The sequence below is a fragment of the Clostridium sp. BL-8 genome, assembly GCF_002006495.1.
Lineage (GTDB): Bacteria > Bacillota > Clostridia > Clostridiales > Clostridiaceae > Clostridium.
Map to the genome: position 1 here is coordinate 57,672 of NZ_LZZL01000006.1, position 57,671 is coordinate 115,342.

Genomic DNA, 57,671 nt, shown 5'->3' on the forward strand with positions numbered 1-57,671 from the left:
CATCAATACTTCACCGCCAGATAATGTAACACCACCAGTGGATTCTTCATAAAATACCTCGTCTTTCATAACTTCTTTCATAACTTGTTCAAGAGTTAAAAGTTCACCTTCTATTGAAAGAGCTTTATTAGGGCAAGAATTTACACATTTTAAACAATCATCACATTTCTTCGAACGAACTTCTATATTATTATCAGATAAAGAGATGATTTTTTGAGGGCAAACATCTATGCAATGAAGGCATTTTACACACTTGCTTTTATCCCAGATAATTTGTATTTTAGAATCTTGAGATTCTGGATTTGAGCACCATGAACACCTTAATGGACAGCCTTTAAAAAATACTACGGTTCTAATTCCAGGACCGTCATGTATACTATACTTCTGAATGTTAAAAATACAAGCCTTTAAATCCTTCATATGAATCATCTCCATTTATTAATACATTTTATGAATTAATGTTAACACGAAAAATTTTAAGTGTAAAGGTTAAATTTCTTTTGAAATAAAATTTTGTTTCGAACGAATAATAACTGCTATAATAAAGCAATTTAGATGATTAGATGAACATTGATAGAATAAGGCTGCTTTTATTCGAAATATGATTAGTTTATTTTGTAAATAGTTTGTGTTATAATTCCATTAGATTTAATAGATAGGAGGTTGCTATGATAAATAGATACACAAAGCTTCTTGAAATTGTGAATGAAAATAAACGTATAGAAGTCAGTAAGTTAGCAGAACTTTTAAAGGTGTCTCAAGTTACGATAAGGAAAGATCTTGGAGCATTAGAAGAGAAAGGATTGCTAAAGCGTGAGCACGGATATGCTGTCATGACCTCAAGTGATGATATAAACAGCAGATTAGCTTTTAATTATGATATAAAACGGAAAATAGCACATTTAGCAAGTGAGCTTGTAAGCGATGGGGAAACAATTATGATTGAATCTGGTTCATCGTGTGCCTTGCTTGCAGAAGAACTTGCATATAATAAAAAAGATATAACCATTATTACTAATTCTACTTTTATAGCCTCATATATTAGAGAAGGAAATGCTAAAGTAGTATTATTGGGAGGAGATTATCAACCAGAATCTCAGGTTGTGGTGGGACCGCTTACTAGAAAATCAGTAAAAGATTTTTTTGTAGATAAATTATTTGTTGGAACCGATGGCTATAATTCTAAAATAGGGTTTACAGGAAAAAATTTAATGCGTACAGAAACTGTAAAGGCTATGGCTGAAAGTGCTGATAAAATTGTAATATTAACAGTATCTTCAAAGTTTTCCGAACGAGGAGTAGTATCTCAGTTTAGAACAGACGAAGTAGATTATGTCCTAACGGATACTCATATTCCAGAAGATGTTTTGGAAAGTTTAAGGAAAGAAAAAGTACATGTCCAAATGGTAAGTATAGAATAATACAATAAATGAATTTTAGTGTACATATTAAAAAAGAAATTCAATGTATGTTGAAGAGCAGATATTTAATGATTTATAAATCCTGCGAATAAACATATATTGAATTTTTTTCTATTTACACATATAAAAGTAGCTGATTATATTTTCTTTAATTAGATTATGTTTTGAATAACAATCACAATAAAAATCAATTTGAATTTGATTTATACTCCCTTAAAGTACGCAATGCTATGTATTAATATCAACATAGCAGTTATATCTTTTATTTTTAAGAGATATGATTATATATGTAAATTTCAAAAGAAAAACATATAAGTTTCAAATGAAATATAATTATTGATAAAATGTAACTATAGTATATAATTGAAGTGCATATGAAAATAAAATTATTTCAAATGAAATAAAAATATGAGCGCTAGGTGCTTGAGTATTAAGTTATTAAATGAAAGGGGAATGTTTATGAATTATTTTGGAGAATTAACAATAAGAATGCATAATTTCCGTGAGGAATTATTAAATGCAAAACCTATGGTGTGTGTAGAAAGGGCTAAGTTTACCACAGAAAGTTACAAAGAACATGCGGATAAACCAATGGTGCTGCGTAGAGCATTGTGCTTAGAAAATATATTAAAAAATATGACTATATTCATTGAAGATGATACAGTAATTGCAGGTAATCAAGCTTCATCTAATCGCTCAGCTCCTATTTTTCCCGAATACGCGATGGATTGGGTTATTGATGAATTAGATGAATTTGAAAAACGTGAGGGGGATATATTCTATATTACGGAAGATTCTAAAAAAGTTTTAAAAGAAATTGCACCATTTTGGGAACATAAAACATTAAAAGATAGAGGGCTTGCAGGAATGCCTGCTGAAAGCAGAATTTTTTATGACCTTGGAATTATAAAAGCAGAGGGAAATATTACTTCAGGAGATGCTCATATTGCAGTTAATTATGATAGAGTATTAAAGCTTGGATTGGTAAATTATAAAGAGAGAACAGAAAGGAAGTTAAAAGAATTAGATCTTACGGATTATAGAAACTTAAATAAATCTTATTTTTATAGAGCAATTTTAATTGCAATTGATGCAGTAGCAGCTTTTGCAAAGCGTTATGCAGATTTAGCTTTGGAAATGTCAAAAACGGAAAATAATGATACTAGAAAAACAGAATTATTGGAAATGTCTAGAATACTAAATAAGGTTCCGTATTATCCAGCAGATACCTTTCATGAGGCAATACAATCAATTTGGATGATTCATTTGGTTTTACAAATTGAGTCAAATGGGCATTCACTTTCATACGGAAGAATGGATCAATACTTAAATCCTTATTATGAAAATGACTTAAAAAATAAAATTATTACTGAATACAGTGCTACTGAATTATTGACAAACTTATGGCTTAAGACATTTACAATAAATAAAATAAGAAGCTGGTCACATACAAGATTTAGTGCAGGGAGTCCATTATATCAAAATGTTACAGTTGGTGGACAAACCTCTGATAAGAAAGATGCAGTTAATCCATTAAGTTATTTAATTCTAAAAAGTGTTGCTCAAGCAAAATTGCCACAACCTAACTTAACAGTGCGTTACCACAAGGGATTGTCTGATGATTTTATGAAAGAATGTATTGAAGTTGTGAGATTAGGATTTGGGATGCCAGCTTTTAATAGTGACGAGGTTATTATTCCTTCTTTTATAGAAAAGGGAGTAGCAGAGGAAGATGCCTACAATTATAGTGCAATTGGATGTGTTGAAGTTGCAGTTCCAGGAAAATGGGGCTATAGATGTACTGGAATGAGTTTCTTAAATTTTCCTAAATCATTATTAATTGTATTAAATAATGGAATAGACCCTGAATCAGGGACAAGGCTTTGTGAGGGCATAGGCCACTTTAAGAATATGACGTCTTTTGATGAGGTTATGAAAGCTTGGGATAAAATTATTCGTGAATTTACAAGGCATAGTGTAATAATAGATAGTTGCGCAGATATGGCTATAGAAGAGGTTACAGCAGATGTGTTATGCTCTGCGTTAACAGATGATTGTATTGAAAGAGGACTAAATCTAAAAGAAGGCGGAGCGGTATATGACTTTATCAGTGATTTACAGGTAGGTATTGCGAACCTTGGAGATTCTCTTGCAGCCATTAAGAAATGTGTATTTGAGGATAAGAGTTTTACTCCAGCACAATTATGGGATGCACTAAGTAATAATTATGAGGGAGAGGAAGGTAGAAGGATTCAGGAAATTTTAATTAATAATGCACCTAAGTATGGAAATGATGATGATTATGTAGACTTATTATTAAGAGATGCCTATGAAATTTATATTGATGAAATAAAGAAATATAAAAATACTAGGTATGGAAGGGGTCCAATTGGAGGAGGCTATTATGCGGGAACATCATCCATATCTGCTAATGTACCGCAAGGGGCTGGAACCTTAGCAACTCCAGATGGAAGAAAAGCAGGAGAACCTTTAGCAGAAGGATGTTCACCATCTCACGCAATGGATAAAAATGGACCTACAGCAGTATTTAAATCAGTTTCAAAATTGCCGACACATGATATTACTGGAGGTGTATTATTAAATCAGAAAGTTACACCACAAATGTTATCCAAGGAAGAAGATAGAATGAAATTAATTTTATTAATTAGAGCGTTCTTCAATCGATTAGAAGGTTTCCATGTTCAGTATAATGTAGTTTCTAGAGATACCTTAATTGATGCACAAAAAAATCCAGAAAAACATAGAGATTTAATTGTCAGAGTTGCAGGTTATAGTGCCTTCTTTAATGTATTATCTAAGCAGACACAAGATGATATTATTGAGAGAACAGAACAAATTTTATAATTAAAAATAGAAAAGGAAAATATTTAATAATGTAGTTTATATTAAAAAAGTGTTATATCAGTTTAATTGATACAACACTTTTTGTACTTTGAAATGTATGAAAGTAAATGGAGTTACATAAAAAATATCTTTAAGTAAAGTTATAAAAGGCAAAGAAACCTAAAAGCATAGCCACAATTGAAAAGAGTGCAAGCTTTATCTTTCCAATTGAATTAAGAAAGTTCATAGTTTTATAAGGTGATTTTAGTACAGAAATTTGCGATTTCTTGTAGATATAGAGAATTAATAAAATTGAAGCAGTAAGTGAAATTACTATAATTGTAAATTCTTTTGAATAGTTGTGAAACTTATACCAATTTAATCCGAGAAAATTACCTAATGAGATAAAAGTGGAAGTCCATACAAGGGCACCTAAATATGCATTTAAAGCAAATTTTTTATAAGAAAGTTTCGTTATGCCTGAAAAATAACCAGTAATGTGCCTGATTCCTGGGATATAATAAGCTAGGAAAATTAGTTTAGTACCATATGTATCAAACCATGATGAAACTTTTTTTAAACGATTGGGCCCAAGGTGAAAATATGAGCCATATTTTTGAAAAAAACGCTCGCCTAATGTACTACCAGTTATATATGATATTGTTATTCCAAATGTTACACCAGCAGTGGCTGTTAGTATGCTTGGAAGTAAGTCCATGTTACCTTTATAAATAAGAAAACCACAATAAGTCATCATTAGCTCACCAGGTAATGGAAGTAAAATCAATTCAAGAGCTAAAGCAAAAAATAAAATTATATATCCATAATTATTAATTAATTCAATTATAGTCTGCAAAAGTTATCACTCCTATTTTTCTAATAATATAGCTTATGAAACTAAATTAAATATAGAGTAAATAATCAAAATGTAAAATAAGTTTATTATTTTATTATAAAAATGTTTAACACTATTATAAATCTGAAATTACCATAAATAAAGGCCTGAAAATAGCAAATAATAAAAAAGAGAAATAATCTAATGAAAAATAAAGAAAGTTACATTGGAGGAGATAAGATGAAAAATAAATTAAGATATATTTTAACTTTTGTTTTTAGTACATTTCTTATTATTTCTATGTTTCAGGAAACTGTTAGAGCTGTTACAACAGCTGATTCCTTAAGTGTAAATGCTGAAAGTAAAGCAGAAAATGGAAAGATTTCTAAGCATAAGAAAAAGATAATTTACTTAACTTTTGATGATGGACCTAGTTATAAAGTGACAAATAATGTTTTAGATATATTGAAAGCAAATGAAGTTAAAGCAACATTCTTTCTTATTGGAAATCAAATTGAAGGTAGAGAGGACATAGTAAAAAGGATTTATGAAGAGGGAAATAGCATAGGACTTCATACATATACCCATAATTTTAAAAGAATTTATTGTAATGAAGATAAATTCATACAAGAGATGATTGAGTGCCGTGCCGAAATAAAGAAGGTTGTTGGAGTAGAACCCAATATAATCAGATTTCCAGGCGGCAGCTATAAACATTTAAGCAAAAGTTATTTAAAAAAATTACATGATAATAATTTTAGAGTTTATGATTGGAACATAGATAATTGTGATGGATTAAACCCAAGAACTTCACCATATAAGTTGTATTCAAGAGCTATAAAGGGCAGCGATAAAAAGGATCGGGTAATGTTACTTTTACACTGTACTGATATGAATAAGAATACCTGCAAAGCTCTTCCACAGATAATAGAATATTATAAAGCTCATGGATTTGAATTTGGACTTATTACGGATGATACAGCAGAATTGTATTTTCCAATAAAAAGATGAGAATGTATTCTATATTTTTAGTATAGAAAAAATTACAAGTTGTGTTATAATAGCTATGTGCTTTTATTATTTATAAAATTATTAGTTCTAAAAATAAGTGGGTTATGATTTTGGTATAAGGGAAATATGGTTAGAAGTAACAATGACTAAGATGTAATTTGGAGGCAAAACTTATGGGATTAATACGGAATGCATTACCAAGTATTATATTTATAATATGCGGGGTTGCACTAAAACTTTGGGCACCAGAAGAAGTAAATGGGATTTTTGGCTATAGAACTTTTTTTTCTATGAAGAATAAGGAAACTTGGAAGGAAGGTAATGCGTTTAGTGCTATGATGATGATAGTAAGTGGTATAATATGTTTATTGCTTTCTTTAACAATCACATTTTTTTATAAAGATTATCCAAGTATAAGCAGAAAAATATCAGGAATAGTGACTGTAATGCTTGTTTTAGGGTCTATATTTTATACTGAAATTCATTTGCGGAAAGTTTTTGATAAAGATGGAAATAGAAAAGTATTATAAGATTATTAATATAAAAAGAGATTGATGCAAAAATATTCATATCATTGCATCAATCTCTAATTTTTTATTTAAAATTCAATGTCAATTTTAAAGTTCCTTACCAATTGGGTTAATCCTTGAGCAAGCTCCGCTTGAGTTTGAGTAGAATCAGCGGCTTGAGCTGAAGCTTTAGTAACTTCATTTATACTGGCCAATACCTCTTCTGAACTAGCAGCTGATTCTTCTGCAAGTTCGGAAATACCCTCAAATACTTGATTTACTTGAGTTATTGTTTCACTCATCTGCTTTGCAGCTGTAGCTATATTAGTAGCCATACTGCTGACAAAGTTTGCATCTTTTTCATATTGTATACCTGTATTTAAAAGTAATGTATAGCTTGACTTTACGTTATTTGCCATATAATCAAGAATATCTTGACCACTTGAAGATAATGCATCGAAAGCATTTCTTACTTGAGTTACCATATTTTGAATTTGTATTACTGCTTCAGATGATTGTTCAGCTAAGGTTCTAACCTCTTCAGCTACTACTGCAAAGCCTTTTCCGTGTTCGCCAGCTCTTGCAGCTTCTATGGCAGCGTTTAGGGCAAGGAGATTAGTTTGTTCTGCTATGCTTCCAATAGATTCTGCCATCATCTTAACTTCTTCAACGACCTTACCATCTTCAATTGCTTTTATGATATTAAGCCTTTTCTCTTCATATATCTTATTATTTTGTTTTATGTTCTCAGTAGCTTTTCCCTTTATTTCAATAGCTCTCTTATTTATTTCATCACCGGAAATTCTTGATTCTTCTGCTTTATCAGCTAAGTTAGATGTATTTATAGCTATTTCATCCATTGAAGCATGTAACTTCTCAGTAGTCGCACTTAAATCTTGAGCTCCTTGAGCAATTGTTTCTGTAGCTTCACTTGAAGAATGCATCATTGATGAGATTTCCTCAGTAGTAGTGGATAAATCTCCACTGGATAGATCCATCATTTCAGCACTGCTAGCTATTTTTATTACAAGTTCCTGTATATTTTCAACGGCTTTATTTAATGCTTTAGAAACTCTACCGATTTCATCATTATTATTTAATTCTATTTTTTGAGTGAAATCACCTTCGCCAATTGCCTCAGCAAGATTTAGGAGCTTTCGTAACTGCTTGCTTATGTTTGTTGCTATAAGTAATCCAGTTGCTATAGCCAATACTAAACCTAAAACTATTATAGATATTGAGAAGAATAATGAGGAATTGAATGTGCTTTCACTTTGAGAATATGCATTAAATGCTTTATCATTATTAGCTCTAATTAAATCATCAAAGTCTTTAAATAAATCAGTTTGAACTATGGTGATTTCTGAAAGTTTAGTTTTGGATACTTCGAAATCCTTTACATCTGCGAGCTTTATTACATTAGAGTAGATGTTTCTAAACTCATTTAAATCATTTTTTAATTTTTGGAAGGAATCTTTTTCATCTTCAGTTAAAAAGTTTTTTTCATAATCACCAAGAATAGCGTCTGTTTCAGCTGCATAAGTAAAAATTTCTTTTTCTAAGTTAGGATTTTGATTGTCTTTGTTCTCAAGGTTTGATATTTCTGATAGATCATATTTTATTTCTAAAGTGTCCTGTTTGACTTTATTTAATTTCTGAATAGAAGTAAGATTTTGTTCGTACATATTTTTTGCATTTTTACTTAGAGTTTGCATGTTTCTTATTCCGACGGTTCCAACCAAAGCTATAAATAAAGCTATAGTAATAAATGCTGGTATTAGTTTTTTTGACATATTTAAGTTGTTAAACCATTTCATAATGACTCCCCCTGAAGTTTTATAGTATTTTCAGTATAAATAATTGAAAAATATACCAAAAATTTTGATCCATTTATAATATACGATAATTTTTCAAAGTCTTGCAAGACAAAAATTTGTATAAAAGTTAAAAAAAGTAAAAAATATAATAAAACTTGAATTGTGTTTTTTTATATAAAGTTAACCTTTACATGATAAAAATATTAAATTTTCAAAAATAGGATAAAAAATATGGCAAAAAATAAAATAATGTTAATAGAGAACGTGTGCAAGTAGTTTTCAATTTTTTTGCTGAAATCTTATTAAATTGTACCTAAACAATTACATACAAAAAGAAAATAAAATGGTATTATTATTATATAATTGAATAATTATATAGATACGGAATTATTTCTATATAAAATAACTTGTAATAAGTGGGAAGTTATGAAAAGGCGGTAATAAAAATATGATTAAAAAATTAATTTGCAGTCTTCTTATTTTAACATCGACAATTACACTAGTGCCTATAGGAGTTTCAGCAGAATGGAAAGAAGATACCTCTGGATGGTGGTATACAGAAGGAAATTCTTATTGTACAGGCTGGAAAAAAATAGATGGATTGTGGTATTATTTTGAAACTAACGGATACATGGAAAAGGGATGGATTAAAGATGGAGCATGGTGGTATTACTTACAGAATAACGGAGCAATGGCCACTGGTAAATTAAAAATAAAAGATAAAATATATGAATTTGATAATAATGGAAGATGGCTGAATAATAGTCTTCCAGCAAAAATTGAGTCAAATAGTATTGATACAAATCAACCTTCAGAAGAAAAGATGATGTCAACTTCAAATTTCAGTTGGTTTAATGAAAATGGAAATACGTATTTCAAAGTTACCGATGGTATTTTTGCAAGCGGTGGATGGAATATAGATGGAGACATATATGTATTTAATGATGATGGAGTGCTTCAAAGAGGTGAATATGTTGGACAAGATGGCTCGAAGTATCTTTTGGGAAATGATGGTGAATTTATAAAAGGTATAACTAATGAAAATGATGAATTATGGACAAAAGGTGCACTTACAACTAAGTCAACTACAGATAATTATGAAGTTAATTTAGATGATAGTAAAATGATGAATTCAGCTTATGCATATTCAGAAGAACCAACCTTCAAAGGAAAGTTAATTCAAAATGAAAGCGGAGATAAGTTAGATAATGCAAAGCAAAAAGCAACAGTTGATGGTAAGACATTATATTGCAAAACTAATCAGTCTATATATTTAGGAGAAATTAAGATAGAAAGCACAGATAATAAAAGTACATCATTTCCTAATCTAATAGCAATATGCAGCAGTACCGATGAAAAAACTGTATATCCGGGAATTGATTTGGATCTAGAGGATGGATTCTATAGAAATATTAATCCTAAAATTGTAGCACATAAGCCAGGAAAAGTTACTATTACTATAGATGTTAACGGAACAAAAACTTCCTTTGATGTAGTTGTAACTGAATAGAATTTAGTGATATGTTAAAATATAAATGTACATTTAATAATCAAATAAGATTAACTGGAGGTACATACATTTAATGCTTATTTCAGTGAATATTTATAAAGCGCAAAAAATGTATGTATCTTCTATTTGGTGTTTTAATGAGATCCTTTTAAAACTGGATAAAATAAATTCATGGAGAATTTATTTTATCTTCCAATCCAAGCACCATCAGAACCTAATCTGAATCCATCAACAATTTGATTATAATCCATGGCGCCACTATTACTTAAATGATAGTATTTGCCATCATTAATTATCCAGCCAGTTAACATAGTACCATTAGTATCGAAGAAGTACCAGCTTCCATTATTATCCTTAAACCAGCCAGTCAACATCTCGCCTCCATAATTTAAGTAATACCAGCTGCCGTTTAAATATTGCCAGCCGGTTAACATAATACCATTTTCATCCAAGTAGTACCAATGTGAATTATAAGAAAGCCAGCCTGTATGCATGTATCCATTACTATTTAAAAAATGATATTTTTTAATATTACTATCCCAAAACCAAGTATTTTTTAATGGATTTCCTGAAGCGTCAATATACTGCATGTGTCCATTTAAAAATACCCATTGATTTCTCTCATTCGATGTATTTGAAGGATTTGCTCCATCTTTTAGTTTAGTTGTAATTTTTGTGTTATCAACTGATGAGTCAACAGCTACATAGTAAGAAGTCTTATCCTTATTAAAAGACATATATCCATTACTTAAATAAAGATCATCTAAATAAGTATCATAGTTGGATGAAAAGCCACTATGACTATGATTTAAATCAAGGTATTTCAACTTAGTATCATCAGTAGATGATGCATATGCGTTTGTCTTAAGTAGATTTGTTACAGGCGAAGTAGTACATAAGGCACTGATTATGAGTGTACATGTAATCATTTTTCTTATTTTTTTGTTCATGGTTAAATCCCCCCTTGTATATCTATATACAAATATTAACGATTTTATAAGTCTTTTGATGTTGAAATTTTATTTGACTCAATAAATACAATGTGTGATTCGTTTATATGTAAAAGGTTGATAATAACTATATTGACAAAGATTTTAGTAACAATTATAATTAAATAATGTTAGAAGCCTAACAAAATGATAGGAGTATGCGTATGGATAAAGAGGAAAATATAGGAAAAAAGATAAATATACTAGCTAATAGAATTCATAGAAAAATAGACAAAGAGGCATCGAAATATGGGATAACAGGTGTTCAGGGAAGGATTCTTGGTTTTATTTATTTTAAATCTAAAGAAAGCGATATATTTCAAAAGGATATTGAAGAAGAACTTGATATCAGGCGTTCTTCTGTAACTAGTGTGCTTCAGCTTATGGAGAAAAATGGATTTATTGAAAGAGTAAGTGTTTCTGAAGATGCAAGGCTTAAGAAGATAATACTTACCCAAAAGGGATTAGAAGCCCAAAGCAATATATATGATTTTATCCTTAACTTTGAGAAATCATTACGAGATGAATTAAGTGAGGCGGAAATGAATATATTAATTTCTTTAATTGATAGATTATCTGTAAAGGTTGCTGATTGATTGCAATTTTTTTTGGAAAACTATTAGTTAGAAACCTAACAAAGGGAGGAAGGTTATGATAAAAAGATTAGCAGGCTATATAGCTGAATTTAAAAAGGATACAGTTTTGACTCCAGTATATGTTGGATTAGAAGCAGTGATGGAAACAATTATTCCACTATTAATGGCATCAATCATTGATAATGGAGTAAACAAAGGAAATATGAAATATGTATATATTTACGGAGTAATAATGATTTGTATATCATTCATATCACTTTCATGTGGTGCCTTATCAGGAAAATATGCAGCAAGTGCCTCAACAGGCTTTGCTAGAAATTTAAGAAAAGCAATGTATTATAACATTCAGGAATATTCTTTTTCAAATATAGATAAATATTCTACAGCTGGACTTATAACTAGACTTACAACAGATGTAACAAATGTACAAAATGCATTTCAAATGCTGATAAGAATGTTTGTTAGAGCACCTTTTATGCTTATTTTTGCAATGGCTATGAGTTTTTATATTAATGCAAAATTAGCATTAGTATTTTTAGGAGCAATAATTTTTCTAGGGTTTGCATTGTACTTTATAATGACGAAGGCGCATCCATATTTCCAAGAGGTTTTTAAAAAATATGATAATTTAAATGCAAGCGTGCAGGAAAATTTGACAGCCATAAGGACTGTAAAGGCTTATGTAAGGGAAGAACACGAAACAAATAAATTCTATAAGGCTTCTGAAACCTTGTATAAATATTTTATGAGAGCTGAAAAATTAATAATAATTAATGGGCCAGCCATGCAGTTTGCAGTTTATACTTGTATTTTGCTTTTATCCTGGCTTGGAGCAAGGATGATTGTTGGCGGAAGCATGACAACAGGTGAGTTAATGAGCATGTTTGCTTATACAACTAATATAATGATCAGTCTTATGATGATGTCTTTTGTGTTTGTAATGGTAATTATGTCCAAGTCCTCAGCAGAAAGAATTATAGAAGTATTGGATGAAAAGAGCGATTTAATAAATCCAGAGAATCCAATTTATGAAGTTAAAGATGGAACTATTTCTTTTAAGGATGTTAGTTTCTCTTATAGCAAGGATAAAGATAAATGTGTATTGGAAAACATAAATATCAAGATAAATTCTGGTGAAACTATAGGGATTATAGGGGGAACCGGCAGCTCTAAATCTACATTAGTTCAACTTATACCAAGATTATATGATACAATGAGCGGGACTATTGAAGTTGGTGGAGTTGATGTTAAAAATTATGATATAGAGACTCTTAGAGATGAAGTTTCGATGGTATTACAAAAAAATGTATTATTTTCCGGGACAATAAAAGAAAATTTAAGATGGGGAAGAAAGGATGCAACCGATCAGGAAATAATTGAAGCTTGTAGACAAGCTCAAGCAGAAGAATTTATAGAAAATTTCCCAGATAAATATGACACTCATATTGAAGAGGGCGGAAGTAATGTATCAGGAGGACAGAAACAAAGACTATGTATTGCAAGAGCTCTTCTTAAAAAGCCTAAAATACTGATTTTAGATGATTCCACAAGTGCTGTTGATACTAAAACTGATGCATTAATTAGAAAGGCATTTAAGGAGACAATTCCAGATACAACAAAAATTATTATTGCACAGCGTATCTCTTCTATAGAAGATGCAGATAAAATTATTGTATTAGAAGATGGAAAAATAGATGGATTTGGAACACATGCAGAATTATTAGAATCAAATTCAATATATAGTGAAGTTTACGAATCCCAAGTGAAAGGAGCTGATAATAATGAGTCAAAATAATACTGCTAGACCTAGAGCAATGCGTGGACCAGGCGGGGCTAGAGGTCATGCTAAGATGAGTAAAAATTCTTTAAAGACATTAAAAAGGCTCTTAATATATATACTTAAAGAATATAAATTTTTATTTAGCATGGTAATTATAACAATTATTATAAGCTCTCTTGCAAATGTAATTGGAACAGTGTACTTAAAAACCTTGATAGATACGTATATAACACCATTGTTAAATACAGTATCTCCAGATTTTGGCCCGTTACTTAAAATGATAGCTACCATGGCATTAATATATTATGTTGGAGTTATAGCAACCTATGCATTTAGTCGTATGATGATTATAATTTCTCAAGGATCTCTTAAAAAGATAAGAGACGATATGTTTTCACACATGGAAACACTACCGATTAAGTTTTTTGATACTCATGCCCATGGAGACTTAATGAGTCTTTATACAAATGATACAGATGCGTTAAGGCAAATGATAAGTCAGGGGATACCACAACTATTATCAGCAATTATAACTGTTATAGGTGTACTTGTCTCAATGATTATTTTAAGTCTCCCATTAATAATAGTAGAAATATTAATTATATTATTAATGTTTAAAGTAACTAAGTTTATTGGTGCAAAGAGTGGAAAATATTTTGGACATCAACAAAAGGATTTAGGTGCAGTTAATGGTTATATAGAAGAAATGATGGAAGGACAAAAAGTTGTAAAAGTCTTCTGCCATGAAGAAGAAGCAAAAATTAACTTTGATAAACTCAATGATATGCTTTTTAATAGCGCAAACAATGCAAATAAATATGCTAATGTACTAATGCCTATCATGGGTAATATAGGTTATATAAATTATGTTTCTGTAGCTATTATTGGTTCGATTCTTGCAATAGGTTCTATTGGAGGTTTTACCCTTGGAGGTCTTGCAGCATTCCTGCAATTAACAAGAACCTTCAGCCAGACAGTAAATCAAATGTCTCAACAGTTTAATTTTGTTATTATGGCTCTAGCTGGAGCAGAGCGTATTTTCAAGCTTCTTGATGAAGAGAAGGAAATGGATGAAGGCTATGTAACTTTAGTTAATGCAACAGAGGATGAAAATGGAGCAATAGCTGAATCTAAAAAGCGTACAGGAATATGGGCATGGAAACACCCTCATGAAGATGGTACAATTACGTATACAAAACTTAATGGTGAAGTAGTATTTGATGATGTGGATTTTGGCTATAATGATGAAAAAATCATACTTCATAATATAAAGCTTTATGCAAAGCCTGGGCAAAAGATAGCCTTTGTAGGAGCTACAGGTGCAGGAAAGACTACAATCACAAATTTAATTAACCGTTTCTATGACATCCAAGATGGAAAGATTAGATATGATGGAATAAATATTAATAAAATCAAAAAAGATGATTTAAGAAGTTCTCTTGGAATAGTACTTCAGGATGCACACCTCTTTACAGGAACAGTTGCTGATAACATAAGGTATGGTAAATTAGGTGCTACAGATGAAGAAGTTCGTGCAGCAGCAAAGCTTGCTAATGCAGATCAATTTATAAAACATCTTCCAAAGGGCTATGATACAATTCTTACTAGCGATGGAGGAAGTCTTTCACAAGGACAAAGACAGTTATTAACAATTGCAAGAGCTGCCATAGCTGATCCTCCAGTTTTAATACTTGATGAAGCAACATCTAGTATTGATACAAGAACAGAAAAGATTGTTCAAGATGGTATGGATAAGCTAATGAAAGGAAGAACAGTTTTTGTAATTGCTCATAGACTTTCTACAATTAAAAATTCTGATGTAATTATGGTTTTAGACCAAGGACGAATTATTGAAAGAGGAAATCATGATGATTTAATTGAACAAAAAGGAAAGTATTATCAATTATATACTGGAGCGTTTGAATTATCGTAATATTTTAGAAAATTATATATGATAGACCACTGGAAAAGCTATTTTTATTAATGAAACTTCAATTTTAAGTTGTATGTTTTAAGATTGAAAATTTTATAAAAGAACGCTCAGTGGTCTTTTATTATAAAGTTTATTAAATATTAATATGAGGTGCATAATTTGTTATGTGCATTTAAAACTAAATGTTTACAAAACTAAAGGCTTTATTATAAAATTAATAATAACTTATAATTACGTTAGGATAAAAAGGAGGAAAAAAATGAAACTAGGCATTATGGGTTCTGGAATGATTGTAAAGGACTTTTTAGCAATTAATCCATCTTTAGAAAGTTTAGAACTAGCAGCGATTTGTGGTAGAAAAAGTAGTGAAGGGATAATAACCGAACTTAAAAATAAATATAACATTAAAGAAATATTTTATGATTATGATGAACTATTAAAGTGTGATTTAGATGCAATTTATATTGCATTACCTAACAATCTGCATTTTGAATTTGCTAAAAAAGCTCTTGAAGCTAATAAAAATGTTATTGTAGAGAAGCCTTTTACATCAACATATAAGGAAGCATTAATTTTAAGCAATTTAGCTAAGAAAAAAAATTTATTTATATTTGAAGCAATAACTAATCAATACCTTCCTAACTATAAAAAGATAAAAGAATTACTTCCTACATTAGGTAATATTAAAATTGTTCAATGTAATTATTCTCAATATTCAAGCAGATATGATAAGTTTAAAGCAGGAAATGTATTACCAGCTTTTGATCCTAAATTTTCAGGAGGGGCATTAATGGATTTGAATATTTATAATATTCATTATGCAGTAGGCCTATTTGGAAAACCTAAAAATGTTGAATATCATGCAAATGTTGAAAGAGGCATAGATACATCTGGAGTATTATTATTGGATTATGGTAAGTTTAAATGTGTATGCATTGGAGCAAAGGATTGCAGAGCACCAATTGCAAATAATATCCAAGGTGATGAAGGCTGTATTTATCAGGACACTCCTGCAAATGTATGTGAAAGATTTGAATTAATAAAGAACGATGGAACTAGTACAGTAATAAATGAAAATAACTATGAGCATCGTATGGCTAATGAATTTATTGAATTTGCAGATATGATAGAAAATAATGATTTAGAAGGCTGCTATAGAATGTTAGAACACAGTCTAATAGTTAGCGAAGTTCAAACAATAGCAAGAAAAAAAGGTGGAATTTTATTTCCGGCAGATAATGATATAAACTAATAATACCATAATAAAGGCTGCTTTAAAGCTTTACTTGTTTCATTGAAATAGGAAATGAGTTAAGCAATAGCAGCCTTTTAATTTATGCTACTTAGTAAAAATTTTAGGCATAGTGAAAAATTATATTTAAAGTTATTATATTAATTCAGGATAATAAATTAAATATTATTAGTTTAAAGCTTAAACTTTTGAATTATAAAAGTTAGTTTTTGAGCAAGTTCTGCCTGATTCTGAGCCACTAGGGCCACTTGCTCAATAGCTTGAGTAGTTTCATCTATGCTCTCTTTTATTGTTTCAGTATGTTCGCTGGAACTTTGAGCCGTTTGAGCTAAGGACTGCACGGCCTCACTAACTTGTCCAACGGTAGCAGTAACTTCTTCGGACATGGCGGCAATTTCTTCAGACATATTATTTACGAAATCTGAATCATCATAATATTGGTCACCTGTGTTTTCATATTCAATAAATTGGTCATGTACATCTTTATTTATAAAATCTAATATATCATTTCCAGTATCAATACTGTTTTTAAAGGCTGCCTGTACTTCAATTATAGTTGTTTGAATATTTTGCACTGCTTCTGAGGATTGCTCTGCAAGCTGTCTAACTTCTTCAGCCACAACAGCAAAGCCTTTTCCCTGTTCACCAGCTCTAGCGGCTTCTATAGCTGCATTAAGTGCAAGTAAATTAGTTTCTTCAGCTATATTTGCTATAGTATCCGCCATAACTTTTATATTATCAACTATCTTTCCATCTTCAATAACTTTTCTCATGTTTTTTTCTTTTTCGCTATAAATTTCTCTGGCTTTTTCAATGGCTGTTTTACTATTAGATTTAACGAGTGTAGCCCTATTCTTAGCACCATTAGCATTATTACTTCCGTCCATTGCTTTTTGTGAAAGTATGTTAATGCTTGAATTAACCTCTTGAATAGATGCACTTATTTCTTCAGTACCAGAACTTGATTCCTGCATGCTGCCAGCGATGGTATTTACAGCTTCATCTATATTTGCAGCTTTTGAAGAGATTTCTTCAACAGTTGCTGAAAGTTCTTCAGAAGAAGCGCTCATGCTTTGAGAATTTTCAATAATTGTTTTTATAAGCTCTTTAATATTATCTTGAGCCTTGAATAAGGAGGCACCAGTTTGACCAAATTCATCACCTCGTGTAACTTTAAAGTCATATGAAAGATCATAATTTGCAAGTTTTTCACCAAAGAGTTGTATTATTTTTAGAGGTGTATGTATATCTTTTGCGAGTATCAATCCTATTATGATTGATAATATAAGGCCAAGAATGCTAATTAAGATCATGGTAGTATTAGCTTTGGTATTCAATGAAGCATTGATATCATTTGAATCTTTAGCTTCATTTAAATTAAGTCCTATCAATTGATCTAAATTGTTAATTATTGCATCAGAAGTTTGAAATGTATCTTTATATTGTTTTATAGCTTCTTCATAGTTTCCAGCATCTATTAGTTTAATTATATTATCCCGTACAGTTCTATATTGATGTACATTATTATTAAAATCATTGTATACATTTTTTTGCTTTTCATCTGTAAGCAGTTGGTCGCATTCTTTCATGTATTCATTATCTTGAGTATTATTGTCAGTAATATTTTTTTCTAATTTATCCTTTTCGGAGGGATCTTGTATATACAGTAATTCAAGGATGTCACTTTTAATTTCTGTTAAGTTTTGCTGCATATCAGTAAGAATGTAAACAGCTCTCAGATTATTGGTATACATTTTTTCGGAGTTTTTTTCAGCAGCTTTGAGGGATATAACTCCAATTCCACCTACAATTCCAATTAATAGTGCAACAATTATAAATGCTCCGATTAATTTTGGTTTTACTTTGACATTTTTTAATAAATTCATGATTATCCTCTTCTTTCTAGTTAGTTATATTGATTTAAGCTCTCTAGAGATAATTTCAATATTGATTTAAATACTAGAGAGTTTATGAAACTATAATTGTATAAATAATTTAATAAAGCGGTACTTTTATATCAACATGTAAATAATTTGACATAATTCTTTGTATTACTAATTTTATAGATATAAATTAGAGGCGTATTTCAACTATAAATTTACACAATTATTAGAATGATTATATAAAAATAAATAGAATGTGAATGGATTTCCCTTTAAATTGCAATTTTAAGTATTATTAGTATCAATATAGAACATTATAAATATATTGTATTATTTATTATATCATGCTTCCAACATATATTCCAGCTTTTGATAAAATAATGCATTTAATGGGAGTTATTTTGTAATATCATGCGAAAAAACTCTCTCTTTTCCAATAGTTATTATGCATTTATTAAATTTAATTAAATATGTTTAATATATAACAAAACAATATATTTATAATGTTCTATTATTTTGCGCATAATGAAAGAATGAGGTTAATATTGAAAGCTCTTCGTTAATTCAATAATAGAAGTTTTTTTGATTCGCGGTGATCAGGTGTGGTATTATCTGTTAAATGAGATGAAGTTTAAATATTAAGAAAGATTAGGAAGTGATTAAATATTTTTAAAAAATATGGAAAATTACGACTGATTTTTATTAGTGGTAAAAACATGAATTAATATCTATATTATAAAGAGAATGCTAAATTTATTATTAAATGAAGTTAGCATACTCTTTAAGTTTAATTATCTATTTAGATATTCCTTTAAAACATCAGCAATACATTTAATTCCATCAATAATTCTGTTATTAGGCATGTTTGAAAAATTTATTCTAAAAGTATTTTCATGGCCTCCATTAGGAAAGAAGGAGCCACCAGGAACAAAGGCAACATTTCTTTCAAGGCATTTTTCAAGAACATCTCGTGCATTTATATCTTCAGGAAGTTCAATCCACATAAACAAACCACCTTGAGGTTTTGTATACTTAATTCCTTTAGGAAATTCTTTATCCATAATTTCTAATGCTAAATCACGTCTTTCTTTATAAACTTTTCGGATTTTTTCTATATGTTTATTAATGTCATAAAGTTCAAGATATTTTGCAATGTCTCTTTGGGCGATTGTATTACATTGAAGGTCAGTACCTTGTTTTACTAGTACATATTTTTGGATTATATCCTTGTGCCCTGCAATCCATCCAATTCTATATCCAGGACAGAATATTTTTGAGAAGGTACCACAGCAAAGTACATGACCACTTTTATCAAAGGATTTTACAGATGGAAGAGCTTCACCTTCAAATCTAAGTTCTCCATAAGGATTATCTTCAATAACAATTACATTATATTTTTCGGCCATTTTAGCAAGAAATCTTCTTCTTTCAATGCTCCAGGTCCGTCCAGTTGGATTTTGAAATTCGGAAACCACATAAATTACTTTGATCTTTTCTGTGGTACTTAAAATATTTTCTAATTCACTTGGAATCATACCTTCATCATCGGTTGGTACTTCAATAAAATTGCATTCATATGCCTTAAAAGCACTAATTGCAGCTAGATAAGTAGGACTTTCACATAAGACAAAATCTCCCTTGTTTAAAAATACTTTTCCTGTTAAATCAAGGGCTTGCTGTGAGCCATTTGTAAGCAATATATTTTCATAATCAAAATTTGTGCCTAATCTTTCGTTCATCCTTTGTGCACACCACTTTCTTAAAGGATCATATCCTTCAGTTGTAGTGTATTGAAGAGCATTTTGCCCATCTTCTTCGAGAACAATCCTATTTACCTCTTTTATTGCCTCAATAGGAAATAATTCTGGTGCAGGAAGACCACCTGCAAAGGATATAACTTCTGGCTTTTGAGTAACCTTTAAGATTTCTCTGATTTCTGATGCCTTTAAATTAGACATCCTTTCTGCATAATTAAAATTCATAATTTTGCCCCCTCTATATTTTAAATATTAAAAAAATCCTGTCCTTTGATTACTATTCAAAGGACAGGATTTATTCCTGCGGTACCACCCTAATTGGCTTAAAAGCCCACTCATTAAAAATGCAAGCACATTCTGGATTTGTAACGTAATCCTAACGTCATGAACTACTTATGATTTATAATACAAGAATAAAATCAGGTACATAAACTATGTTCACCCATGCTCTCAAAGGCTACTTTTACTATACTGCGTTCTGTCAATATTTCAGCATCATTGACTCTCTGCAAGTGCACTTATAGTTTTATCTCCTTATCAACGATTTAGTTTATTGTTTAATAATTTAGCACTATATGTTTTATTTGTCAAATGTTTTTTCGCTATTGTATATTTTGATTCTGATTTATTTATGATAATATTTTTTGTTACGATGTATTTGGAGTTGTATTTTATAGTAGTAAAGTATTATCAGCGATAACAACTACTAAAAGAGTCCAGCCAGGAATATATGCAGCCCATATTATATTTTGAAGCCAGGGCATAAAGGACTTAGAGTAAATTGGATAGAACTTAGAAAATGCAACTCCCATATCACAAATAAACATTAGAATACTTGAAATTGCTATTAATTTAGATACTTTTCTTGTGAAATAGCCTCTAAAGAGTGTGCAGATTCCAGTCCAAGTCATATAAGACAGCACTAAAGAAAATATTAAACTACCTGCTAAAATAACTCCATGTACGTATGGGCTTAAGGAAAAAAATATATACAATAAAATAGCCAGCATTAAAATTCCAGCGGTTATTTCTTTAATACCAATTCTAAAGTTTTTTTGATAAGCAATAATTAGACAGATATAAGCACAAAAAAAGCCGGCAGCACCAATAGGAGAAAGATCTATTTTAAAATCTAAGGTGTAGTAAAATACCAAGAAGAAATCGCCGATTACTAGAAAAAATAAAGACAGAGCCATAATTTTCTGTTCAAGAAATTTTTTGCTAACAATAACTGAAGATAAAAAAAGGGTGATCATGATAGCATATTTGAGACGCAGAACCATTTTGGCATCTGGATACAAATGATCTAAGATGAGGATTAAAATTGTTAAAGGTAAATAAATAATCAATAGACGTTTTTGAATGGAATTCATTTTAATAGCTCCTTAAAATTAAATTTCTAGTCTATATTTTTTGAATGAATTTTTTTATAACATTTATTGTATTATAGTATTATTTATTTAGAATGTAAAAATATATTTTATAGGCATGATGGACACATTTTTTAAATAAGGAAAATTAATATTGACTATTTAGGAAATATATAGATATAATAATAGTGTACTACATAAAGTAGTACACGTAATACAGTTAGGAGGATTTTTAAAATGAAAAAATCGATTATTGCAGTTGGAGCTGGAGCTTTTATTGTGATTACATCATTGCTATGCATGAATCCGGATGGAAAAATGTATCAGAAGCAAAAACATTTCGATACTGTAAATGATGTTCTTATGCAATTAGAAAATAATAAGCTTGAAGTAGTTGATAAAAATGGACAATTACACATGACAAATGAATTTGAGGAATGTCTCTCAAAGAGAAAAAGATTAACATTTTCAGAAATTAATTTTGAGAAAATAGAAATTGAAAAAATAGAAGAACTAGATGATAAAGAAAAAAATTCTATAATTGATGATTACAATAAGCTTCAAAAACGTTTAGCTTTGCCTTATAAACCAGAGAAAGTTGAACCTGTAAGATTAGATATTAAAGGAAGTCAGCCACAATATAATGACTATGTTCCTAAACCAATTGAATATTCAATTGACTTGGTAATGGTTGATGAAGGAGAAGGGATGGTAATTGATTATTATGTTGAGCATAATAATGAAAATGGGAAAGCGAGGAAAGAAGGAAAGGGATTAGCAAATGCTGAAGATTGATCCTAGGAGTAGCACTCCTATTTATGAACAAATACAGCTAAGGATTAAGGAACTTATATTAAAGGGCGCTTTGCAGGGAGGAGATAAGATACCTTCGGTCAGAGAAATGGCAGCACTTCTTACAATAAACCCCAACACTATAAGTAAAGCCTACGGAGAACTTGAAAGAGAAGGAATTATAGAAACTTTAAGAGGTAAGGGAACCTATGTAGTAGATAATTTTAAAAGAAAGGCAGATGAAAATAAAATGCAGCATATTTCAGAAGAACTAAAAAAGATTATTTTAGAAGCAAATTACAGTGGTATAGATAAGGATTCATTTTTAGAACTTGTATCTGAGATATTTTCTGAATTAGGGGTGGATAATAAATGATTGAAGTGAATAATTTATCCTTAGATATAGAAGGAAAGAAAATTTTAAAGGATATTAATTTAAAGATAAAGGAAGGAACAATATTCGGTATAATTGGACCGAATGGTGTTGGTAAAAGTACTCTTCTTAGGTGCTTAACAGGAATATATAAGCCAACCAGTGGAAGCATAAATTATGATGGAAGAGAAGTCTATGACAATGTGGAAGTTAAAGGACAAATAGGTTATGTTGCAGATGAAAATATAATGCAGACAAAATTTAAGGTTAAAGAAATATTAAAATATTATAAATATTCCTATAATACCTTTGATGAGAATAAATTTAATAAGCTAAATGAAGTTTTTCAAATACCAATAAACAAATATATATTTCAATTGTCAAAAGGTATGAAAATGAGGCTTTCCATAATGCTTGCACTTTCAATTAAAGCTAAATATTTAATATTAGATGAACCAACCTCAGGGTTAGATGCAATACTTAAAAATAAATTATTAAAAATATTTTTAGATGAAGTGGTTGAAAATAATACAACTATAGTTATAAGTTCACATCACTTGGGTGAATTAGAAAGAATATGTGATGATGTGGCAATTTTAGATGAAGGTGTTGTATCTTATGAAAATTCAATTGAAAATATGAAAAACAAAATTAAAAAAATTCAAGTTGCATTTGATAGGCCAATTTATGAAGAAGATTTAAAGTTCAAAGGGACGTTTAAAATATCCAAGGTTGGAAGAGTATTTACAATTGTAACAGATGAATATGATGAAGAATTAGTGAAAAGTCTTGAAGAACTAAAGCCTTTATTTATAGAGGAAATAGATCTAAGTTTAGAAGATATATTCATTTATAAGGTGGACAAGGAGGAGAATTATGAAGAAATATTTAAATAAAGGCTTGCTTTATGAATGGTTTAATGCAGCAAAGTTTCCTATATTAATAGGTCTTATAACATGGGGATTTTTTGCACATAGCATTTTAGAAGAGAGTGTAATGAGAATAAAAAACATGATTGGAACAGCAGAATCAAATAATTTTACTTCTGTAGATCTAGGGAAATATTTTATATTAGGAGTTATATTTTTAGCTATATATATTTTTGCAAATGGAAATAATAAACGAAATACAACAATGTTTTTATGTAGTGGTCCACATACTAAAAAGCAGATAAAGTTCAATGAATTAATATGTCTATTAATAACTTTAGGATTATATACATTAATGTATATATATATGGCGGCTACCATATATATAAGGAATAATGAGCTCATGTCAATTGTAAATTGGTTCTTTCCAGTGCTCTTATTGGAAATTCTTAGATTGCTGCTATTTGGAACAATAGGAATATTGCTGATGATTGAAATAGATTTACTATTTTCTAATTCAATAATTGCTTATTTCGGTATGATAGCTTTAGGCATGTCAACTATATTTATATGGTATAAATTCAGAGTTATTGTATCTTACTTTGGAAGTTACGGTTCATTAATGGATAAGATTTTTGGAAGTATAGTATATGGACATGGGTATACAGATGGAAATTTTAAAAGGTTAAGTATATTATTTCATGAAGGTTCATTTTATATAGCTGACTTAGATGTAATATTTAAGGGAATGCTATTCTTACTTGTAATTATAGGAGTTATGTTTTTTCTGTTTAATGTATTGGAAAAAAGGGCTAAATTAGAAACAGTAAGTAAGATATTTTCATCTAAAGCTAATGAAAATATTATAGTAATATATTTATCTTTAGGAGTAGGTGCATTTGTAAATATGATATTAGTAGAGATAATACTTAGAGATTGGAGACATATGGTTATACAAGGTCAAGAATATCTAACTTCAAATTCAATTAAAATGTTAAGTATAGATTTAATTATATTAGCATTAACAACATTTGTTTCATATAAAGTTTTAAAGAAAATTTTAAGGACAATAGGTTAAGAGGGAGCTTGTAGCAAAGACTATACGGTAGAATAAAACAGATAATAGCAAGTAGTCTGTAAGAGAGAAACTTGATATATTAAAAAGAGTTGAAAGCACGCTTTTATGGAGATGATAAAATGCTTGAAGAGGCTATAATAATTGCTGCTAGTGCTCATCAAGGTCAAGTGGATAAGGGAGGAAATCCATATATTCTGCATCCACTTACAGTAATGTTATCACTAGAGGATGAAACAGAGAGAATATGTGCAGTTCTTCATGATGTAATAGAAGATACGGATATTACATTAGAGTATTTAAAGAAGGCTGGATTTTCAAATGAAGTGTTAGTAGCATTGGATGCATTAAGCAGGCGGAAAGATGAAAGTTATGATGAATTTATAGATAGAATCATTAAAAATAAGATAGCTTGTCATGTAAAGTTAGCTGATTTAAAACATAATATGGATTTATCAAGAATTAAGCAGCCTTCAAAAAAAGATTATGACAGGATAAAAAAATATGAGAAAGCAGTTAAGGTATTATCAAAAGAATAACAAGTTATTAAGCCTACCAAAAACAATACAGAGTGCTATAGGAGAGTAGAAATTTTATATTTAATAAGATTTCTACTCTTCTATATTTCTATAGGCCATTTAAAAATTTAAAGTAAATTTTTATCATTAATTAAGAAATTAAAAATATTTTAAATATATTCTTACGCCGTTTAAACCCGCTTATTTCCTATAAATATTTATATATTTTTATAGGAAAATATTTTCCTTTGTACATATATTCATAGATAAATATATTTCTATAAAACAATTTATATAGAAACATTCTAAAATAGTTTAATTTGTTCATAGTTAAGTATTTATATATTTTTATATTTACTTACCAGATAGACTTTTCAAGTGTAATTTTATTATTGCAAATATATATTGAAGGATTCTTTATAGGCGCTATAACATATGATACTTTGGAATATCTAGAGGTTAATTAAAAATATTACAGTTTACATATAAATAATGGAATATAATAGAAAATATATAAATAATAATTTATATAGAAGATTTAATTTTTGTAATTGTTTGCAAAATTGGTTATAGGATGAATAAAAAATGGGCAAGTATAACAAAATAAACTAGTATTAGAGAAATCTAGTTAAATTAATTTTTAATTACATAGCAGAAAGGAGCTAGGAATAGGTTTGAGAATTAAAGATGATGATAAATATAATTTAAAGGTAAGTCCTAAAATAGAGGAAATGCTTGACGATTTAATCAATAAATTTGGAATGAATACAAAGATTTTATCTAAAGCACTAAGAGTAGAATCTTCTATAATCGATAATTATTCTAAATATGAAGATACAATGTCAATGGGTAAATATGGGCCTTTTAAAGGGCTGTTAGCCACATTATATTCGATTCCTGAAATAAATCCAGATGAAAGAAATAAGGCAGTAATCAGTTATCTGACTAAAATTCATCACATTGATATAGCAACAATTGCAAATTTTGCGCATGTAAAAATAAAGGATATTTATGATTTTATGAAAGACAGCAATTCGGTTTCATTTGAAGTTAAATATAAGATTTCATCTGTAAGTATGTTTCTTCATTTTCTTTTTAAGCCTGAAGAGGATGCTCAGTAGATAATTAAAGCAAACTTTTTACTGTAATAAACAAATGAAAACGCACTTTGCAAAGAAATTATAAAAAAATTGTAGGAAAATTAGAGAATGACTATAAGAAATGAATAATAATAAGCCTTATAATAGTAAGTGGGAACAGAAGATAGTTCCCTCTCACAAATATTCTTAATACTCTTTTTCTTAGAAAGTATCTAGCTAGATTTATGGCTAGGTACTTTTTGTATATAAATTTATTTGATAGTGCCTTAAGGAGGTGGAGCTTTTGCACGAGAGTTTTAATTAAAAAATGGTAAAGCATATAATCTAAGAAGAATTTGTGATTTTTATAAAGTCATAATGAAATATAGATGATTGTGCAATAACTAAGAATAAAAAATATAGGGATTACAGGAGGAGGTTCATGATTAATGAATTAATTAACTCAATTAATGAAATGTTAGCTGTGAAATTCCCAGACACAAAAGTATATTTATCAAAGTCAGAGAAGGATTTTTCAAGACCTTCTTTTTTTATTCGTTATGTTACCAGCAGGCAGAAAGATTTTAATAGAAATAGTTATTTAAATGTAATAACTATGAAAATAATTTATTTCCCTGAACTGGATGAATTTATGAATGCTGATTTGATAGCTCAAAATGAAGTATGGGATACTATGCGAGAAATTTTTAGCATTGGATATATAAAGGTTTTGGATAGAGCTGCAAAGATAAGAAAGTCAAGAGGAAGAGCAAAGAATACAGAGATACACTTAAAACTCAAAATAGATTATATACAAGACAAAATTTTTAATACACCTCAAAGCCCTAAAGCAGAAAAAGTTAATTTCAAATTTTAAGGAGGAATGAAAAATGGGAGAACCATCCATTCAAATCATGTTTAAACAAGCAGGGATTACTGCAATTCAAAGAGGAAAAAGAGGCATAGTGGCACTTATATTAAAAGATACTATTCCATCAAACTATAGCAATCCAATAATAATGGAAACTATAGATGAAATTCCAGAAGGATTATCAGATTTTAGTAAGGAGCAGATAAAGCTTGCCATGATAGGATATCAAAATCCACCAAAGCAAGTTATGGCTTATGTAGAAGCAGTAGATGCAACTGACTATTTAGAAGCTCAAAATTATCTAGAGACAATTAAATGGGATTATGCTGTAATTCCGGGGATCGGGTTAACTTCAGATGGTAAAGCTGATACAGAGGCGAATATTACTTCAAGAGCAACCGATTTTGCTACCTGGATTAAACAGCTACGAGATACTAAAGATATAAAAGTTAAAGCTGTACTTCCACATTGCCCAGCAGATAGTGAAGGAATAATTAATTTTGGCACTGATAATATAAAAACAGCAGATAAGACTTATACTGCAGCAGAATATTGTTCAAGAATTGCAGGAATGCTGGCAGGAACTCCACTAACAATAAGTGCTACTTTTGCTCCACTTGCAGAAGTAATCGATGTTCCACATTTAAAGAAAGAAGAAAGAGATGCAGCAGTTGATGCAGGGCAGCTCATTTTATTTAATGATGGGAAAAAAGTTAAAATTGATAGGGCAGTAAACAGCTTTGTAACAACAATTGAAAATAAAGGTGATGATTTTAAGAAAATTAAGATTGTAGACATAATGGATTTAGTACATGATGATGTTAAGGGAGCAGCTGAAGATAATTATATTGGTAAATATCCAAATGATTATGATCACAAATGTTTACTTATTACTGCAATCAACGGATATTTTGACAGCTTAGTTTTAGATGGGTTACTAGATGGAAGCATTGAAGATCAAAATAGAGCTGAGATTGATTTAGATGGACAGAAGAATTATTTAAAGAGTCAAGGGATTGATATTTCAACAATGAAAGATCAAGAAATAAAAGAAAGCAACACAGGTTCTCAAGTATTTCTTAGAGGACAAGTTACTATCTTAGATGCAATTGAAGACATTAAATTTCAAATATATATATAGGAGGCGGTTATAATGCCAGAAGCAAAAAACGTTATAAATGGAACTTGGGGAGAAGTATGGATTAATGGAGAATATGTATCAGAGGTATCAGCTCTTCAAGCAAAGGTTACTTTAACAAAGGTAGATGTTAATTTTACAAGAGACTTATGGAAGAGAAGCAAGGTAACAGGAATAGAAGGAAAAGGAACATTGAAATTACATCATGTAACTTCAAGAATGAGCATTTTAATGAAGGATAATATAAAGCAAGGAAAGCAGACAGTATGTACAATTATATCAAAATTAGCAGATCCAGATGCACTTGGAGCTGAAAGAGTGGTGCTTAAAGATGTTACTTTTGATGAACTTACAGTAGCAGACTGGGAAGTTAAGAAGAATGTTGAAGAATCACTTCCTTTCACTTTTTCAGGCTATGATTTCTTAGATTTAATAGAACCACAAGATAATTAAATCTAGTCATGGTTAAACCATATAGAAGAAATGTCTATAGGTTATAATGTGGACATACTTCGAGTTAAAATTAAAACAAAATAACAAAAATAAACAAATGAAAGATCTCACTCAAATAATTAGTGAGGTCTTTCTATTTTATTAAATTTGAAAATGGAGATGAAAGTTATGAATTTAGTTGAACAATTATTAAAAATAGATGCAGGTAAGGTTGAGATACCATCAAAAGAAGTAAAGCTTAAGCTTGCTAAGTTAGGAAATACTGAAATTACCTTTACATGTAATGCTATTTCTATGGAAAGATACAATGAAATTCAGGAACGTGTATTACAAGTAGATAAGAAAGGAAATATTCAAGGATTTGCTACAGCTCAGGCAAAGATAGAAACAGTTCTTGCAGGTGTTCCAGAGCTTAGATCAGAAGAGCTCATGAAACATTTTAAGGCACCAACTCCAAAGGAACTCATGAATAAAATATTCTTGCCTGGAGAAGTTGATATTTTGGCAGATACAGTTACAGAAATATCAGGCGTAGAAGCTGCATCAAATAAAAAAGAAGATATAAAAAACTCATAAGCACTGATGAAACGGTAAACCTCTTGTATTACTGCTGGAAGCTTCATGATAAGTGGCCATCAGAAACGATTAATAGAGGTTTTGGAGAAAAGATTATCATCAGTGCTTTTATTGAACAAGAAATGGAAGATAAAATGAAGCAAATGGAAGCCTTGTATTCAGGAGGTGATGATTAATGCTGTTTGAACTAAGTCCAGCATTATTAAAAGTTGTTGATGGAGCTCAAAAAGCTCAAAAGTCAATAGAAAGTTTAACACCAATAGCTTCAAAAGCATCAGAAAGTGTGCAAGCAATATCTAAAGCAGCAGAATCAGTAGGAAAAGTTAAAAGCAGCTTTAATGATACAAAAGATGCAGTAGGAAATGTACAAACGTCTGTTTCTAACTTAATACAAGCATTTACAGATAACACTGAAGAAAGATCTCTTGAAAATATTGTAGGGAAAGCTAAAGAAGCAGTTCAATCAATATCTAATGTATCTAAAGCTGTTAAAGATATGATAGGTAATTTTAAAAATGCAAAAGATGATATCATGAATGTAAAAGATACTGTATCAGATTTATTTAAAACCTTTAAAGACAATGATTTGGTTAAAAAAGCTACTGGCGGTATAGGAAAACAAGCTTCAAAAGTAGTTCAAAAAATTACTAAAGCAAATAGCACTAAAGCACCAAAGATTGCAAAATCAGCTGGAACTCAAAGCAAGGTATCTAGTGTCATGAATATAGCCAAACAATCAATGGGAAAGGTTGGTGCATTAACTCCTTCTGTATCTGGACCTTTACAGATTTTAGCTGGAAGCTTTGAAAAATTTAAAGGTGTGGTCTCAACAAGCTTTTCATTTTTATCTGGTGCTTTTGGAATCTTCACTAAATTGCCAATACCTCTTCAAATAGTGATTGGAATAGTTGCACTACTCGCAGTCGCATTTGCTACAAATTTTGGTGGAATAAGAGATATAGTTATGGGAGTATTTAATAAAATTTCAGGAGCTGTCAAATCAGCAATAGATGTATTTAAGAAAACAGGAAGCGCTGCACAAGGAATAGGAGCGTTATTTACTAATTTATTTGGACCTAAGGTTGGAAATATTGTGACACAGACAATTAATAAAATAATAGCAGTAGTTAAATCAATAGCAACCTTTGTTATTCAAATTTTTGGAAAAGTAGTAAGTTTTATAAGAAGTAATTGGTCGCTTATAAAGCAAACTACTACAACAGTTATGACAACAATAAAAACCGTTATAACTACAGTTTTAAATTTTGTTAAATCATTTTGGACTGCACACGGACAGACAATAATGGCAGTTGTAACTGCGGCTTTCAACATAATAAAGACAATAATTTCCACTGTCTTAAATGTTATAATGGGAGTAATTAAGACTGTAATGCAAATTATAACTGGAAACTGGTCAGGGGCTTGGAATACTATAAAAAGTACTATATCAACTGTGTTTAATGGAGCCATTGATATTGTAAAAAATATATTGAATGCTATAGGCAATGTATTTAAAGATATTGCAACAACAGCTCTTGGTTGGGGAAAAGATATGATAATGGGTATTGTGAATGGTATAAAGGGAGCTGCCAGCTACATTGAAGATGCAGTTGCAGGTGTGGCAGATAAAATAAAGTCTTTCCTTCACTTCTCGGTACCAGATAAAGGACCGTTAGAATTAGCGGCTTAGAATCGTGAGATTCTTTGAAAAACAATGTGAACTTGTAAATGCAAGGTGTGAGTTTTAATTAACTTGCTAACGTGGGAAATCTAAGTTTTGGTATTATAAAACTCGATTTAAAATAAGTATATGAGATTTTAAAAGCTACTTTATAGTGGCTTTTTTATTACACAAAATATGACAATCACGTGCCAAGCCTACAAATAGGAAGGTGTAACGACTATCTCGAAAGGGAGTAGCTTTAAGGTGAAATTCCTTATTGCGAAGTGCATTGGCTCTTAATTTTAAGAGTGTGATATAGTCTAATCCCACTATTTAAATAGTGTTAAAGTATCTCGAAAGAGAGGGTGCGAATGTAACAGATTATGAGACCTGGATGCCAGATTTCATGAAAGGTATGGGAAATGGCATTAAGGTTAATACTCGTTTGGTAACTGATCCGATTAAAGATCTTTCAGTTGGAATAAAAACTAATATGAATGGTACCTTATCTGGTGGAGGCAAATCCAGCAGTTTAGGTCTTAAAGGAAGTACAAATACAACCAAGAATGATAGTACGCAAAATGGTTTAGCAATAACTATAGCAAAACTTGCTGATTCAATAGTGATCAGAGAAGAAGGGGATATAGACAAAATTGCAACAGCTCTTGCAAATAAATTAACTCAAACAGCACTTGGAATGGGTTAGGAGGTAGTTAAAGATGATAGAATTTTGGTTTAATCAAGATAATACCTGGCTGCAGCTGCCTGTACCACCAGATAACTATTCAATTAAACTCGGCAATAACAATACAGTAATTAATGTTGAATCAGTTGGAGAATTAAATATACTTGGAGAATCAAAGCTTTCAGAAATATCTTTTGAAAGCTTTTTTCCAGCCCAGGAATATGAATTTTGTGTATATTCTGATATTCCTACTCCTTTTGAATGTGTAGCTCAAATAGAAGCCTGGAAAAAGAGTAAGAAACCCATAAGGGTAGTTTTAACTGATACAGATATTAATGATTTGTTTTCAATTGAAAATTTTGAATATGGAGAAAAAGATGGAACAGGAGATATATATTTTACTTTGGATTTGAAACAATATATAGTTTTAAAATTAAATGAAAAAATAGTAGGACAGTGGGGTTCAAGCTTCAGCATAACAAATTCAAACAATATCCTTGGAGGAAATCAATGATTGGAAGATTGGTTCAAGATATGAAAGCTAAATATAACCTCAAAAGGTAGGTGAAAAATATGATTAAAATATATAGCCTATATGATGGCTGGAATTTAACAGAAATAACTCCAGTGTGCAAAAGTGTTGAATTATCAGCATCATTAGATCAGCCAGCAAGAAAGTGTGCATTTACCATGGCTTATTCGACAACAGATCTTAATCAGCCAAGAGTACAAATAGGACCAGGAACTTTAATTAGTATTGTTGAAGAAAATTATGGAGAAATCTTTAGAGGAGAAGTTATAGACAGGACTTTAGATACTTCAAATCAAGAAGAAACTTTCACTTGCTACGATTATATGAGATTTATTATGAATTCCTCAACAAGTATGAATATAAAAGATATCACTCCGGAGGAGGTTACAGTTAAAGCGTGTCAGGAAGTTAATATAACGCCAGGGGATATAATATCAACTGGCATATCTATTAACAGGGTATGTCCAGATAAAAGTTACTATAACATAATAATGGAATGTTATACGGAAGTAAGCAAACAAAATGGTAAAAAATATATTCCTATAATGAAATCTGATAAATTAAATGTAATTGAAAAAGGACAGGTCATTTCAGATTATGTACTTCAATCAGATAAGAAGGATATTTATAATAATAATTTAATGGACATGAGTTATAAGGATTCTATAGAAAATATGGTAAATAGAGTTAAGATCTTTGATTCTGATGCAAATTATGTTGATGAAGTAGAAAATTCAGATTATGTAAGAAGCTATGGTGTGTATCAAACAACTTATACAGTAGAAGATGATAAAGATCCTTATACAGTAGCACAAAATAAACTTCATGGATTTGAAGAAGATATTGAAATTGAAGCACTAGGCAATTACAGCTGCATAACAGGCTATGGAGTTAAAACTAAGATATGGTATTTAGACATTTTAAGTGATGCAACAGTATATATAAATACTGATACTCATACCTGGGAATGTGGTACAGGAAAGTATACAATGAAGCTTACTGTAAGCTTTAGTAACACAATGGATTTACAAGAGGAGGATAGCTAATGGATCCGTATATAAAAATGCTTAATCTAATGAAAAAGAAAGGTGCAGAAAGTAATCCACCATCTATAGGTATAGGTAAAGTCATAGCTCCTCCACCAGAAATAATAGTTCAAACAAATAATTTACAGCTATATAAGGATGATCTTTATATAGCTGATTATTTATTATCGGGTTATTCGAGGCAGATTTCAATAACAAATTCTTCTGGAACAGCTATAAACACGTTAGATACAATCAAAGTTGGAGATGAGCTTGCAATTTTGCCTACAGAAGATAATCAAACCTGGATAATACTTTGTAAGGTGGTGAAATGTAATGGCTGATGTATTACCAACTGCTAATTCAAATTTAGCAGCTGCAATTGCTTCCTTTCCAACGCAAGAAATAGAAGCAAATATACCTAGAGAATATGCATGGGACTTTGAAAAAAATGATTTTCAGCTAAAAGATGGTAAGTTTCAAATTGTAGAGGGAATAGAAGCATTAAAAATATGGATATGGAAAGCACTTAAAACAAGTAGATACACATATCCAATTTATAGTGATAATTATGGACAGGAACTTGACAAGTTAATAGGCGAAGGTTTAAGTAAAAGCTTAGCTGAAAGTGAAGCAAAAAGATTAACTTTAGAATGCTTAAAAGATAATGAACATATTCTAAGCATAAGAAGTTTTAGTGTGGATAAAAGTAATGACGTTTTAAGCATTACTTTTACAGCAATAACCGATTGTGGGGAGGTGACAATTGATGTATGAAAATAATACTGAAGAAGTTTTAAGGGAGCAGATGCTTGAGGACATTGATTCTGGAATATCTAAAAGTGAAGGATATTTCGTATATGATGCTATTGCACCTGCAGCCAAGAAAATAGCACTGTATTATGGAGCTTTAGATACAATTTTAAAGTTAGTATTTGGTGAGGCTGCACCAGAAGTTCCAAAAGAAGATTATGATAATTTTATAGATCAGGATGCAGTAAGACACGGTTTAGAGAGAAAACAAGGTTTATATTCAGTAGGTGAAGTTAAATTTACAGGCCTGGACGGTTCAGTAATTTATATAAATGGTATTGTGCAGACCGTTGAAGGGTTAAGATATAAGGTAACTTCTCAAGGAAAAATTAGTAATGGAGAATGTACCTTACCTATTCAGGCAATGGAGCTAGGAGCCAAATATAATGTACCATCAAATTCTATAGTACAAATTCCAATTAAAATAAATGGAATAACAGGTGTAAGCAATGCAAATCCAACTACTAGCGGAACGGATACTGAAACCAGTGAAAATCTGTTAGAAAGAATTATAGCTAAGGAAAGAGAAGAAAGCAGCAGTGGAAATGCATATGATTATGAAAAGTGGGCACTTCAAGTATCAGGAGTTGAATATGTTAAAATAAGTCCTCTTTGGAATGGAAATGGAACCGTCAAAATAATAGTTGCAGGGAAGAATGGGGCTCAATTGGACGACGCAATTGTACAAAACGTAAAGGATTATATTGCTCCGGAGGATGGAAAGGGAAGTGCAAAAGCTCCCATAGGGGCTACAGTTACAGTAGTATCAGTTAATCCATTAGAAATAGATGTAAGTATTGCAGGGCTTATTATAGAAAATGGTTTTAACAGTGATGACGTTAAAAATAATATAAAAGCAAACTTACAAGAATATTTTCAAGGAATTCCAGTAGGTGGAGTTGTAAAAATTAATACAGTTGAAGCTACGGTGGTAATGACTACAGGAGTAAATGACATAACATCAATTAAGCTAAATGGAGATACTAAAAATATAATCACTTCTAATGAAGAAAAGGCATCTCTAGGAGGAATAGCCTATGAGTAATTCTTCAGATTCAACTTTAACAAGCAGTATCATAGGAGAAATAGGAATACTTACAGCTGAAAACTCAGAAAAGCTAAAAAGTTATGTACTTGATGAAATAAGAAACAGTAGTATTTTTAACGAAATATTTAATGCACATGGACAGGTGCTTGATAAGATGGGGTTAGATATTTCGGATTTATTTTTGCAGGTTTTGCCTCAAACAGCAACTGAGTGGGGATTAACATTTTGGGAAAAGCGTGTAGGAATTACAACGAATACTTCAAAATCCATAGAAGAAAGAAGAGCCAAAATACTAGCAAAGCTAAATACAAAAGGAACGACAACAGTTGAAGTAATAAGGCAGATTTGCAAAAGCTTTGTCTCAAATGTTGAAGTAATCCAGCATAACTCAGATTATTATTTTGAAGTGAATTTATTGACAGCTACAGGTTTTCCATATGCTTTAGACGGTTTATATGATTCAGTAGAAATAGCTAAACCAGCTCATCTTGGAGTTAAGTACAAATTAATTTCAACAACTGAATCAGAAATCTACTATGGGTTATCAGCTATGACAGGAGAATGCCTAACAGTTTATCCTTGGATTGCTAAGAACATTGAAACAAGTGGAAAGATAGAAGAAGGTATTAGCCAGAATGTAGGTTCAGAAAGTATAACACAAAGTAAGGCGGTGATTTGATTTGGCAGAAAATTTTTATACAATGCTAACTATAGTAGGAAAAAATAAATTGTCCAGTTCACCTATTTCAGGAAATAAAGTCAATTTTAAAACCTTAAAAGTAGGAGATGGAAAAGGAGCTTATTATGAGCCTTCAGAAAATCAAACTTCCCTTGTAAATAAGGTATGGGAAGGAAATATAAGCTCAATTTCAATAGACGAAAATAACTCAAACTGGATAGTAGTAGAAACAGTAATACCAGCATCTGATGGAGGCTTCTTCATTAGAGAAGCTGGTATTTTTGATGAAGATGGAGATATGATTGCCATAAGCAAACTGGCAGAAACCTATAAACCAGTAGTAGCGGAAGGAAGTACAAAAGATTTAGTTATTAGAATTGTACTAGAAGTACTCAATGTAGGTAATGTAACTATAAAAATAGATCCTAATGTGGTGGCTGCAACTAAGAATGATGTGCAGGTGTTAGAGGCAAAATTTGAAGATGTTAGTGCACAATTGTCAGAAAAGATGGAGTTATACGTTGGACAAACATTACCATCTATAGCAGATAGAAAAGAAAATACTTTGTATTTTAAAGTAACAGATACTATAAGTTTAGGAACAACAGATACAGTTAAAGTAAGCCCTACAATGGGCATAAAAATAGTTTAGAAAGAGAGGAAAATAAAAATGGCATTACAAAAAGTAAGAGTTCAATTATTAAATGAAAGCACAGGTGCTGTATTACAGGAGGTTGATGTATTAACAAGTGCAGACTCAGTAACATTTTCAGACGGGCAAACATTTCAACAAAAGTTAGATGCTGGATTATTAAAAGGGGCAACCGGTGCAACAGGGGCACAAGGTATTCAAGGTGCTACTGGAGCACCTTTTGCAATTGCTAAAACATATAATTCAATTTCTGCTATGAATGCAGGATACAGTACAGATGGATTAGCACAAGGAAGTTTTGTATTAATAGATACTGGGAGTGTAAATGATACAGATAATGCAAAATTATATGTTAAAGGAACAACAGCATATACTTATCTTACAGACCTTAGCGGAGCACAGGGTATTCAAGGGCCACAAGGTATTCAAGGGGTACAAGGAGTTAAGGGAGATACTGGTGCAACAGGAGCTGCTGGAGCTACAGGTGCAACTGGAGCAACTGGTCAAAGAGGCTCACAATGGTTTACTGGAACTGTTATAACCGGAACAAGCACAACAGCAACAGTTTTTAGCAGTAGTGGAATATCATCAGCTTTAGTGGGAGACCAATATTTTAATACTGCAACCTGCAATGTATATCAATGTACAGTTGCGGGAAATGCAAGTACAGCACAGTGGACATATACTGTTTGTTTAAAAGGTGCTACGGGTGCAACAGGAGCAACTGGAGCCACAGGCCCCCAAGGTATTCAAGGCCCAGCTGGTGCAGATGGAGCATCTGTTAAATATGGGACTGATTACTCAAGCGGAACACAAGTAAAATTATTTTTAAAGACTATGTAAAGGAGGCTAAAATATGTCTATAAATAATGTAGAAATACAGGATAGTAATGGAAATGTTTATTATCCACATACAGATTCGAGTGTAGTTAAATTCGGAAATTCTGATGTTGGTACAGCATTGTCAGAAAAGGCGAATGATACAGATTCAGCTAGAACAACAACAAGCAAGACAGTCACAGGAGCTATTAATGAATTAAATTCTAATAAAATAAATAAAACATCTATTGTAAATAATTTAACTGCAACTGTAGCGGGTTCTGTATTAGATGCAACCCAAGGAAAAGTAATATCTGATTTAATAACTGGATGTATGAAAAATGGGTATGGTGTAGATTATGGAAACAATATATTTGGAAATGATTTGAATACTTGGAATATATCAGGCGTTTATCAATGTAATAGTTCGACCACAAATGTGCCGTCTGGAACTGATGGATGGGGAACATTAGCTAATTTAATAACTTATAACTCCAGTATAAGTGGAAGTACTGGTGTGCAATTTTTTTATGCATGGAATTACGCACAGATATATATAAGATATAAAAGAGGAACAACTTTTAGTACATGGAAATCACTTCTATAAAGGAAAGAAAGGATGATAGATAAATGGATAAAATAATATTAAATGATAATACAAGTTTAGAATTTAATTCGATTACTAATTTTAGTAATGCTTTAGCAATTACTTTTACAGGGAAAACTATAACGGATATAGAGCCATTAATGACAAAAGAGAACCTTGCAAAAATACAAGAAGTACATGAAGATGAAACAGTTTATGGAATTTTTAATAATTTTGAATGTATAAGTATAACTAAAAATTTAGCTGATGAATCAATTACGGTAAACTTATCAAAGTTAGATGATACACAAGTTAAAATTACAGATATGCAAACACAAATATTTAATTTAACTACACAATTAATTGCTGGAGGTGCTTTATAATGGATTGGTTTGATTTTTGTAAAGATTATTTCGATTTTGGGATAGCTAATGCAGATAGTTTAAAAATATATGTAGCAAAAAATAAGATAACAGCAGATCAGTATAAACAAATTACAGGAGTGGATTATGTAGCAAGTGCTACATAATAGAAAAATATGGTGCAAAGTATGTGTAAATAAATAATTAATATATGTTGCAATAATAAAATTATATTTAACATATATATACATTAAGTAAATATCCATATGTTAAATGTAGAAGATCAATTGCAACATATAAATTAAAAATTTTAGTGATTTATTTCATCAGTTCAACAAAGGCAGGTGACAAAATGGATAGAAACCTAGTACAAGAAAAACTCGAAGAACACGATAAACGATTAAATAAGCATGATAATAAAATTGAAACACTAGAGAAGAATGATGCTATAAGCAAGACGAGAATAGATAGTTTATGTAAAAGCCTGGATGACTTAACTTCTACTTTGAAGTGGTTATCTGGGTTTTTATTATCTTCAACAGGTTTATTGATTGTCTATTTTATAGAGCAATTATTGAGTAAATAGAGAGGTGGAAAGAAATATGTTAAATATCGATTTAAAAGCAAGATTAAAAAATAAAACTTTTTGGGTATCAATTATAGGAGCAATATTGCTCTTATCACAACAGTTAGGAGTTAATGCTAGCAAATTTATTCCTAGTAATTATGTAGATATAATAAATACAGTTTTTACGATTTTAACAATTGTAGGAATTACTGTAGATACATCAACAGAAGGAATAAGTGATAAAATTGTTTCAAGTACGACTGCGCAGGTTAGTGATGAAACAACTAATAAGGAAGCTAAAGCAGAAATTGAGTCAACAGCTGCAGAAAATGCAGTTAAAGAAGATAATCAAAGTAACTTTGATAATGTTTCTGTAAATGCAGCTGATAAAGAAAGTGAGACAAATGAAAATATTGAAGTTTCAAGAAATGTACAAGCTAATTCAGAAAGTTTAGCTAGTTCAAAAATAGTGGTAGACAATCCTGATAATATTCAGCAAATTGGAGCAACTGTTAATTCCAACAGTGCAACGATGCCAAATTAGGAGGCAGAACAATGAGTAAATGGGCATGGTGTTTAGTTAATGATGATAATACTTTAGCTATAGGCTGGAATCAAATAGGTGACTATTGGTATTATTTTTATTCAAATGGGCAGATGGCTTGTGACGAATGGCTCAAATTAAATGATATTTGGTATAGAGTAGATGATAAAGGTCAGATGCTTACAGGATGGTGGCAAGATTCGAGCACTAGTAAGTGGTATTACTTAGAGCCTTCAAGCAATGGTTCAAAGGGTGCTATGTATAAAAATGGCACTTTTAGTATTAATGGAAAAAGCTATACCTTTAAGGAGGATGGAAGTTTTATTGATAATTCCTTGATATCTGATAAACTAATTGATTTTGTTAAGTCTTTTGAAGGCTTTTCAGCTACTCCTTACTTTGATGAAGTTGGGGTAAAAACATTAGGATATGGCATGACGGGTACTGATATAGAAGGTTTAGAAAGTGTTACAGAAGAGGAAGCAACTCAAATGTTAAAAGATTTAATTAATGATAAGTATGCTCCTGAAATAAAGTCTGGATTAGAGGATAAAGGTGCAAACCTTACACAAAATGAATTTGATGCTTTAGTATCAATGAGCTATAATGTTGGCACAGCTGGAGTATTAGGATCTACGTTGTTTAAAAACGTATGTGCAGGTGTTAGAGATGGTAATATAATTACCTTGGATTTTCAAGCTTGGAGTAAAGCAGAAGGACAAACACTTGCAGGATTATATAAAAGAAGAACAAAAGAAGCTAACATGTTTTTAAAGGCTGATTATACAGGAAATATATAGTATATGTGAGTGATTTTCATATATCATGAGTAAAGGTAAATTGAGTAGAAATGCTTAATTTACCTTTATTTTTTTGCTTAAATTTAATAAGGCACAATCAAAAAAATAACAGACCAGTATGCTTGCCTGTTTTGTGTAATATGCGTCAGCAAATTTTACTAATAGACCCGCTAGAAGCAGAGAATTTGCTTCCTTACCTAATGCAAAATATGCGTCTCATCTTTGGTCTATTATTTTCTTTCATGTGCCTAACTTTTTATCATCATTAAAAGCGTTTTATTCCAATACTGTTATTACAAAATATGCTATAATAACCATATATTTAAATAAGATTGATGAGATTTTATGAGGAGGCGTAAATAGTGTCTAGTTTAACAGAGTATAAAAATATAAAAGCGATTTTATTTGATTCAGGCAGAGTTTTAAATGGACCAAGATCAGGGAAGTGGTTTATTTCTCCAAAGTTTTTTGAATATATTAATCCACAAGAGTATAAAGAAATCAGTTCTTCTGATAGAAATAATGCATTTGAAAAAGCAGGGAAATACATAGATGAACAAAAATTAATCACTACGGAAGAAGAAGAGTATAAGCACTTTCTAGAATTTTTCAATATATTTTCTATGGAATTACCACAATTACAGTTAAGCTTAGAAAAGATACAACTGCTAGCCAAGGATTTGGTATTCAATTATGATAAATATGAATTTTATAGTGATGTTTTTGAGGTGATACCAAGACTGAGTAAGAAATATAAACTGGCAGTAGTATCGGATGCCTGGCCATCTTTAGAAAATGTGTTTAGGCAAGTTAAACTACGAGATTATTTTTCTTCATTTGTCATTTCTTCTGTGAAAGGAGTAACTAAGCCTCATGAACTAATGTATAAAAGTGCGCTTTCTGAATTAAATGTAAAACCAGAAGAAGCTTTGTTTATAGATGATAACCCTAGTAATTGTGAGGGGGCATGCAAGCTAGGTATTAATGCTATTTTACTTAATAGAAATAAATTATTATTACTCAAAAATAAAATAACCAATAAGAATAGATATAAAGTGCTTTCTAATTTATATGAGTTAGAAAAAGAAATTAATTAAGGAAAAATAACAGAGCATGGGAGAGTTAGGGATGGAAATTATCAATGTAGATAAAAGTAACATAGAAGTATTTTCTAAAGTGTTAACAGAAGCAGAAAAATGGCTTGAATCAATAGGACAAACTATGTGGAAAATAGAAAATTTAACACCTTACGAGCTGCTAAAAAAATATGACATCAATGAAATGAAATTATGTTATGATAATGGGAATTTAATTGGAGTATACATTTTGCAGTGGTATGATCCACTTTTCTGGAAGGAACTTAAAAAGTATGAATGTGGCATCTTACATAAGTTGGCTATTAGAAGAGAATATAGCAAAATGGGATATGGGGGAAAGATAATTGAATCGGCAGAAGAACTATGCAAAAAACAAGGAGTAAATTCTTTAAGACTTAATTGTGGAACTTTCAGGCCAAGGCTTCGAAAGTTTTATGAATACGCTGGATTTAAGATGGTTGATAGGGTTTTTATAGATAATAGAGATCAAGTCAGGTATACAAAAACTTTAGATGAAGATTACAAATTAAATTTAAGAAAAGAAATTAAGCATTTTATAATAAATCATACAGAAGAGGATATGCCATGTATAGAGAAGGTTTCAAAGGTGCTAGAAGATAATTATAATAGAATTACAACTAATTTAAATCAGCAAATTGATGAAAAAGTTATTATTGAGATTCATCATGATATGAAAAGACTTCATAGTGCTTTGGGACTTTCGGATGCACCTGATTGGATAAGGGGAGGGCTTGGAAAAGGTAAGATTATAATAGCATCACCATTAAATCCACCACCAAGCTCAGATTTTAACAATGTTTTAAATACAGCGGTTCATGAATTTGTTCATATTATAGTAAATAAAATAAATAATAATAATATTCCACGATGGTTAAATGAAGGAATAGCCTGTTATGAAGCCAAGGACAATGATCAAAACTGGATAAGGAGAACAGTTAAGAATGGATTAATGAATAATACACTTCCTGTATTCAAGGAATTAGATACTGGAGAGGATTTTTATATGTTTTTTAAACGAGATGGCTATCAATATTCATACACTATAGCAGAATTTATAATTAAAGAGTATGGTTATAATAAGCTATATAATTTAATAAAAGCTCCAGATGATTTCACAGGTATTTTTGGTATAAAAGAGAAGCAAATAGAAAACAGATGGATTGAATATATAAGAAAAAATTATAAGTGAATTCATGTATAAGTGCAAATATTAAACTGGGAATAAGTAGGTTAGAATTTGCACTTATTTTTATTATATAAAAGTATTTATGAAAGTTAACAGATTGTGACTTGTATAATAGTATAAATATTATTATACTTTATTAGGCACATAAATATTTTAATAAATTTAGTATATGAGATAAAAAAGGTGGTGAATCTGAGTGGACGACTATCTGGCCCAGCAATTTTATAAAAATTTAATATTGAAAAGGGAGGATCTAAGTTTTACTGCTCATTTTAGCTGACTTTATTTCCTCCCTGTGATTGGAGGAAATTATTATGTTTGCATTACCATTTAGGAATGAAAGAAAGCAGCCTATAGTTTTAAGGAGATTAGATGCGCAAGTGAGGATAATCGAATTTAATGGACTAAAATGGATTGACATTACGAAGCCTACCAATAAGGAAATTGAGATGTTAGAAGAAATGTATGATTTCCATGAACTTCTTTTAGAAGACTGTATGACTGAACATCAAAGGTCAAAGATAGATACTTATGAAGATTACAGTTTTATAGTGCTTCACCTTCCAAGGTATAAGAAAGAATTTACAAGGATAGAATCTGAGGAAATAGATATATTTATTGGCCATGATTATTTAGTAACACTTCATGAAGGTGAGCTTAAGCCATTAGTTGATTTGGCTGAAAAATGTCATTCTAGTGAAGAGGCACGTGAAGAATACATGAGAGAAGGTTCTGCATTACTACTCTATGAGATAACTAAGTCATTATTTGACTACTGTTTTCCAATGCTTGATAAGATAGGAAACATGGTTAATGAAATAAACAAAGAAGTATTTACTACTCGTTCTAAGGCAATGCTTGAAGCTATTTCAAGGACTAAGATGCAGATAATAAATTACAGAAGTGTAATTAAGCCTTTAAGACCAGTTATAATAACTTTAGAGAAAGTTATTACCAAATATCTTCCTGAGGATATGGACATTTATTTTGATGATATTACGGATAAAATAGAGAAAATATGGGACATGCTCGAAAATTATAAGGAAGTTATAGAATCTGCGGATAGCACATTTGCATCACTTACTAATCATACAATGAATGGACTTATGCGTACCTTTACCATAATTCAAGTTGCAATCTTACCAATGACTTTGGTAAGTGGACTTTTTTCCATGAATGTACAAGGTATTCCCATGCATGAATATGAATTTGCATTTTGGATAGTATTCGGGATGATATTTATTCCAACTGTATTCATTGGAGTAGTCTTACTTCTTAAAAAAGATAAGTGGTTTTGAATCATAAATTATAAAAAATTAGTATCGTATTATTCAATAAATTGAATTTTACGATATTTTTTTATTTGGAAATTATAGAATTAGTTGGAAAAATATGCTACAATAAATCATATTTGTGATATTAAGGGAAGGGTTTGGAATATATTTCGCATTTTATTACAATATATTAGAAAAATTTTAATCTATGGTTTAGAAATGATTTCATATATTGAAAATGTAATTAAAAAGATTATCTTTCAATAATAATATTGCAAAGACATAACTAATTTAGGAGGAAGTGGAAATGAAGTCAGCTGGAATTGTGAGAAAAATTGATGAACTTGGAAGAGTGGTAGTCCCAAAAGAAACAAGAGAATTACTATTTATTGCTGAAGGTGATTCATTAGAAATTTTTAAGGATGAAAAAGAAATAGTATTAAAAAAGTATTCACCAGGATGCACTTTTTGTGGAAATATGGCTAATATCACTAAATTTAAAGGATTAGATATTTGTGGAGATTGTAAGAATGATCTAATTGCGTTAAAATTATGACGATTTATTATTGCTTTGCAAAGGTATAGAATTATATAATGTATTACATAAACTCTTCCTTAAAGCTGCAAGGGAGGGTTTTTATGATATATGTTGCAATTAAAAATTTAAAAGGTACAATTGACTTAAGCATTTAGTGTTAATAATTAATTAGAACATATATAATCAATAGCTTATTATAATTGGGGAGGTAGTACATATGATTAATATAATAGAACAAAAATTATATGACATATTAGATTCATTAGAAATAAAATATACTAGATATGAACATGAAGCAATATATACTGTTAATGAGGCAAATAAACTAGAAATTTCAATTCCAGGAGCTCATTGTAAAAATCTTTTTATAAGAAACAGAAAAGGCGATATTCATTATCTTGTACTTTTAGATGATAGTAAAAGGGCTGACTTAAAGTTATTAGAGAAACAGATAGAAAGCACTAAATTATCATTTGCATCTGAAGAAAGGTTATTTAAATATTTAGGTCTTAAGCCGGGATCTGTTACTCCCTTTGGTTTGATAAATGATATTAATAGTGAAGTTATTGTCTTAGTTGATAGGGATTTAATAGATGCGAGTATTGTAAATTTCCATCCTAATGTAAATACAGCAACAATAGGAGTTTCATATAATGATTTAGAAAAATTTATTAAGTGGCATAATAACGAATTCTATTATGTTGATATAAATTAATTTTGAAGTTTCATATTTAAGGAAGGGATATGCTTCGGAAGCTTTAATATTATTTACAGCATATCTCTTCTACCTAAAACCAATATATAGACTGGATATATTGGTTTTTGCTGGGAATGTATCAAGTATAAAAGTGTGCTATGTCTATGACGGCACAATGAGACAAAGTCCTTCTACCAGTGATAAATATTATGATATACATTTTCTTCCGCTTTAAGGGAAGAATGCCAAGCATTAAGTTCTTTAATAAAAAATCTGTAATTGCGATATAATGTTAAATTATATCTACCACGTTAAATCCTTCTGCTACAGCTTTTTCTATAAAACTTTCACCATCAATATGGATACAGTAGACTTGTTTTCTATATTCATAAGGAATTTTTTCACTTAAAACCCGCAGTGATGTATGAACATTACCTTCACAATCATTTAAACATGTATCGTGATATATTAAATTCCTTGCTTTTAAAAAAGGAATAATATCCAAATTAGTTTCACAAGTATCTCCACTGTAGAAAATATCATTTCCAGAATCGAATTTTAATATGTAAGAATATGCATTAACTGTCTTTGTGTGTTTAGTTGGTAAAGCACTAATGGTTAAGTTTAACTCATCAATCCTTGTATTATTTATATCATGTAAAGTAAAACTTTCATTTTCAACAGCACCTGTGAGCTTTAAAAATTCCCCTATTTTCTCTTTTTCAGAAAAATAAATATTTACTTTGATTTTTGATTTCCAGTAGCAGTAACCTACAAAACTACCTAAAGAACCTATATGATCTGAATGCATATGGGTAATTAGAACATGTACATTTTTTATTCCATTGATTAAATCTTTAGTTACAATTTTTTCAAAAACAGATTCGCCACAATCAATTAATAGTAATGCATCAGCCTTCCTCAAAAAAGCGGAAGTATTGCTTTCTGTAACATTATATCCTGAACCTCTGCCTAAAAACTCCAATTTATTCATAAAGTACTCTCCTTACTAAAAATATAATTGATGGATAAGATTAACAATATTATAATATTATATGGTAAGTAAAACAAGAATAGGGTTAAATTAATAAAAGTAACAGCGGAGGATTTTATAATGGTGAATATAATCACAGACAGATTGCTTATAAGAGATCATGTTAACGAGGATCTTGCTCAAATGCATAAGCTGCTTTCAAATAATGAAGCAATGCATTACATGCCAGAAATAAGGACGAGTACTTTAGAGGAATCAAAAGAAAATCTTTATGAGGCTATTAAGGAATCTAAATTAGAAAATAGAACAAAATATTTTTTTGCAATAATAATCAGAGAAACTAATGAATATGTTGGTGACATTGGATATACTGTAACAGCAGACTGTGCTGAAGGGAGAATTGTAAACTTAGGATATTTTACATCTCAAGTTTATTGGGGGAATGGCTTTGTAACAGAGGCAGTAAAAGCAGTAATTAATTATGCTTTCACTCAAGATAGGGTCATTAAAATTGAAACAGGATGCATAAAAGAAAATGTTGGCTCGGAACGAGTGATGAAAAAAGCTGGGATGATAAAAGAGGCCGAGCTAAAAAAGCATGTTTTATTAAATTTTAAATTATATGATAGAGTAGAATATAGATTATTAAAGGAAGAGTGGAAAGAACAAAATATGCTGTATAAGTAAAATGTGTTATAATATGGATAATGATTAAAATACTTATGAATATAAGGGAAGAGGTAATTAATATGAAATTAAAACATTATGTAGTAACAATTATGCTTGTTACAGCAGTTAGCTTGATTTCATTAACATCAGTAAATTTATATAATAAGGCTCAAAAGGATAACAAGGAAACTACTAAGTCAATTTACAAAGCTTATGTGCCGAATATAAAAGGAAAAGATAGTAATATACAAATTGGTACAATACCTAAAAGTGATGATTCAGCAAGAGAAGTTTCGCCTGATGCAGATGATAATTCTAAGGATAAGGCAGCAAAAGATAAAGAACAGCCAAAAGTATTACAGCCATTACCTGTACCAGATGTAAATTCAGGAGGAGAAGTGATAGATTTGCCTACTCCTAGTAGCAGTTCAAATGTAACAGTAGAACCACTTTGTTAATATATTATATATGTTTTTTGATGCTAAATTGAAAGGTGCCATGTTTTTTAAAAATAATGTGGTGCCTTTTAATTTTATAAAAAGATTGGATGGATAAGAGTATTTATAATCAATGATGGATGTAGCTTTTAAATTTAAGTAGAAAATTAAATATAAGAAATACGACTAGATGTGTCGTACTAGAGTGATTTAAAAATTAATTTAGTATGGCACATTTTTTTGTAAATATATTATAAGAAATCATTTACAATATAAATTTGTTGGTATATAATAAATTCATACCAATGAATTTAAAACATAATAATAAATTTCAATATATATGAAATGAGGGATTTAATATGGACGAATTGGAAATGGCAATTATGAATATTATAATCAATGCTGGAGATTGTAAAAATCATTCTTATATGGCTCTTAACAATGTAAATGAAGGAAAGTATGTTGAAGCAGATGCAGAATTACAATTAGCAAATGATGCTTTGACAAAAGCTCATGAGGGACAAACAATGTTTCTTCAAAAAGAAGCTGGTGGAGATAAAATAGAATTATCAGTTTTATTTGTACATGCTCAAGATCATTTAATGACAGCAATAACAGAAAAAAATTTAATAGAGCAGATAATTGAACTTAGAAAAGTTGTAAATACATTAATTAACAAAAACTAAAATTTCATTATAAAAGATTACTGTGTATTTTAAGGAGGAATAAATTATGATAAAAATTAGATTATTTTGTGCAGCAGGAATGTCAACAAGTCTTTTAGTTAGTAAAATGAAAGAAGCAGCAAAGTCAAAGGGAGTAGAAGCAGATATTGAGGCTTTTCCAGAAAGTCAAATGGATAAAAATTTAGATGGTGTGGATGTTGCACTACTTGGACCACAAGTTGCTTATACATTGCCAAAAGCAAAAAAAATATGTGAATCAAAAGGAGTTCCAATTGACGTAATACCAATGGTTGATTACGGAATGATGAATGGTGGAAAAGTATTAGATTTCGCATTAAAAGTGGCGGGAAAATAGCAAACTTGACGTAGAGTTAATTACACATAAGGAGGAATTTAAGGTATGAAATTTCCTAAAGGCTTTTTCTTTGGAGCAGCGTCGGCAGCCTATCAAGTAGAAGGTGCATGGAATATTGACGGAAAAGGAGTTTCTAATTGGGATGTATTTTCTAAAATTGAAGGAAAGACTTTTGAAGGGACGAATGGAGATATAGCGGTAGATCATTATCATAGATATAAGGAAGATGTAAAACTTATGGCTGAAATTGGATTGGAATCATATAGATTTTCAATCTCTTGGGCAAGAATTATTCCGGATGGAGATGGAGAAGTAAATCAAAAAGGATTAGATTTTTATAATAATCTAATAGATGAATGTTTAAAGTATGGGATTGTGCCATTTGTTACATTATATCATTGGGACATGCCTCAGAAATTAGAAGAGCAAGGAGGTTGGATTAACAAGAAAACTGCAGACGCTTTTGTTAAGTATGCAAATGTATGTTTTAAAGCTTTTGGAGATAGAGTGAAGCATTGGATTACATTCAATGAAACCGTTGTGTTTACTGCACATGGTTATTTGAAAGGTACTCACCCACCTGGCATTAAAGATGATCCTAAAAAATATTTTGAGGCAATTCATAATGTATTTGTTGCTCATGCGGGATCTGTTGTAGCTTATAAAAGGTTAAGACAATTTGGAGAAATTGGTATCACTCACGTATTTTCACCTGCCTTTAGTATTGATCAAAAGAAAGAAAATGTACAAGCTGCATATCATGCAAATCAATATGACCTTCATTGGTTCTATGATCCTATATTGAAAGGAAGATATCCTGAATATGTAATTAAGCAATTGGAGGAAAAAGGATATATTCCAAATTGGACAGAAGAGGAACTTAATTTAATTAAGGAGTCAGCACCTCAAAATGACTTTATAGGGTTAAATTATTACCAACCTCAAAGGGTTATGAAAAATGATTCTTTTGAGGAAGTAGAAATGACAAGAGAAGCAGCTACTGGAGCACCGGGAAATCCATCTTTTGATAAAGTCTATAAAACAGTAAGGATGAAAGATAAGACGTATACTAAATGGGGCTGGGAAATAGCGCCAGATGCATTTTTAGAGGGATTAGAAATTTTGAAGAAAAATTATGGAGATATTAAAATATACATTACTGAAAATGGTTTAGGAGATGAAGATCCTATCATTGAGGATGAAGTAGTGGATATTCCAAGAATTAAATATATTGAAGCTCATTTAAAAGCATTGAAAAAAGCAATTAAGAAAAATATAAATGTAAAAGGTTATTATGCATGGTCTGCTATGGACTTATTAAGCTGGCTAAATGGATATAAAAAACAATACGGATTTATATATGTAGACCATAAAAATAATTTAAATAGGAAAATAAAATTATCAGGATACTGGTACAAACAAGTGATAGAAGAAAGAGGAGAAAAGTTATAAACTACGACTTATTAGTTAATAAATCTCCATATAATTTATAACTTTTAGGTTAAATATGTATGGAGGTTTGAAACTTTAAGTAATATACAAACATTTTATTTAATTGATAAAAAGGGGGAATTATTATGTCATTAGGTAACACGCTTAACGAAAAAGTCGTACCGGCGGTTATGAAATTTGTCAATCTTAAAGGTATTCAAGCATTAAAAGATGGTATATTGTTTTGTCTTCCATTGAACATTATAGGTTCAATATTCTTACTGGTAGCTTGTTTCCCTTCAGTAACAGTTACTAACCTTTTTGCTTCTATGTTCGGAGCTGATTGGACTGAGCCATTGTTTAAAGTTCAAGGTGCAACAATGAATATTATGGCAGTAGTTTCGGTTATTGGTATAGCATATACATATGCCAAAAATGAGGGACATGAACCTTTGTCTGCAGGTATAACTGCATTAGTTGTATTTATAATTACAACTCCAAACTGGACTATGTTTGTGGCATCAAAAGATGTTGATCCAGTCAAAGTAGGGAACGTACTTCCAATAGACTGGACTGGTGGTAAAGGAATGATTGCAGCTATAGTAATTGGTATAGTAGTTGGAGCAATTTATTCATGGTTTATGAAAAAAGATATCAGAATTAAGATGCCAGAAGGTGTTCCAACAGGTGTTGTTAATGCTTTCTCAGCTATTATTCCAGCGGCAGTAATGTTTATAGGTGCTGATGTTATCTATATAATATTCAAAGTTAGTGGTACAACAATGATTGAGTGGGTATACAAAGTTATTCAAACACCATTACAAGGTTTATCAGACTCTCCTCTTGGAGTTATAGGAATTGCTTTCTTTATACCTTTCTTATGGTTCTTTGGTGTGCATGGTGCAAATGTTGTAAGTGGTATTATGACTGGTATATTGACAGCAAATACTATGGATAATGCAACGCTTCAAGCAGCAGGAAAGCTTTCATTAGCAAATGGAGCACATATAGTAACTCAACAATTTGTTGATAATTTTATAAGTATGACAGGTTCAGGGGAAACTATAGGATTAGTTATCTGTATGTTGTTTATTGCAAAATCTGCACAATATAAGCAATTGGGTAAACTATCATTATTACCAGGATTATTTAATATAAATGAACCAATTTTATTTGGTACTCCAATAGTAATGAATCCAATTATGGCATTACCATTCATATTCGTACCAGTAATAAATGGATTGTTATTCTATGGAGCAATAGCTTCAGGTATACTTGCTCCAATGGGTGGACTTATGCCACCATGGACAACACCACCTATAATTTCAGGATTCTTAATTGGTGGGTTTAAATATTCAATAATGCAAATCGTTATGTTAGTAATAGCAACATTTATATACCTTCCATTCTTTAAGAAGGCAGATGCTATGGCTTATGCAGGTGAAAGTGCAGGTCATGACGGTGGTATACAAGCTTAAATTCGGTTTATAGATGTTAAGTGGCTCATATATCCACTTGATAAGTATAGGCTGAAATGAATTAAAATGCCCCAAAATTAACAATTTTCAATATATAATTAAATATTTTAAATGAAGGGTCCAAACGTTTATAAGAAATTTTAGGCGTTTGGATCTTTTAATAATAAATAGAATTTGTTGAAATATTAGATAGTTATAAGGAGGAAAGAAGGCTTTTATTTTTATGGTAAGGGTTTAGTAGAGGATTATACTTTGATAAAACTATAAAAATTTGTTATATTAATAGATAAGTAGTTAATTTTTTGGAGAGGTAGCTGTAAAATGCAAAAAAAATATGAAACAATTGTGAATATATTAGAAAAAGAAATCTTAGAGGGGAAATATGATTCTAATAAGAAGCTTCCTACGGAGGAAGAACTTATTACAAGGTTAAATGTAAGCAAAAATACTGTAAGAAAAGCAATAGATATTTTAGTTACTAAGGGTTATATATATAGAGTTCAAGGCAGCGGGATATTTTTAAGAGATTTTTCTAGAGAAGGCTGTATGGATATTAGAGAAATGAATGGGTTAACTAAAACTTATTCAAATAATAAGCTAAAGAGTAAAGTATTAGAATTATCTTTAATTGATGCAGATGAAGAGCTTGCAAGTAAAATGAGATGTAATGTTAATACTAAGTTATATTATGTTAAGCGTGTAAGATATTTAAATGGTGAACCAATGGAGATAGAAGAATCGTATTACAATAAGGAGATAATTCCATATTTAAACGAAGAGATATGTAGTAAATCTATATTTAGCTATGTTATAAATGACTTGAAGTTAAAAATTGGATTTGCAGATAGGGTTATAAGCTGTGAAAAGTTAAATGAAGAAGAAGCAGAACTTTTAAATTTAAAGAAAGATGATCCAACCTTAATAATAAATAATACAGTATTTTTAAGTAGCGGAATAGTATTTGATGTATCTTTAGAAAAATATAATTATAGTAAGATGAAAATAATAAGCCTAACAAGCAATCACTAGGAATTAATTTATTCATAATTTAGTTTGCATAAAAACTGATACCTTACATAAAAGTTGCAGTTTAATGAATAAGACGTATGATAAAAATAGAATATTTATTTAAGAAATAGCAAGACTTCATGATGTATAGTTTCATGAAGTCTTTTTATAGGGGAAAAATTAATGAATATAAGGAATAATTAATAGAATTCTTCATTATTTATAATTAATAAGTAATGAAGAATTTTATTGCTATTAAATGAAAGAAGTACATTTAATACATGATGTATTAGTTCATAAATTAACTCAATGTATTATGTTTAAAATCTGTGGAAATATATTACAAGAAATCCTTTACAAGAATAATTTATTGGTATATAATAAATTCATACCAATGAATTTAGAGAGAGGATTTAAAAATATAAAATGCTGATTTAATAAGAATGAAATTTTAGCATAAAGATTATTATTTATTTTAAGGGAGGAATAAATTATGGTAAAAATTAGATTATTTTGTGCAGCAGGAATGTCAACAAGTCTTTTGGTTAGCAAAATGAAAGAGGCAGCAAAGACTAAGGGAATAGAAGCTGATATTGAAGCTTTTCCAGAAAATCAAATGGACAAGCATTTGGATAATGTAGATGTTGCATTGCTTGGGCCACAAGTTGCTTATACATTACAGAAAGCAAAAAAAGTATGTGAACCAAAAGGGGTTCCAGTTGATGTAATACCAATGGTTGATTATGGAATGATGAATGGCGGAAAAGTATTAGATTTTGCGTTAAAAGTAGCTGGAAAATAAAAAAATTATATCATGATTAGTTACACAAATGGGGCAATTTGAATTATGAAGCTTTACGAAAAATCTTTATTTGAAAAACCTAGGTAGCATATTAAGTAGAAGATGTATGGAATGAGAATAGAAAAGGAATTTTCAATTGATATGTATTTTCTAAAATTGAAGGAAAGACTTTTGAAGGAACTAATGATGGCATATCCGTAGATATCTATAGAGGAAAGGGGTGAGCGCCTTTAGAAGAAATTATTTCTGGTAACAAATCTCCATATAAACTTAAAAACGCCAAATATTAAGTTATATGAAGATTTGAAAATTTATTATTACATTTAAATTATAGCTAACGTATAATTTTTTGTCTAGGGAGGAATTATTATGTCATCATTAAAAGAAACTATGAATGAAAAAGTAATACCTATTATTATGAAGTTTGTTAATTTAAAAGGTGTTATTGCGTTAAAAGACGGTATTTTATACACATTGCCATTAACAATGATAGGTTCCTTAATGCTATTACTTGCTCAATTACCGTATCAGCCTTTAAATGATGCAATTGCAAGTGTATTTGGCGCAGATTGGACTGCTCCATTATTTAAAGCAAATTCAGCAACTTTTAACGTGATTGCAATAGTTGCTGGAATAGGAATAGCATATGTTTACGCTAGAAATGAAGGCCACGAGCCTTTATCAGCAGGGGTTATTTCATTTGTAGTATTTTGTTTAACTACACCTAACACTGTAACAACTAAGGGTGGAGAAGTTGTTGGAGGAGTTTTACCAGTAGACACATGGTGTGGTGGTAAAGGTATGGTTTCAGCAATTATTATTGGATTAATTGTAGGGGCATCATACTCATGGTTTATGAAGAGAAATATTACAATTAAAATGCCAGACGGTGTGCCACAAGGTGTTGCAAATTCATTCGCAGCCTTAATACCAGCAGCAGTTATTGTTGTTTGTACAACTGTAATTTGGGCAATATTTAACTTTGGATTAAAGACATCTGTAATTGAATTTATATACAAAGTACTTCAAACACCATTACAAGGTATGACAGATTCTTTAGGTGGAGTAATATTCATGGGATTATCAATTCCATTCTTCTGGTGGTTTGGTGTTCATGGGGCAACAATTGTAAGTGGAGTTATGTCAGGAATATTACAATCAAATGGATTAGAAAATCAAGCTATAGTTAATAGTGGAAAAGCACTTACAATAGCAAATGGAGCTCATGTAGTAACACAATCATTTTTAGATCAACTTATGACAGTAACTGGTTCAGGTATGACAATAGGACTTGTTTTATGTTACTTATTCTTAGCAAAATCAGCTCAGTATAAACAATTAGGTAAATTAGGTATAGTGCCAGGAATATTTAATATAAATGAACCAATTACATTTGGTACACCAATAGTAATGAATCCATTCATGGCAGTACCTTTTATAATTACACCAACAATATCAGGTATAATTTCTTATTTTGCAATTTTATCAGGACTTGTTCCACCATTTAGTGCAATTCAAGTTCCATGGACAACACCAGCACCAATTTCAGGATTTTTAACTGGTGGATTTAGAACAGGTTTATTACAATTAGTTGTATTAGCAATATCATTCTTTATATATCTTCCATTCTTCAAGAGACAAGATGCTTTAGCATATAAGAGTGAGCAAGAAGTAGCTCAAGGTGGAACAAGCATAGATATGTAAATAAACGAATCATAAACTTGATCTATTACTTGTAAATTGCCAATTGCTCACAGGATACCCCTAAATGGTATGAACTATAAACAGGTTGAGTTTTTTCGCAACCGATAAAATACCAGTTGTAAGTTATAAGTCCAATTAAAAATCCTCTCTAATCCATTAAATTTTAATTAGAAATAAGCTTTTGGATTAGAGGGGATTATTTATTATTTTAATAATTGACTCTTACCTAAGGTAATGATGTATAGTAATATCAGAAAGAATAGAAATGGGGCATTGATATGATAAAATTAAATTTATTAGAGAAAGAAGATATAAATAAAATCGTAGAATGGAATTTAGATAAAACTGCAGATTTTTTGTTACAGTGGGCTGGACCTAAGTATAATTACCCTTTAACAACTACGCAAATTGAAAGTTATTTATTAAATGAAGTTAAAAATAGTAATAGTAATATCCGAGTTTATAAAATACAAATGGTCAGCACAAATGATATTATTGGAACTATTGAATTAAGGGAAGTTGATAAAGATAATAAAGTCGGTAGAGTATGCAGATTTTTAATAGGTGAAGAAGTTAATAGGGGGAAAGGCGTAGGAAATAACGTACTAAAAGAAATACTACGAATTGCTTTTGAGGAGATGAAATTTGAAAAGGTAACACTTGGAGTATTTGACTTTAATGAAAATGCAATTAAATGTTATGAGGGTTCAGGGTTTAAAAAAGAAAAATTAATAGAAAATGTGAGAAAATACGCTGGGGGAGATTGGAACTTATATGAAATGGCGATTTTAAAAATTGATTGGCTGGCACAAATATAGATATTTTATAATAAAAAATTAAGGGGTTTAGCCGTTGTAGTTTATGAGACCTAACAACATCATTAAGCATAAAGGAACATAAAAGAACATACTCAAGAGATTCTAAGCTAATATCGATTAAATAAAGTTAGAAACGAAATTTCATGTTGAATAATGTCGAAAAGATGTTAGTATAGAGACATGACCTCTCTTGAAAACAGAAAACATTTAAATAATATCTAATGAGTAATCAAGAAGGCAAATAAAACATATAGAAGGAGAAAAACTAATGAAGAAAAATGTATTAAGAAAAATAGTAACCGCAGTTATTGCAGCTACCACAGTGAGTAGTTTCTCATCATTAGGAGTATCTGCAGCAACAATTGATTCAAATACTAATTATAATACACTTGCAAATAATTTTTTAAATTTAAATAATAGACAAGCTCAAGGCACAAATAATACTTCTACAAGTACAGATTCAGCAGATGTACAGGGGTTACCTAAGCTGCCAGCAAATTATTCAATAAATGTACAAGCTGCTGCCGAACAAAAGATTCTTGAATTAATGAATCAAAAAAGAAGTGAAGCAGGGATTAAACCTTTAACTATAGATAACACTTTAGTACAGGTAGCAAGATATAAAAGTAATGATATGATACAAAATAACTTTTTTGATCACACAAATCCAGATGGAACTAAGTGGACAAACTGGTTACAAACAATTGGATATAAATATACTTCAGCAGGAGAAAATATTGCATATAATACTAATGATCCGGTTGAATTATTCAATCAATGGTGGAATTCACCAGGACATAGAGCAAATATGATGAATGCTTCATACTCTAAAGTTGGTATAGGAGTAATCAATGGTAATGGTAAATACATGGGAACACAAGAATTCTCAAACTAATAATTAAAAATATTTAATATGTATTGGCAGGAGAATTTTAGTTAAAGCTGCTACAGAATGATTTTTTAAAAGCATTCTGTAGCAGTTTTTTTGTCGTTAATCCAATTTGTAAATGTATGTAAACTATATTTTATAGCTTTTCTTAAAGGAAAAGATTATAATACTATATGAAATTAGGCTATGAAGGAAAGAAAGGACAACAAATTATGAAATTATATAGTAAGTACTTTGAAAAATATAAATTCCCGTTTTTGATAGCTGTTTTTTGTGTTATATCTGAAGCTATTTGTGATTTGCTAAGTCCTACACTTATGTCAAATATAATTAACACAGGAATTGAGCAGGGATCACTTTCGAAAGTGTATTATTGGGGGACACTTATGCTCGTGGTCACAGGCATTGGAGCATGCTTTGCAGTTACAAGAAATATTTTAGCAACCAAGGTATCGCAGCATATGGGAGCCGATTTGCGCTATGATTTGTTTGAGAAAATTATGCATTTCTCAGAAGTAAGTGCAGATAAAATTGAAAGTGGTTCACTTATTACAAGGATGACAAATGATACATCTCAGCTTGTACTTTTTGTCAATGGAATCATGAGGATTTTCTTAAAAGCACCGATTACATGTATAGGCAGTATTGTACTTGCCACCCTGCTAAATTTTAGATTGAGCATAATTATTTATGGTGTTGTTGCAATAGTTGCTGTCTTAATTATAGTCAGTATGAAACTAAGTTATCCACGTTTTTATGAGTTACAAAAAGCTATGGACAAGGTAAATTCTGTTGTTCAGGAGTATCTTATTGGAGTACGTTTAGTAAAGGCCTTTGGAACCTATGATAAAGAAATCAATAAGTTTGAAAATGCAAACTCTAATTTAATGGAGAAGGGAGTATCTTCTCAGATGATTATCACTTTTGTATCACCTCTTATGACACTTGCTGTTGGAATTGGTACAGTGATTGTAATTTTCATCGGAAGTAAGATGTTTTCTTTAAACCTAGCAAGTCCTGGAGATATTTCGGCCTTTACAATTTATATGGCTCAAATTTTAACATCATTAATAATGATAACCAATATATTTAATACTTTCGTAAGAACAAAAGCATCGACTGCACGAGTTAAAGAAGTATTGGATTCCGATGAAGATTTTATTCACAGTGGTGAAGTTAAAAAATTAAATGGTGATATTGAATTTAAGAATGTCACTTTTGCATATCCTAATGGCAGTGGTGTACCTGCATTAAAAGATTTATCATTTTCTATTGGTAATGGACAAAGTTTAGCAATCATTGGACCTACAGGAAGTGGTAAATCAACAATTGCTTGGCTGCTTTTAAGATTTTATGATGTAAACAGTGGGGAAATTTTAGTTAATAGTTATAATATTAAAGAATTAAGCATTGATTCAGTTAGAGATAATACTGCAATTGTGCCTCAAAAACCAATGCTTTTCTCAGGCTCTGTTGCTGAAAATATCAAGTGGGGAAATAGAAAGGCCACAGATGAAATGATTGATGAAGTAGCAAGTAATGCACAAGCTGATTTTATAA

Annotated in this window: 61 protein-coding genes and 1 other annotated feature (2 of these 62 cut by a window edge); of the genes, 53 read left to right on the plus strand and 8 right to left on the minus strand. The window is 30.3% G+C overall.

The annotated features are described in order from the left end of the window. On the minus strand, positions 1-420 hold the 5' portion of the coding sequence (locus CLOBL_RS02560) for a glycyl-radical enzyme activating protein (RefSeq protein ID WP_077857573.1). The gene continues 480 nt to the left of window position 1, outside the view; 420 of the gene's 900 nt are visible here — the first part of the coding sequence; it begins with the start codon at positions 418-420; the stop codon falls past the left edge of the window. 248 nt (positions 421-668) lie between these two features. Between CLOBL_RS02560 and CLOBL_RS02565 the strand changes: the two genes are divergently transcribed. Together CLOBL_RS02565 and CLOBL_RS02570 are read left to right on the plus strand one after the other, a co-directional pair. Next, entirely contained in the window at positions 669-1,421 is a 753-nt protein-coding gene (locus CLOBL_RS02565) for a DeoR/GlpR family DNA-binding transcription regulator (RefSeq protein WP_077857574.1), read from the plus strand. 459 nt (positions 1,422-1,880) lie between these two features. Beyond that, a complete protein-coding gene (locus tag CLOBL_RS02570; RefSeq protein ID WP_077857575.1) occupies positions 1,881-4,286 on the plus strand; it encodes a glycyl radical protein in 2,406 nt (801 codons plus the stop codon). A 130-nt stretch (positions 4,287-4,416) separates the two neighbouring features. Here CLOBL_RS02570 and CLOBL_RS02575 read toward each other — a convergent pair whose 3' ends face one another. Further along, positions 4,417-5,121: a DedA family protein gene (locus tag CLOBL_RS02575; protein ID WP_077857576.1), complete on the minus strand. Its 705-nt coding sequence runs from the start codon at positions 5,119-5,121 to the stop codon at positions 4,417-4,419. A 219-nt stretch (positions 5,122-5,340) separates the two neighbouring features. On the opposite strand from CLOBL_RS02575, the gene CLOBL_RS02580 reads away from it, so the two are divergent. Then, a complete protein-coding gene (locus CLOBL_RS02580; RefSeq protein ID WP_077857633.1) occupies positions 5,341-6,111 on the plus strand; it encodes a polysaccharide deacetylase family protein in 771 nt (256 codons plus the stop codon). A 173-nt stretch (positions 6,112-6,284) separates the two neighbouring features. Further along, positions 6,285-6,641: an SdpI family protein gene (locus CLOBL_RS02585; RefSeq protein WP_077857577.1), complete on the plus strand. Its 357-nt coding sequence runs from the start codon at positions 6,285-6,287 to the stop codon at positions 6,639-6,641. A gap of 68 nt (positions 6,642-6,709) precedes the next feature. Here the strand turns inward: CLOBL_RS02585 and CLOBL_RS02590 are convergent, their stop codons facing one another. After that, the gene (locus CLOBL_RS02590) at positions 6,710-8,437 is read right to left on the minus strand and encodes a methyl-accepting chemotaxis protein (RefSeq protein WP_077857578.1); all 1,728 of its coding nucleotides are present in this window, start codon (positions 8,435-8,437) and stop codon (positions 6,710-6,712) included. A gap of 448 nt (positions 8,438-8,885) precedes the next feature. On the opposite strand from CLOBL_RS02590, the gene CLOBL_RS02595 reads away from it, so the two are divergent. After that, positions 8,886-9,947, plus strand: coding sequence for a cell wall-binding protein (locus CLOBL_RS02595; RefSeq protein WP_077857579.1), 1,062 nt, complete (start codon positions 8,886-8,888; stop codon positions 9,945-9,947). A gap of 185 nt (positions 9,948-10,132) precedes the next feature. On the opposite strand, the gene CLOBL_RS02600 is transcribed toward CLOBL_RS02595, so the two are convergent. Continuing rightward, complete coding sequence (locus tag CLOBL_RS02600) at positions 10,133-10,897, minus strand: N-acetylmuramoyl-L-alanine amidase family protein (protein ID WP_077857580.1); 765 nt, start codon at positions 10,895-10,897, stop codon at positions 10,133-10,135. Positions 10,898-11,100: 203 nt separating this feature from the next. Here CLOBL_RS02600 and CLOBL_RS02605 point away from each other — a divergent pair, with 203 nt between their 5' ends. The 4 genes from CLOBL_RS02605 (at position 11,101) to CLOBL_RS02620 (ending at position 16,497) form a co-directional block, all read left to right on the plus strand. Beyond that, positions 11,101-11,532 carry a MarR family transcriptional regulator gene (locus CLOBL_RS02605; RefSeq protein ID WP_077857581.1) on the plus strand — a complete coding sequence of 144 codons (432 nt, stop codon included), beginning with the start codon at positions 11,101-11,103 and terminating at the stop codon, positions 11,530-11,532. Between the two features lie 55 nt (positions 11,533-11,587). After that, entirely contained in the window at positions 11,588-13,327 is a 1,740-nt protein-coding gene (locus CLOBL_RS02610) for an ABC transporter ATP-binding protein (RefSeq protein ID WP_077857582.1), read from the plus strand. Next, the gene (locus CLOBL_RS02615) at positions 13,314-15,245 is read left to right on the plus strand and encodes an ABC transporter ATP-binding protein (protein WP_077857583.1); all 1,932 of its coding nucleotides are present in this window, start codon (positions 13,314-13,316) and stop codon (positions 15,243-15,245) included. Before CLOBL_RS02610 ends, CLOBL_RS02615 begins: the two co-directional genes overlap by 14 nt. A 259-nt stretch (positions 15,246-15,504) precedes the next feature. Next, positions 15,505-16,497, plus strand: a complete 993-nt coding sequence (locus tag CLOBL_RS02620; RefSeq protein WP_077857584.1) for a Gfo/Idh/MocA family oxidoreductase — start codon at positions 15,505-15,507, stop codon at positions 16,495-16,497. Between the two features lie 173 nt (positions 16,498-16,670). On the opposite strand, the gene CLOBL_RS02625 is transcribed toward CLOBL_RS02620, so the two are convergent. The 3 genes from CLOBL_RS02625 to CLOBL_RS02635 form a co-directional block, all read right to left on the minus strand. Further along, a complete protein-coding gene (locus CLOBL_RS02625; protein ID WP_077857585.1) occupies positions 16,671-18,383 on the minus strand; it encodes a methyl-accepting chemotaxis protein in 1,713 nt (570 codons plus the stop codon). Positions 18,384-19,171: 788 nt separating this feature from the next. After that, positions 19,172-20,362 carry a PLP-dependent aminotransferase family protein gene (locus tag CLOBL_RS02630; protein WP_077857586.1) on the minus strand — a complete coding sequence of 397 codons (1,191 nt, stop codon included), beginning with the start codon at positions 20,360-20,362 and terminating at the stop codon, positions 19,172-19,174. 56 nt (positions 20,363-20,418) lie between these two features. After that, positions 20,419-20,687, minus strand: a binding site (T-box leader). Positions 20,688-20,808: 121 nt separating this feature from the next. Beyond that, entirely contained in the window at positions 20,809-21,510 is a 702-nt protein-coding gene (locus CLOBL_RS02635) for a lysoplasmalogenase family protein (RefSeq protein WP_077857587.1), read from the minus strand. A gap of 234 nt (positions 21,511-21,744) precedes the next feature. Here CLOBL_RS02635 and CLOBL_RS02640 point away from each other — a divergent pair, with 234 nt between their 5' ends. From CLOBL_RS02640 to CLOBL_RS02790, 32 genes are all read left to right on the plus strand, one after another. Further along, positions 21,745-22,302, plus strand: a complete 558-nt coding sequence (locus tag CLOBL_RS02640; protein ID WP_077857588.1) for a hypothetical protein — start codon at positions 21,745-21,747, stop codon at positions 22,300-22,302. Continuing rightward, a complete protein-coding gene (locus CLOBL_RS02645) occupies positions 22,289-22,675 on the plus strand; it encodes a GntR family transcriptional regulator (protein WP_077857589.1) in 387 nt (128 codons plus the stop codon). The genes CLOBL_RS02640 and CLOBL_RS02645 overlap by 14 nt, the downstream gene beginning before the upstream one ends. Continuing rightward, positions 22,672-23,568, plus strand: a complete 897-nt coding sequence (locus tag CLOBL_RS02650) for an ABC transporter ATP-binding protein (protein ID WP_077857590.1) — start codon at positions 22,672-22,674, stop codon at positions 23,566-23,568. The genes CLOBL_RS02645 and CLOBL_RS02650 overlap by 4 nt, the downstream gene beginning before the upstream one ends. Beyond that, on the plus strand, positions 23,549-24,619 hold the full coding sequence (locus tag CLOBL_RS02655) for a hypothetical protein (protein ID WP_077857591.1): 1,071 nt from the start codon (positions 23,549-23,551) through the stop codon (positions 24,617-24,619). The genes CLOBL_RS02650 and CLOBL_RS02655 overlap by 20 nt, the downstream gene beginning before the upstream one ends. Positions 24,620-24,738: 119 nt before the next feature. After that, positions 24,739-25,155, plus strand: coding sequence for an HD domain-containing protein (locus CLOBL_RS02660; protein WP_077857592.1), 417 nt, complete (start codon positions 24,739-24,741; stop codon positions 25,153-25,155). Between the two features lie 653 nt (positions 25,156-25,808). Next, the gene (locus tag CLOBL_RS02665; protein ID WP_009171532.1) at positions 25,809-26,255 is read left to right on the plus strand and encodes an HTH domain-containing protein; all 447 of its coding nucleotides are present in this window, start codon (positions 25,809-25,811) and stop codon (positions 26,253-26,255) included. A gap of 400 nt (positions 26,256-26,655) precedes the next feature. After that, on the plus strand, positions 26,656-27,090 hold the full coding sequence (locus CLOBL_RS02670; RefSeq protein WP_077857593.1) for a DUF6838 family protein: 435 nt from the start codon (positions 26,656-26,658) through the stop codon (positions 27,088-27,090). Between the two features lie 13 nt (positions 27,091-27,103). Continuing rightward, entirely contained in the window at positions 27,104-28,225 is a 1,122-nt protein-coding gene (locus tag CLOBL_RS02675; RefSeq protein ID WP_077857594.1) for a phage tail sheath subtilisin-like domain-containing protein, read from the plus strand. Positions 28,226-28,237: 12 nt separating this feature from the next. Then, on the plus strand, positions 28,238-28,675 hold the full coding sequence (locus tag CLOBL_RS02680) for a phage tail tube protein (protein WP_009171528.1): 438 nt from the start codon (positions 28,238-28,240) through the stop codon (positions 28,673-28,675). 168 nt (positions 28,676-28,843) lie between these two features. Beyond that, positions 28,844-29,251 (plus strand): XkdN-like protein, encoded by a 408-nt coding sequence (locus tag CLOBL_RS02685; protein WP_077857595.1) that lies wholly within the window; start codon positions 28,844-28,846, stop codon positions 29,249-29,251. A 23-nt stretch (positions 29,252-29,274) separates the two neighbouring features. After that, positions 29,275-29,427 carry a hypothetical protein gene (locus tag CLOBL_RS27815; RefSeq protein WP_179117664.1) on the plus strand — a complete coding sequence of 51 codons (153 nt, stop codon included), beginning with the start codon at positions 29,275-29,277 and terminating at the stop codon, positions 29,425-29,427. Beyond that, positions 29,427-30,941 (plus strand): hypothetical protein, encoded by a 1,515-nt coding sequence (locus CLOBL_RS02690; RefSeq protein ID WP_242953773.1) that lies wholly within the window; start codon positions 29,427-29,429, stop codon positions 30,939-30,941. Before CLOBL_RS27815 ends, CLOBL_RS02690 begins: the two co-directional genes overlap by 1 nt. 379 nt (positions 30,942-31,320) lie before the next feature. Further along, entirely contained in the window at positions 31,321-31,620 is a 300-nt protein-coding gene (locus CLOBL_RS02695; RefSeq protein ID WP_242953774.1) for a hypothetical protein, read from the plus strand. A gap of 13 nt (positions 31,621-31,633) precedes the next feature. Then, positions 31,634-32,113, plus strand: a complete 480-nt coding sequence (locus CLOBL_RS02700) for a phage baseplate protein (protein ID WP_077857597.1) — start codon at positions 31,634-31,636, stop codon at positions 32,111-32,113. A 59-nt stretch (positions 32,114-32,172) separates the two neighbouring features. Then, entirely contained in the window at positions 32,173-33,177 is a 1,005-nt protein-coding gene (locus CLOBL_RS02705) for a terminase (protein ID WP_077857598.1), read from the plus strand. Beyond that, a complete protein-coding gene (locus CLOBL_RS02710) occupies positions 33,177-33,500 on the plus strand; it encodes a DUF2577 domain-containing protein (protein WP_077857599.1) in 324 nt (107 codons plus the stop codon). The genes CLOBL_RS02705 and CLOBL_RS02710 overlap by 1 nt, the downstream gene beginning before the upstream one ends. Then, on the plus strand, positions 33,493-33,933 hold the full coding sequence (locus CLOBL_RS02715) for a DUF2634 domain-containing protein (RefSeq protein ID WP_077857600.1): 441 nt from the start codon (positions 33,493-33,495) through the stop codon (positions 33,931-33,933). Before CLOBL_RS02710 ends, CLOBL_RS02715 begins: the two co-directional genes overlap by 8 nt. Beyond that, positions 33,926-35,014 (plus strand): baseplate J/gp47 family protein, encoded by a 1,089-nt coding sequence (locus CLOBL_RS02720; protein ID WP_077857601.1) that lies wholly within the window; start codon positions 33,926-33,928, stop codon positions 35,012-35,014. The genes CLOBL_RS02715 and CLOBL_RS02720 overlap by 8 nt, the downstream gene beginning before the upstream one ends. Then, the gene (locus tag CLOBL_RS02725; protein ID WP_077857602.1) at positions 35,007-35,696 is read left to right on the plus strand and encodes a putative phage tail protein; all 690 of its coding nucleotides are present in this window, start codon (positions 35,007-35,009) and stop codon (positions 35,694-35,696) included. Before CLOBL_RS02720 ends, CLOBL_RS02725 begins: the two co-directional genes overlap by 8 nt. A gap of 1 nt (position 35,697) precedes the next feature. After that, entirely contained in the window at positions 35,698-36,348 is a 651-nt protein-coding gene (locus CLOBL_RS02730; RefSeq protein WP_077857603.1) for a phage tail protein, read from the plus strand. 18 nt (positions 36,349-36,366) lie between these two features. Then, complete coding sequence (locus tag CLOBL_RS02735) at positions 36,367-37,191, plus strand: hypothetical protein (RefSeq protein ID WP_077857604.1); 825 nt, start codon at positions 36,367-36,369, stop codon at positions 37,189-37,191. A gap of 13 nt (positions 37,192-37,204) precedes the next feature. Beyond that, positions 37,205-37,774, plus strand: a complete 570-nt coding sequence (locus tag CLOBL_RS02740) for a pyocin knob domain-containing protein (protein ID WP_077857605.1) — start codon at positions 37,205-37,207, stop codon at positions 37,772-37,774. 23 nt (positions 37,775-37,797) lie between these two features. Continuing rightward, positions 37,798-38,136, plus strand: a complete 339-nt coding sequence (locus CLOBL_RS02745) for a hypothetical protein (protein WP_077857606.1) — start codon at positions 37,798-37,800, stop codon at positions 38,134-38,136. Beyond that, positions 38,136-38,282 (plus strand): XkdX family protein, encoded by a 147-nt coding sequence (locus CLOBL_RS02750; RefSeq protein ID WP_077857607.1) that lies wholly within the window; start codon positions 38,136-38,138, stop codon positions 38,280-38,282. Before CLOBL_RS02745 ends, CLOBL_RS02750 begins: the two co-directional genes overlap by 1 nt. A gap of 185 nt (positions 38,283-38,467) precedes the next feature. Continuing rightward, the gene (locus CLOBL_RS02755) at positions 38,468-38,701 is read left to right on the plus strand and encodes a hemolysin XhlA family protein (protein WP_077857608.1); all 234 of its coding nucleotides are present in this window, start codon (positions 38,468-38,470) and stop codon (positions 38,699-38,701) included. Between the two features lie 16 nt (positions 38,702-38,717). Then, positions 38,718-39,227, plus strand: a complete 510-nt coding sequence (locus tag CLOBL_RS02760) for a phage holin (RefSeq protein ID WP_077857609.1) — start codon at positions 38,718-38,720, stop codon at positions 39,225-39,227. A gap of 11 nt (positions 39,228-39,238) precedes the next feature. Then, a complete protein-coding gene (locus tag CLOBL_RS02765) occupies positions 39,239-40,027 on the plus strand; it encodes a lysozyme (RefSeq protein WP_077857610.1) in 789 nt (262 codons plus the stop codon). A gap of 362 nt (positions 40,028-40,389) precedes the next feature. Beyond that, a complete protein-coding gene (locus CLOBL_RS02770) occupies positions 40,390-41,124 on the plus strand; it encodes an HAD-IA family hydrolase (protein WP_077857611.1) in 735 nt (244 codons plus the stop codon). Between the two features lie 31 nt (positions 41,125-41,155). Beyond that, entirely contained in the window at positions 41,156-42,334 is a 1,179-nt protein-coding gene (locus CLOBL_RS02775) for a GNAT family N-acetyltransferase (protein ID WP_077857612.1), read from the plus strand. A 311-nt stretch (positions 42,335-42,645) separates the two neighbouring features. After that, positions 42,646-43,629, plus strand: a complete 984-nt coding sequence (locus CLOBL_RS02780) for a magnesium transporter CorA family protein (RefSeq protein WP_077857613.1) — start codon at positions 42,646-42,648, stop codon at positions 43,627-43,629. Positions 43,630-43,912: 283 nt separating this feature from the next. Further along, positions 43,913-44,161 carry an AbrB/MazE/SpoVT family DNA-binding domain-containing protein gene (locus tag CLOBL_RS02785; protein ID WP_077857614.1) on the plus strand — a complete coding sequence of 83 codons (249 nt, stop codon included), beginning with the start codon at positions 43,913-43,915 and terminating at the stop codon, positions 44,159-44,161. A gap of 199 nt (positions 44,162-44,360) precedes the next feature. Beyond that, the gene (locus tag CLOBL_RS02790) at positions 44,361-44,858 is read left to right on the plus strand and encodes a prolyl-tRNA synthetase associated domain-containing protein (RefSeq protein WP_077857615.1); all 498 of its coding nucleotides are present in this window, start codon (positions 44,361-44,363) and stop codon (positions 44,856-44,858) included. A gap of 274 nt (positions 44,859-45,132) precedes the next feature. Here CLOBL_RS02790 and CLOBL_RS02795 read toward each other — a convergent pair whose 3' ends face one another. Continuing rightward, positions 45,133-45,834, minus strand: a complete 702-nt coding sequence (locus CLOBL_RS02795) for an MBL fold metallo-hydrolase (protein WP_077857616.1) — start codon at positions 45,832-45,834, stop codon at positions 45,133-45,135. Positions 45,835-45,954: 120 nt separating this feature from the next. On the opposite strand from CLOBL_RS02795, the gene CLOBL_RS02800 reads away from it, so the two are divergent. The 12 genes from CLOBL_RS02800 to CLOBL_RS02855 all read left to right on the plus strand — a co-directional run. Continuing rightward, positions 45,955-46,521 (plus strand): GNAT family protein, encoded by a 567-nt coding sequence (locus CLOBL_RS02800; RefSeq protein WP_077857617.1) that lies wholly within the window; start codon positions 45,955-45,957, stop codon positions 46,519-46,521. Positions 46,522-46,583: 62 nt separating this feature from the next. Continuing rightward, entirely contained in the window at positions 46,584-46,961 is a 378-nt protein-coding gene (locus CLOBL_RS02805) for a hypothetical protein (protein ID WP_077857618.1), read from the plus strand. Positions 46,962-47,299: 338 nt separating this feature from the next. Further along, positions 47,300-47,626, plus strand: a complete 327-nt coding sequence (locus CLOBL_RS02810; protein ID WP_077857619.1) for a PTS lactose/cellobiose transporter subunit IIA — start codon at positions 47,300-47,302, stop codon at positions 47,624-47,626. A 46-nt stretch (positions 47,627-47,672) separates the two neighbouring features. After that, entirely contained in the window at positions 47,673-47,981 is a 309-nt protein-coding gene (locus tag CLOBL_RS02815; protein ID WP_077857620.1) for a PTS sugar transporter subunit IIB, read from the plus strand. Positions 47,982-48,026: 45 nt separating this feature from the next. Further along, on the plus strand, positions 48,027-49,433 hold the full coding sequence (locus CLOBL_RS02820) for a GH1 family beta-glucosidase (RefSeq protein ID WP_077857621.1): 1,407 nt from the start codon (positions 48,027-48,029) through the stop codon (positions 49,431-49,433). A 125-nt stretch (positions 49,434-49,558) separates the two neighbouring features. Next, a complete protein-coding gene (locus CLOBL_RS02825) occupies positions 49,559-50,890 on the plus strand; it encodes a PTS sugar transporter subunit IIC (protein WP_077857622.1) in 1,332 nt (443 codons plus the stop codon). Between the two features lie 321 nt (positions 50,891-51,211). Then, positions 51,212-51,919, plus strand: a complete 708-nt coding sequence (locus CLOBL_RS02830; RefSeq protein ID WP_077857623.1) for a GntR family transcriptional regulator — start codon at positions 51,212-51,214, stop codon at positions 51,917-51,919. A gap of 472 nt (positions 51,920-52,391) precedes the next feature. Further along, entirely contained in the window at positions 52,392-52,700 is a 309-nt protein-coding gene (locus CLOBL_RS02835) for a PTS sugar transporter subunit IIB (protein WP_009171500.1), read from the plus strand. Positions 52,701-53,069: 369 nt separating this feature from the next. Further along, positions 53,070-54,404 (plus strand): PTS sugar transporter subunit IIC, encoded by a 1,335-nt coding sequence (locus tag CLOBL_RS02840; RefSeq protein ID WP_009171499.1) that lies wholly within the window; start codon positions 53,070-53,072, stop codon positions 54,402-54,404. Between the two features lie 278 nt (positions 54,405-54,682). Next, the gene (locus CLOBL_RS02845) at positions 54,683-55,222 is read left to right on the plus strand and encodes a GNAT family protein (RefSeq protein ID WP_077857624.1); all 540 of its coding nucleotides are present in this window, start codon (positions 54,683-54,685) and stop codon (positions 55,220-55,222) included. Positions 55,223-55,490: 268 nt separating this feature from the next. Then, positions 55,491-56,117, plus strand: a complete 627-nt coding sequence (locus tag CLOBL_RS02850; RefSeq protein WP_077857625.1) for a CAP domain-containing protein — start codon at positions 55,491-55,493, stop codon at positions 56,115-56,117. A 206-nt stretch (positions 56,118-56,323) separates the two neighbouring features. Further along, positions 56,324-57,671 carry the 5' portion of an ABC transporter ATP-binding protein gene (locus CLOBL_RS02855; protein ID WP_077857634.1) on the plus strand. 374 nt of this gene lie beyond the right edge of the window, so only the first 1,348 of its 1,722 coding nucleotides appear in the window; it begins with the start codon at positions 56,324-56,326; its stop codon lies off the right edge, out of view.

Excerpts from the sequence above, each read along its gene's own strand:
- CLOBL_RS02565 (WP_077857574.1), top strand. The coding sequence starts at position 669 with ATGATAAATAGATACACAAAGCTTCTTGAAATTGTGAATGAAAATAAA.
- CLOBL_RS02570 (WP_077857575.1), top strand. The coding sequence starts at position 1,881 with ATGAATTATTTTGGAGAATTAACAATAAGAATGCATAATTTCCGTGAG.
- CLOBL_RS02580 (WP_077857633.1), top strand. The coding sequence starts at position 5,341 with ATGAAAAATAAATTAAGATATATTTTAACTTTTGTTTTTAGTACATTT.
- CLOBL_RS02585 (WP_077857577.1), top strand. The coding sequence starts at position 6,285 with ATGGGATTAATACGGAATGCATTACCAAGTATTATATTTATAATATGC.
- CLOBL_RS02590 (WP_077857578.1), bottom strand. The coding sequence starts at position 8,437 with ATGAAATGGTTTAACAACTTAAATATGTCAAAAAAACTAATACCAGCA.
- CLOBL_RS02595 (WP_077857579.1), top strand. The coding sequence starts at position 8,886 with ATGATTAAAAAATTAATTTGCAGTCTTCTTATTTTAACATCGACAATT.
- CLOBL_RS02600 (WP_077857580.1), bottom strand. The coding sequence starts at position 10,897 with ATGAACAAAAAAATAAGAAAAATGATTACATGTACACTCATAATCAGT.
- CLOBL_RS02605 (WP_077857581.1), top strand. The coding sequence starts at position 11,101 with ATGGATAAAGAGGAAAATATAGGAAAAAAGATAAATATACTAGCTAAT.
- CLOBL_RS02610 (WP_077857582.1), top strand. The coding sequence starts at position 11,588 with ATGATAAAAAGATTAGCAGGCTATATAGCTGAATTTAAAAAGGATACA.
- CLOBL_RS02615 (WP_077857583.1), top strand. The coding sequence starts at position 13,314 with ATGAGTCAAAATAATACTGCTAGACCTAGAGCAATGCGTGGACCAGGC.
- CLOBL_RS02620 (WP_077857584.1), top strand. The coding sequence starts at position 15,505 with ATGAAACTAGGCATTATGGGTTCTGGAATGATTGTAAAGGACTTTTTA.
- CLOBL_RS02625 (WP_077857585.1), bottom strand. The coding sequence starts at position 18,383 with ATGAATTTATTAAAAAATGTCAAAGTAAAACCAAAATTAATCGGAGCA.
- CLOBL_RS02630 (WP_077857586.1), bottom strand. The coding sequence starts at position 20,362 with ATGAATTTTAATTATGCAGAAAGGATGTCTAATTTAAAGGCATCAGAA.
- CLOBL_RS02635 (WP_077857587.1), bottom strand. The coding sequence starts at position 21,510 with ATGAATTCCATTCAAAAACGTCTATTGATTATTTATTTACCTTTAACA.
- CLOBL_RS02640 (WP_077857588.1), top strand. The coding sequence starts at position 21,745 with ATGAAAAAATCGATTATTGCAGTTGGAGCTGGAGCTTTTATTGTGATT.
- CLOBL_RS02645 (WP_077857589.1), top strand. The coding sequence starts at position 22,289 with ATGCTGAAGATTGATCCTAGGAGTAGCACTCCTATTTATGAACAAATA.
- CLOBL_RS02650 (WP_077857590.1), top strand. The coding sequence starts at position 22,672 with ATGATTGAAGTGAATAATTTATCCTTAGATATAGAAGGAAAGAAAATT.
- CLOBL_RS02655 (WP_077857591.1), top strand. The coding sequence starts at position 23,549 with ATGAAGAAATATTTAAATAAAGGCTTGCTTTATGAATGGTTTAATGCA.
- CLOBL_RS02660 (WP_077857592.1), top strand. The coding sequence starts at position 24,739 with ATGCTTGAAGAGGCTATAATAATTGCTGCTAGTGCTCATCAAGGTCAA.
- CLOBL_RS02670 (WP_077857593.1), top strand. The coding sequence starts at position 26,656 with ATGATTAATGAATTAATTAACTCAATTAATGAAATGTTAGCTGTGAAA.
- CLOBL_RS02675 (WP_077857594.1), top strand. The coding sequence starts at position 27,104 with ATGGGAGAACCATCCATTCAAATCATGTTTAAACAAGCAGGGATTACT.
- CLOBL_RS02680 (WP_009171528.1), top strand. The coding sequence starts at position 28,238 with ATGCCAGAAGCAAAAAACGTTATAAATGGAACTTGGGGAGAAGTATGG.
- CLOBL_RS02685 (WP_077857595.1), top strand. The coding sequence starts at position 28,844 with ATGAATTTAGTTGAACAATTATTAAAAATAGATGCAGGTAAGGTTGAG.
- CLOBL_RS02690 (WP_242953773.1), top strand. The coding sequence starts at position 29,427 with ATGCTGTTTGAACTAAGTCCAGCATTATTAAAAGTTGTTGATGGAGCT.
- CLOBL_RS02695 (WP_242953774.1), top strand. The coding sequence starts at position 31,321 with ATGAAAGGTATGGGAAATGGCATTAAGGTTAATACTCGTTTGGTAACT.
- CLOBL_RS02700 (WP_077857597.1), top strand. The coding sequence starts at position 31,634 with ATGATAGAATTTTGGTTTAATCAAGATAATACCTGGCTGCAGCTGCCT.
- CLOBL_RS02705 (WP_077857598.1), top strand. The coding sequence starts at position 32,173 with ATGATTAAAATATATAGCCTATATGATGGCTGGAATTTAACAGAAATA.
- CLOBL_RS02710 (WP_077857599.1), top strand. The coding sequence starts at position 33,177 with ATGGATCCGTATATAAAAATGCTTAATCTAATGAAAAAGAAAGGTGCA.
- CLOBL_RS02715 (WP_077857600.1), top strand. The coding sequence starts at position 33,493 with ATGGCTGATGTATTACCAACTGCTAATTCAAATTTAGCAGCTGCAATT.
- CLOBL_RS02720 (WP_077857601.1), top strand. The coding sequence starts at position 33,926 with ATGTATGAAAATAATACTGAAGAAGTTTTAAGGGAGCAGATGCTTGAG.
- CLOBL_RS02725 (WP_077857602.1), top strand. The coding sequence starts at position 35,007 with ATGAGTAATTCTTCAGATTCAACTTTAACAAGCAGTATCATAGGAGAA.
- CLOBL_RS02735 (WP_077857604.1), top strand. The coding sequence starts at position 36,367 with ATGGCATTACAAAAAGTAAGAGTTCAATTATTAAATGAAAGCACAGGT.
- CLOBL_RS02740 (WP_077857605.1), top strand. The coding sequence starts at position 37,205 with ATGTCTATAAATAATGTAGAAATACAGGATAGTAATGGAAATGTTTAT.
- CLOBL_RS02745 (WP_077857606.1), top strand. The coding sequence starts at position 37,798 with ATGGATAAAATAATATTAAATGATAATACAAGTTTAGAATTTAATTCG.
- CLOBL_RS02750 (WP_077857607.1), top strand. The coding sequence starts at position 38,136 with ATGGATTGGTTTGATTTTTGTAAAGATTATTTCGATTTTGGGATAGCT.
- CLOBL_RS02755 (WP_077857608.1), top strand. The coding sequence starts at position 38,468 with ATGGATAGAAACCTAGTACAAGAAAAACTCGAAGAACACGATAAACGA.
- CLOBL_RS02760 (WP_077857609.1), top strand. The coding sequence starts at position 38,718 with ATGTTAAATATCGATTTAAAAGCAAGATTAAAAAATAAAACTTTTTGG.
- CLOBL_RS02765 (WP_077857610.1), top strand. The coding sequence starts at position 39,239 with ATGAGTAAATGGGCATGGTGTTTAGTTAATGATGATAATACTTTAGCT.
- CLOBL_RS02775 (WP_077857612.1), top strand. The coding sequence starts at position 41,156 with ATGGAAATTATCAATGTAGATAAAAGTAACATAGAAGTATTTTCTAAA.
- CLOBL_RS02780 (WP_077857613.1), top strand. The coding sequence starts at position 42,646 with ATGTTTGCATTACCATTTAGGAATGAAAGAAAGCAGCCTATAGTTTTA.
- CLOBL_RS02785 (WP_077857614.1), top strand. The coding sequence starts at position 43,913 with ATGAAGTCAGCTGGAATTGTGAGAAAAATTGATGAACTTGGAAGAGTG.
- CLOBL_RS02790 (WP_077857615.1), top strand. The coding sequence starts at position 44,361 with ATGATTAATATAATAGAACAAAAATTATATGACATATTAGATTCATTA.
- CLOBL_RS02795 (WP_077857616.1), bottom strand. The coding sequence starts at position 45,834 with ATGAATAAATTGGAGTTTTTAGGCAGAGGTTCAGGATATAATGTTACA.
- CLOBL_RS02800 (WP_077857617.1), top strand. The coding sequence starts at position 45,955 with ATGGTGAATATAATCACAGACAGATTGCTTATAAGAGATCATGTTAAC.
- CLOBL_RS02805 (WP_077857618.1), top strand. The coding sequence starts at position 46,584 with ATGAAATTAAAACATTATGTAGTAACAATTATGCTTGTTACAGCAGTT.
- CLOBL_RS02810 (WP_077857619.1), top strand. The coding sequence starts at position 47,300 with ATGGACGAATTGGAAATGGCAATTATGAATATTATAATCAATGCTGGA.
- CLOBL_RS02815 (WP_077857620.1), top strand. The coding sequence starts at position 47,673 with ATGATAAAAATTAGATTATTTTGTGCAGCAGGAATGTCAACAAGTCTT.
- CLOBL_RS02820 (WP_077857621.1), top strand. The coding sequence starts at position 48,027 with ATGAAATTTCCTAAAGGCTTTTTCTTTGGAGCAGCGTCGGCAGCCTAT.
- CLOBL_RS02825 (WP_077857622.1), top strand. The coding sequence starts at position 49,559 with ATGTCATTAGGTAACACGCTTAACGAAAAAGTCGTACCGGCGGTTATG.
- CLOBL_RS02830 (WP_077857623.1), top strand. The coding sequence starts at position 51,212 with ATGCAAAAAAAATATGAAACAATTGTGAATATATTAGAAAAAGAAATC.
- CLOBL_RS02835 (WP_009171500.1), top strand. The coding sequence starts at position 52,392 with ATGGTAAAAATTAGATTATTTTGTGCAGCAGGAATGTCAACAAGTCTT.
- CLOBL_RS02840 (WP_009171499.1), top strand. The coding sequence starts at position 53,070 with ATGTCATCATTAAAAGAAACTATGAATGAAAAAGTAATACCTATTATT.
- CLOBL_RS02845 (WP_077857624.1), top strand. The coding sequence starts at position 54,683 with ATGATAAAATTAAATTTATTAGAGAAAGAAGATATAAATAAAATCGTA.
- CLOBL_RS02850 (WP_077857625.1), top strand. The coding sequence starts at position 55,491 with ATGAAGAAAAATGTATTAAGAAAAATAGTAACCGCAGTTATTGCAGCT.